Annotated in this window: 48 protein-coding genes (1 of these 48 running past the window's edge); 12 read left to right on the plus strand and 36 right to left on the minus strand. The window is 33.9% G+C overall.

Annotation, left to right across the window (positions count from 1 at the left end):
- Positions 1 to 1808, minus strand: a 1808-nt coding sequence (locus tag AC23MC_RS10145) for a choice-of-anchor L domain-containing protein (protein WP_487568250.1), incomplete at its 3' end; no start/stop codon positions are given.
- A 131-nt stretch (positions 1809 to 1939) separates the two neighbouring features.
- Here AC23MC_RS10145 and AC23MC_RS10150 point away from each other — a divergent pair.
- On the plus strand, positions 1940 to 2839 hold the full coding sequence (locus tag AC23MC_RS10150) for a NifU family protein (RefSeq protein WP_487568251.1): 900 nt from the start codon (positions 1940 to 1942) through the stop codon (positions 2837 to 2839).
- A 71-nt stretch (positions 2840 to 2910) separates the two neighbouring features.
- On the opposite strand, the gene AC23MC_RS10155 is transcribed toward AC23MC_RS10150, so the two are convergent.
- A complete protein-coding gene (locus tag AC23MC_RS10155) occupies positions 2911 to 5166 on the minus strand; it encodes an inorganic phosphate transporter (protein ID WP_487568252.1) in 2256 nt (751 codons plus the stop codon).
- Positions 5167 to 5294: 128 nt separating this feature from the next.
- Here AC23MC_RS10155 and AC23MC_RS10160 point away from each other — a divergent pair, with 128 nt between their 5' ends.
- The 4 genes from AC23MC_RS10160 (at position 5295) to AC23MC_RS10175 (ending at position 9091) form a co-directional block, all read left to right on the plus strand.
- The gene (locus AC23MC_RS10160) at positions 5295 to 5495 is read left to right on the plus strand and encodes a dodecin family protein (protein WP_291095914.1); all 201 of its coding nucleotides are present in this window, start codon (positions 5295 to 5297) and stop codon (positions 5493 to 5495) included.
- A gap of 55 nt (positions 5496 to 5550) precedes the next feature.
- Positions 5551 to 7563 carry a thioredoxin domain-containing protein gene (locus tag AC23MC_RS10165; RefSeq protein WP_487568253.1) on the plus strand — a complete coding sequence of 671 codons (2013 nt, stop codon included), beginning with the start codon at positions 5551 to 5553 and terminating at the stop codon, positions 7561 to 7563.
- A 58-nt stretch (positions 7564 to 7621) separates the two neighbouring features.
- A complete protein-coding gene (locus AC23MC_RS10170) occupies positions 7622 to 8152 on the plus strand; it encodes a YtxH domain-containing protein (RefSeq protein ID WP_487568254.1) in 531 nt (176 codons plus the stop codon).
- An 87-nt stretch (positions 8153 to 8239) separates the two neighbouring features.
- Complete coding sequence (locus AC23MC_RS10175; RefSeq protein ID WP_487568255.1) at positions 8240 to 9091, plus strand: mechanosensitive ion channel family protein; 852 nt, start codon at positions 8240 to 8242, stop codon at positions 9089 to 9091.
- Here the strand turns inward: AC23MC_RS10175 and tsaB are convergent.
- The 3 genes from tsaB to AC23MC_RS10190 all read right to left on the minus strand — a co-directional run bounded on the left by tsaB (position 9078) and on the right by AC23MC_RS10190 (position 12580).
- Entirely contained in the window at positions 9078 to 9734 is a 657-nt protein-coding gene (gene tsaB, locus AC23MC_RS10180; RefSeq protein ID WP_487568256.1) for a tRNA (adenosine(37)-N6)-threonylcarbamoyltransferase complex dimerization subunit type 1 TsaB, read from the minus strand. The two genes, AC23MC_RS10175 and tsaB, sit on opposite strands and share 14 nt — an antisense overlap.
- 87 nt (positions 9735 to 9821) lie before the next feature.
- Complete coding sequence (locus AC23MC_RS10185) at positions 9822 to 11132, minus strand: efflux RND transporter periplasmic adaptor subunit (protein ID WP_487568257.1); 1311 nt, start codon at positions 11130 to 11132, stop codon at positions 9822 to 9824.
- A 2-nt stretch (positions 11133 to 11134) separates the two neighbouring features.
- Entirely contained in the window at positions 11135 to 12580 is a 1446-nt protein-coding gene (locus tag AC23MC_RS10190) for a TolC family protein (RefSeq protein ID WP_487568258.1), read from the minus strand.
- A gap of 151 nt (positions 12581 to 12731) precedes the next feature.
- Between AC23MC_RS10190 and AC23MC_RS10195 the strand changes: the two genes are divergently transcribed.
- Positions 12732 to 14141, plus strand: coding sequence for a DUF4403 family protein (locus AC23MC_RS10195; RefSeq protein ID WP_487568259.1), 1410 nt, complete (start codon positions 12732 to 12734; stop codon positions 14139 to 14141).
- Here AC23MC_RS10195 and AC23MC_RS10200 read toward each other — a convergent pair whose 3' ends face one another.
- The 17 genes from AC23MC_RS10200 to AC23MC_RS10280 all read right to left on the minus strand — a co-directional run bounded on the left by AC23MC_RS10200 (position 14142) and on the right by AC23MC_RS10280 (position 35193).
- A complete protein-coding gene (locus AC23MC_RS10200) occupies positions 14142 to 14387 on the minus strand; it encodes a hypothetical protein (RefSeq protein ID WP_487568260.1) in 246 nt (81 codons plus the stop codon).
- Positions 14377 to 14937, minus strand: a complete 561-nt coding sequence (locus AC23MC_RS10205; RefSeq protein WP_487568261.1) for a DUF420 domain-containing protein — start codon at positions 14935 to 14937, stop codon at positions 14377 to 14379. The genes AC23MC_RS10200 and AC23MC_RS10205 overlap by 11 nt, the downstream gene beginning before the upstream one ends.
- Before the next feature lies 1 nt (position 14938).
- The gene (locus AC23MC_RS10210; RefSeq protein WP_487568262.1) at positions 14939 to 15628 is read right to left on the minus strand and encodes an SCO family protein; all 690 of its coding nucleotides are present in this window, start codon (positions 15626 to 15628) and stop codon (positions 14939 to 14941) included.
- Between the two features lie 4 nt (positions 15629 to 15632).
- On the minus strand, positions 15633 to 16286 hold the full coding sequence (locus AC23MC_RS10215; protein WP_487568263.1) for a hypothetical protein: 654 nt from the start codon (positions 16284 to 16286) through the stop codon (positions 15633 to 15635).
- Positions 16287 to 16361: 75 nt separating this feature from the next.
- Complete coding sequence (locus tag AC23MC_RS10220; RefSeq protein WP_487568264.1) at positions 16362 to 16802, minus strand: cytochrome C oxidase subunit IV family protein; 441 nt, start codon at positions 16800 to 16802, stop codon at positions 16362 to 16364.
- A gap of 21 nt (positions 16803 to 16823) precedes the next feature.
- Positions 16824 to 17837 carry a cytochrome c oxidase subunit 3 gene (locus tag AC23MC_RS10225; protein ID WP_487568265.1) on the minus strand — a complete coding sequence of 338 codons (1014 nt, stop codon included), beginning with the start codon at positions 17835 to 17837 and terminating at the stop codon, positions 16824 to 16826.
- 46 nt (positions 17838 to 17883) lie between these two features.
- A complete protein-coding gene (locus tag AC23MC_RS10230; RefSeq protein ID WP_487568266.1) occupies positions 17884 to 18462 on the minus strand; it encodes a cytochrome c oxidase subunit 3 in 579 nt (192 codons plus the stop codon).
- A 2-nt stretch (positions 18463 to 18464) separates the two neighbouring features.
- The gene (cyoE, locus tag AC23MC_RS10235) at positions 18465 to 19382 is read right to left on the minus strand and encodes a heme o synthase (protein WP_487568327.1); all 918 of its coding nucleotides are present in this window, start codon (positions 19380 to 19382) and stop codon (positions 18465 to 18467) included.
- Between the two features lie 239 nt (positions 19383 to 19621).
- Entirely contained in the window at positions 19622 to 21727 is a 2106-nt protein-coding gene (locus AC23MC_RS10240) for a capsule assembly Wzi family protein (protein ID WP_487568267.1), read from the minus strand.
- 11 nt (positions 21728 to 21738) lie between these two features.
- Entirely contained in the window at positions 21739 to 22482 is a 744-nt protein-coding gene (gene deoC / locus AC23MC_RS10245; RefSeq protein ID WP_487568268.1) for a deoxyribose-phosphate aldolase, read from the minus strand.
- Between the two features lie 54 nt (positions 22483 to 22536).
- Complete coding sequence (locus tag AC23MC_RS10250; protein WP_487568269.1) at positions 22537 to 23307, minus strand: energy transducer TonB; 771 nt, start codon at positions 23305 to 23307, stop codon at positions 22537 to 22539.
- A gap of 99 nt (positions 23308 to 23406) precedes the next feature.
- Positions 23407 to 24129 carry an energy transducer TonB gene (locus AC23MC_RS10255; protein ID WP_487568270.1) on the minus strand — a complete coding sequence of 241 codons (723 nt, stop codon included), beginning with the start codon at positions 24127 to 24129 and terminating at the stop codon, positions 23407 to 23409.
- Between the two features lie 49 nt (positions 24130 to 24178).
- Entirely contained in the window at positions 24179 to 24478 is a 300-nt protein-coding gene (locus AC23MC_RS10260; protein WP_487568271.1) for a VanZ family protein, read from the minus strand.
- A gap of 67 nt (positions 24479 to 24545) precedes the next feature.
- Positions 24546 to 24926, minus strand: a complete 381-nt coding sequence (gene gcvH, locus AC23MC_RS10265; protein WP_487568272.1) for a glycine cleavage system protein GcvH — start codon at positions 24924 to 24926, stop codon at positions 24546 to 24548.
- A gap of 71 nt (positions 24927 to 24997) precedes the next feature.
- A complete protein-coding gene (gene sov, locus AC23MC_RS10270) occupies positions 24998 to 32230 on the minus strand; it encodes a T9SS outer membrane translocon Sov/SprA (protein WP_487568273.1) in 7233 nt (2410 codons plus the stop codon).
- A 3-nt stretch (positions 32231 to 32233) separates the two neighbouring features.
- Positions 32234 to 32815 carry a Holliday junction branch migration protein RuvA gene (ruvA, locus tag AC23MC_RS10275; RefSeq protein WP_487568274.1) on the minus strand — a complete coding sequence of 194 codons (582 nt, stop codon included), beginning with the start codon at positions 32813 to 32815 and terminating at the stop codon, positions 32234 to 32236.
- A gap of 80 nt (positions 32816 to 32895) precedes the next feature.
- Positions 32896 to 35193 (minus strand): NADP-dependent malic enzyme, encoded by a 2298-nt coding sequence (locus AC23MC_RS10280; RefSeq protein WP_487568275.1) that lies wholly within the window; start codon positions 35191 to 35193, stop codon positions 32896 to 32898.
- Between the two features lie 216 nt (positions 35194 to 35409).
- Between AC23MC_RS10280 and AC23MC_RS10285 the strand changes: the two genes are divergently transcribed.
- The 5 genes from AC23MC_RS10285 to AC23MC_RS10305 all read left to right on the plus strand — a co-directional run bounded on the left by AC23MC_RS10285 (position 35410) and on the right by AC23MC_RS10305 (position 40322).
- The gene (locus tag AC23MC_RS10285; protein ID WP_487568276.1) at positions 35410 to 36501 is read left to right on the plus strand and encodes a sensor histidine kinase; all 1092 of its coding nucleotides are present in this window, start codon (positions 35410 to 35412) and stop codon (positions 36499 to 36501) included.
- Between the two features lie 5 nt (positions 36502 to 36506).
- Positions 36507 to 37832 carry a sigma-54-dependent transcriptional regulator gene (locus AC23MC_RS10290; protein WP_487568277.1) on the plus strand — a complete coding sequence of 442 codons (1326 nt, stop codon included), beginning with the start codon at positions 36507 to 36509 and terminating at the stop codon, positions 37830 to 37832.
- A 374-nt stretch (positions 37833 to 38206) separates the two neighbouring features.
- Complete coding sequence (locus AC23MC_RS10295; protein ID WP_487568278.1) at positions 38207 to 39487, plus strand: Glu/Leu/Phe/Val family dehydrogenase; 1281 nt, start codon at positions 38207 to 38209, stop codon at positions 39485 to 39487.
- An 18-nt stretch (positions 39488 to 39505) separates the two neighbouring features.
- Positions 39506 to 39898, plus strand: a complete 393-nt coding sequence (locus AC23MC_RS10300) for a GreA/GreB family elongation factor (RefSeq protein ID WP_487568279.1) — start codon at positions 39506 to 39508, stop codon at positions 39896 to 39898.
- A gap of 7 nt (positions 39899 to 39905) precedes the next feature.
- Positions 39906 to 40322: a hypothetical protein gene (locus AC23MC_RS10305; protein WP_487568280.1), complete on the plus strand. Its 417-nt coding sequence runs from the start codon at positions 39906 to 39908 to the stop codon at positions 40320 to 40322.
- A gap of 193 nt (positions 40323 to 40515) precedes the next feature.
- Here the strand turns inward: AC23MC_RS10305 and queG are convergent, their stop codons facing one another.
- The 13 genes from queG to AC23MC_RS10370 form a co-directional block, all read right to left on the minus strand.
- Positions 40516 to 41436 carry a tRNA epoxyqueuosine(34) reductase QueG gene (gene queG / locus AC23MC_RS10310; RefSeq protein WP_487568281.1) on the minus strand — a complete coding sequence of 307 codons (921 nt, stop codon included), beginning with the start codon at positions 41434 to 41436 and terminating at the stop codon, positions 40516 to 40518.
- Positions 41436 to 42767, minus strand: coding sequence for a cytochrome P450 (locus AC23MC_RS10315; protein WP_487568282.1), 1332 nt, complete (start codon positions 42765 to 42767; stop codon positions 41436 to 41438). The genes queG and AC23MC_RS10315 overlap by 1 nt, the downstream gene beginning before the upstream one ends.
- Positions 42768 to 42788: 21 nt before the next feature.
- On the minus strand, positions 42789 to 43814 hold the full coding sequence (gene ruvB / locus AC23MC_RS10320; RefSeq protein ID WP_291095852.1) for a Holliday junction branch migration DNA helicase RuvB: 1026 nt from the start codon (positions 43812 to 43814) through the stop codon (positions 42789 to 42791).
- A 42-nt stretch (positions 43815 to 43856) separates the two neighbouring features.
- The gene (locus tag AC23MC_RS10325) at positions 43857 to 44165 is read right to left on the minus strand and encodes a GNAT family N-acetyltransferase (protein WP_487568283.1); all 309 of its coding nucleotides are present in this window, start codon (positions 44163 to 44165) and stop codon (positions 43857 to 43859) included.
- A 1-nt stretch (position 44166) separates the two neighbouring features.
- A complete protein-coding gene (locus AC23MC_RS10330) occupies positions 44167 to 44388 on the minus strand; it encodes a (4Fe-4S)-binding protein (protein ID WP_487568284.1) in 222 nt (73 codons plus the stop codon).
- 85 nt (positions 44389 to 44473) lie between these two features.
- On the minus strand, positions 44474 to 46276 hold the full coding sequence (locus tag AC23MC_RS10335; protein ID WP_487568285.1) for a cytochrome c oxidase subunit I: 1803 nt from the start codon (positions 46274 to 46276) through the stop codon (positions 44474 to 44476).
- Between the two features lie 27 nt (positions 46277 to 46303).
- Entirely contained in the window at positions 46304 to 47467 is a 1164-nt protein-coding gene (locus AC23MC_RS10340) for a cytochrome c oxidase subunit II (protein WP_487568286.1), read from the minus strand.
- A gap of 19 nt (positions 47468 to 47486) precedes the next feature.
- On the minus strand, positions 47487 to 48827 hold the full coding sequence (locus tag AC23MC_RS10345) for a quinol:cytochrome C oxidoreductase (RefSeq protein WP_487568287.1): 1341 nt from the start codon (positions 48825 to 48827) through the stop codon (positions 47487 to 47489).
- A 25-nt stretch (positions 48828 to 48852) separates the two neighbouring features.
- Positions 48853 to 49416, minus strand: a complete 564-nt coding sequence (locus tag AC23MC_RS10350; protein WP_487568288.1) for a c-type cytochrome — start codon at positions 49414 to 49416, stop codon at positions 48853 to 48855.
- 9 nt (positions 49417 to 49425) lie between these two features.
- Positions 49426 to 49950 carry a DUF3341 domain-containing protein gene (locus AC23MC_RS10355; protein WP_487568289.1) on the minus strand — a complete coding sequence of 175 codons (525 nt, stop codon included), beginning with the start codon at positions 49948 to 49950 and terminating at the stop codon, positions 49426 to 49428.
- A 21-nt stretch (positions 49951 to 49971) separates the two neighbouring features.
- Positions 49972 to 51375 (minus strand): NrfD/PsrC family molybdoenzyme membrane anchor subunit, encoded by a 1404-nt coding sequence (nrfD, locus tag AC23MC_RS10360; RefSeq protein ID WP_248435846.1) that lies wholly within the window; start codon positions 51373 to 51375, stop codon positions 49972 to 49974.
- Positions 51376 to 51411: 36 nt separating this feature from the next.
- The gene (locus tag AC23MC_RS10365) at positions 51412 to 54507 is read right to left on the minus strand and encodes a TAT-variant-translocated molybdopterin oxidoreductase (protein WP_487568290.1); all 3096 of its coding nucleotides are present in this window, start codon (positions 54505 to 54507) and stop codon (positions 51412 to 51414) included.
- Positions 54508 to 54539: 32 nt separating this feature from the next.
- Positions 54540 to 55874 carry a c-type cytochrome gene (locus AC23MC_RS10370; RefSeq protein WP_487568291.1) on the minus strand — a complete coding sequence of 445 codons (1335 nt, stop codon included), beginning with the start codon at positions 55872 to 55874 and terminating at the stop codon, positions 54540 to 54542.
- A 219-nt stretch (positions 55875 to 56093) separates the two neighbouring features.
- Here AC23MC_RS10370 and AC23MC_RS10375 point away from each other — a divergent pair, with 219 nt between their 5' ends.
- Entirely contained in the window at positions 56094 to 56483 is a 390-nt protein-coding gene (locus tag AC23MC_RS10375) for an SPOR domain-containing protein (protein ID WP_487568292.1), read from the plus strand.
- A gap of 56 nt (positions 56484 to 56539) precedes the next feature.
- On the opposite strand, the gene infB is transcribed toward AC23MC_RS10375, so the two are convergent.
- Positions 56540 to 57671: the 3' portion of a translation initiation factor IF-2 gene (gene infB, locus AC23MC_RS10380; protein ID WP_487568293.1), read on the minus strand. 1706 nt of this gene lie beyond the right edge of the window; 1132 of the gene's 2838 nt are visible here — the last part of the coding sequence; the start codon falls outside the window, past its right edge; it ends in the stop codon at positions 56540 to 56542.

Below are 57671 nucleotides of genomic sequence, written 5' to 3' on the forward strand. Positions count from 1 at the left end.
GTGGCCTGGTCCGAAGATCCTGTGATGCCTACAGGCGTAACAACTGTCCAGGTGTAGGTTGTGCCAGTGGGGACAACATTTGAACCCGTATTGGTTGGTGTAACTGTAAAAATATCTTCCGAACAAATTGTTTCTGTTATATCAGCTATTTCCGGTAAAGGATTAACTGTTAAAGTAAATGAATCTGTTCCGAAATTTAATGGAAAACCGATTTCTTCTACTCGAATATAAATAGTTTCATTTGTCCCGTTATAAGCATTAGCGGAAGGAATTGGAAAATCTCCTGTATCAGCATCCAATTGTGTATTGTGATAAGTAACTAAGTATAAAGCAGGGTCTAATCCGTTTAACGCATCATCATTATTCTGTGTTAAATCGAAAATTTCAAAATCATCATCAAGCGTAACTTCATCACACAAAACCAAATTTAGCGATTGCGGATTAAGTGTACAGGAGGATTGAATTAATTCGAAGGACTGAATATAAAGGCAATTACTGCTTAAAACATCAAAAACTCCAACATAAATAACTTCATTGGGCACAGAACTCACGTAAGCAGTTGTATTGCCAATAAAGTTAAATAATTCTAAATCTTCGGGAGACAGAGCATAATAGAGTTCATTCAAGGAAGAATCTAATCCATTAAGAACAATAGGTGTATTAATTGTTAAATCAAACACATTATCAGGGTCGCAATTTACCAAATCAATTGCTTCTCCATAATCTGGCTCTGTTAAAAAATCTACTGTAACAGTATCTGTCAAAGGACAAGCTGGACCATATGGATAGGCAAAAACCGTATACTCACCCGGCTCAGTAATTTCGAGCGTTGGACCTGTTTCTCCAACAATTAAATCAGTACCCAAATACCATTCATGAGGAACGGTATCAGGCAGTCCAGTTTGTAACGGCCGTATATCCGATTCACACATGGCCGAAGTACCACTAAAATCTCCTAAATCAATACTGTCAACTCTAAAATCTTCAAGAAAAACAGCCGAATCAAATGCACTATCCCCAACATTCGCGATCGCTAATTTTATATGATAGGTTTGCCCACACTCAACCGGATAAGTTGCGGTTAAAACTGTTGTAAAACCATCGTATTGAATAGTTGTTCCCCCACAATTATTTACGTAGTATTGTTGATTACTTGCTCCAGGTGCAGGAACAACAAAAGGACAACCAGGAAAACCAGGATTACCTCCATTTACATTACTAATTGAAACCACATTGGATCCAGTTGTAGTAGTTGGAACTAAAGCAATATTAACCGCTCCATTACTATACGGTCCAGCAATTCCTGGGCCACTCAAAAAAAAGCCAAAAACATCATTAACACCGGGGTTATTAACATATTCCGGATACTCTTCAGACGCAAAAACAAATCTAAAAGTTAATGGCGTACCTTGAGGAATAAAATCAAATTCTAAAATAGCCGTATTATTAATAGTATTTGTTGTTAACTGTTGTAAATCAGAATCCCCTCCCAGTGGACCTACTGCAACATTTGCACTATTTGAATTATTCGGGCCAACAGCAAGTTGTGCATTTCCCGTTGCTAAAATTATACCCCTATTAATGCCCATGTTAGTTGGTGTTACACCTGTGGTAAAAAAACCAGCTTTTGCATTAACCGCATTAGCAGGTGCTCCATTAAAAGTTATATTTGACGGTGTAACTCCAGGACCTAAGAAAACATCTTGCACCAAATCTGCAGGTGTGAACGTTGTATTATTTACAAACAATTGTGCATTAACACAAAACGGAAAAAGAAAAAGAATAAATAGAAGTAGTTGTTTTTTCATAGTTATTAAAAAAATGTTCCAACAATGGTGATTGTCAAAACACTTGGTAAAGTTGTGTTAATAAAAATTTAAAGTTCAAATATAGCTAAATACCAAAAATAACTTTGTTAAATTTGCAGAAAAAAGCTCAAATGACTAAATTATCGATAAAAGAAACCCAAAATCCTGCTATCATAAAGTTTGAATTTCAGGATTTTATTACTAAAAATAAAAGCTACGAATTCAAAAATATAGACGAAGCAGGCGAAAGTCCGTTAGCACAACAATTGTTTTATTTACCTTTTGTTAAAACTGTTTTTATATCCGGAAATTTTATTGCTATTGAAAGGTACAGTATTGTTCAATGGGATGATGTAAAAGATGCCGTTGCAGAACAAATCGAGGAATTTGTTGAAAAAGGCGGAATAATCATCAAAGAATCGATTGTTGAGACTAAAAAACAACCGGTCACAATTTATGCGGAATCTACTCCAAATCCGGCGGTTTTGAAATTTGTGGCTAATAAAATGTTGACATCCAAAACAGCAGAATTCAAAAATATTGACGAGGCTTTTCCTTCCGCTTTAGCGAAAGAATTATTCAAATTTCCGTATGTGAAAGAAATTTTTATGGATGAAAATTATATTTCCATCACAAAATACAACAGTTCTGATTGGCAGGAAATTTCAAACGAAATAAGAACATTCATCAAAGAATATGTTGAAAATGGAAATGAAATCATCAACGAAAGTTTATTGGTTTCTGTTCCGAAAAATGAAAAACAAGCACTTTCTAATTTTGATTCGCTTGACACGACTTCGCAACAAATCATCAACATTTTAGAAGAATATGTAAAACCGGCCGTTCAAGCCGATGGTGGAAATATTCTTTTTGATTCGTATGACGAAAGTGAAAAGCGTGTAAAAGTTGTTTTACAAGGAGCTTGTAGCGGTTGTCCTTCTTCAACATTTACATTAAAAAACGGTATTGAAAATATGTTGAAAGATATGCTGAATGATGAATCAATCAAAGTAGAAGCCATCAACGGATAAATCAAAACCTATAATAAACAAAAAATCCTTGAAGTAAATTTCAAGGATTTTTTTATGCTAAATATTTTTTATTATTTTTTATTCTTAACGTGAATGTTGAATTCTTGAAAAAGTTCTAATAAATTCATCGTCGCTTTTATCAAATCATTTGTTTCGAGCAATAATCCAAAGTATAATTTACTGTTTTTTGGACTGGTTTCTACCGTTCTGATTCTGGTAATTTGTTTTTGAATTAGATCGGAAACGTTATTCAAAATTTGATTTTTCTCTTTTAAAACTTCATCTAATTTATCAAAATTTTGGTCTTTAAAAATGGTTTCGATGTTATCAAACAATTTTTGCAATTCAACATCAACACTCTTTAAATCTCTGATTTGATTAAATTTAAGTTGTTTATGGTTATTGTTAATATGAGAATAACTGTTTTGTGTTATAAAAGCTAATGACTGAATCATATCTTGCAAATAACCCAAAATCATCACATAAAACTTACTTGCTTCGACAGAGGTTTCATCTAAGTTTTTGATGAAATAATAAACGTTACTTTTTAACTCATCTACCTCTTTTTCAAGCTTTTTCAATGCTTTTTTATTCTCTTTTAGTTTTGCTAAATCTTGTAATCCTAAATTATCAAGTACATCACTATATACTTTATTTGTTGTAGAAATCACTCTTGAAATTTGTTGAGAGCTTTCATTTATAATTTCTTTGATTGTAACAATATCCTCTTTTTTCAATTTTTTGATATCGTCTTCTTCTTTCAATTTTCTTTTATGGATTTGGTTACTTCTGTAAAAGAAAATAGCTACCACAATCATAAAGGCAAAAAACGCATACACCTGACCTATAAATAATATATAAGCGATAAGCCCAGACGAAAGAAACGCAACAATTGCGGTTACAAACCAACCGCCAATTACATTAAAAACACCGGCAACTCTGTATACGGCACTTTCTCTATCCCAAGCTCTATCTGCAAAAGACGAACCCATAGCCACCATAAATGTTACATACGTTGTAGAAAGCGGCAGTTTCATCGAAGTACCAATAGAAATTAAAACCGCAGCAACAACTAAGTTTACAGAGGCTCGAACCATATCAAACATAGGTTGCTTGTCTCTTTTCCCTTTAAATTCCGGTTGAACAAACTGAGCATCTAGTTTTGCCTGTAATGATTTTGGCAATATGAAACTAATAATATTACCTACATATAGCATTGCTCTAACCAAGTTACGGGAAAGTGTGTTGGAGTTAAATTTTTCTGTTCCTTCGCCTTGACGGGAAAGGTTTTGTTCAGTTTCAATTACTGTTCTCGCCTTTTTGGATGTCCATAATGTATAAACCATGATCGCTCCTGCTAATGCTAAAAACAAAAATGGAGCCGGTAGATTTTCTTCTTCTAAACCGGACATCATGAATTCGGTTGCACCAAGATTTTGTCCCGGAGCAATATAAATTTCATAGGCTTGATATGCTGCAATCGGCACTCCAATAAAGTTTACTAAATCATTTCCGGCAAAAGCTAAAGCCAGTCCAAAAGTACCAACAATGATAATGAATTTAAAAATGTTATATTTCACAACACTCATCAAAAATTGACAAACAAGTGTCCAAAAAACAAGTGAATAGCCAATAATGGTTAAAGGGCTATCTTTTATAAAATCTTTCACGTCGGAAGGAACAAAAGTCACTGATTTCAATCCCTTTACAAGGATGAAAAATGTAATAGCAGTCATTGCAACACCACCAAATGCTGCACCAACATATTTATATCTTTTATCTATATGAAAAGTAAATATTAATCTTGAAATATACTGAACTAAAGTTCCAAGTCCAAAAGAAAGTAGAACCGACAAGAGTATACTGTACACAATTTCAGTGGCTTTTTCGGTATTTATATACAGACCTATATCGTCCATGCTACCATCTGCTACATAAATTTTATAAATTGATAAAATCACAGATGCTCCTAACAAGGAAAAAATCACAGAAACTGTTGTTGATGTTGGCAAACCTAGTGTATTAAAAACATCCAACAGCAAAACATCCGTGATCATTACCGCTAAAAAGATAATAATTACATCATTAAAACTAAACATACTGGGTGTAAAAATTCCATTTCTGGCAATTTCCATCATCCCATTTGAATATAAAGCTCCTACCGCAACACCAATACTGGCAACAATCATTATTGTTTTAAAAGATACTGCTTTAGAACCTATTGCGGAGTTTAAGAAGTTTACCGCATCATTACTCACACCAACCATTAAGTCTGTTACAGCTAATATGGCAAGTGCAACAAGCATGATAATATATATCTGATCCATCAAGATAATTTTTTGCAAAATTCCGTTAACTATTTCAATCTAATGTTAAGCGAATGTTATCAATTTAAGATATATTTTTTTGAGATTTTACCAAAAATCATTACCTTTAATTCTTAAATTATATCATTATGGCAATATTAAAAGTTATTGAAGTCCTTTCCAGCTCAGAAGTTAGCTGGGAGGATGCTACACGCAAAGCAGTTGCTCAAGCGGCAAAATCATTAAAAAACATTCGCTCTGTTTATGTTCAAGATCAAAGTGCGGCTGTTAAAGACGGTCAGGTTTCAGAGTTTAGAGTGAATTTAAAAATCACTTTTGAATTAGAATAATCAATTAAAATCGTAATTTTAAGCGTTCTCAAAAGGAACGCTTTTTTTTATACTTATGAATGAACTAAAATTAGAAACTAGCCCCTACTTACTTCAGCACGCCAATAATCCGGTGAATTGGAAAGCTTGGAATGCACAAACATTAACCTCTGCAAAAGAAAATCAGAAACTCATTTTAATCAGCATTGGATATTCTGCTTGTCATTGGTGCCACGTGATGGAACACGAAAGTTTTGAAAAAGAAGAAGTGGCAAAAACAATGAACCAACATTTTACAAACATTAAAGTAGATCGCGAAGAACGTCCTGATGTGGATGCAATTTATATGAAAGCCGTTCAATTAATGACCGGAAGAGGTGGTTGGCCGCTCAACGTGGTTTGTCTTCCGGATGGAAAACCGGTTTGGGGTGGCACTTATTTCAGAAAAAATGATTGGATTAATACCTTGGAACAGTTGCAAGAACTGTATCAATCACAACCCGAAAAACTGGTTGAATATGCCGAAAAATTGCATGAAGGAATTGAAACGTTAGGTTTAACTGAAGAAAAATCAACTGAATTTGACATCACTATTTTAGATAATTTCTTAGCAAAATGGCAAAAAAGTTTCGATTGGGAATTTGGTGGCTATTCTCGTGCTCCAAAATTTATGATGCCAACGAATTATCAATTTTTGTTGCAGTATGGTTATTTGACTAAAAATGAAAAACTAGTAGAATATGTCGATTTAACATTAACTAAAATGGCTTATGGCGGAATTTTTGACACGGTTGATGGTGGTTTTTCACGTTATTCAGTTGATGTAAAATGGCACGTTCCTCATTTTGAAAAAATGGCTTATGACAATGGCCAATTGTTATCGCTTTATGCGAATGCTTACAAATTGACAAAAAATGAACTTTACAAAGAAATCATTGAAAAAACTACCGCTTTCATAGAAAAAGAATGGTTAACAAATGAAAGAGCATTCTTTTCCGCATTGGATGCCGATAGTTTAACTGTAGAAAATCATTTGGAAGAAGGTGCTTTTTATGTTTGGACGATTGACGAATTAAAAAATCTAATTCTAGATGATTTCGAATTGTTCTCAGATGTTTTTAACATAAATGAATTTGGACATTGGGAACACGGAAATTATGTTTTAATTCAAAAGGAAAGTTTAGAAGAAATTTCAAAAAAGAATTCTTTTTCAATTGATGAACTTCGACTGAAAAAGAAAAACTGGGAACAAATTCTATACAAAACAAGAGAAAAAAGACCAAAACCTCGCTTGGATGACAAATGCATCACGTCTTGGAATGCCATTTTATTAAAAGGTTTTGTAGATAGTTTTAAAGCATTAGGAGATGAAAATCATTTGAATATAGCTTTAAAAAATGCTCATTTTATTGCAAATAAAATTTGGTCTCCCGACGGAAATTTGATGCACATTTACAAAAATGAAAAAACCTCTATCAATGGATTTTTAGAAGATTATGCTTTTGTGATTGATGGTTTTATATCTCTTTACGAAGTTACTTTTGATGAAAATTGGCTTTTGCACAGTAAAAATTTGATTAATTATTGTTTGGATCATTTTTATGATGAGAAAAAGCAATTATTTCGTTTTACTTCTGATTTGGATGAAGCTCTGATTTCGAGTCATTTTGAAATTGAAGACAATGTGATTCCGGCTTCCAATTCGGTTATGGCGAGCAATTTATTTAAACTCAGTGTTTATTTTGAAAATTCGCACTACGAGGAAATTTCACGTCAAATGGTTTCTCAAATTATCCCATCGATTGATTATCCTTCAGCTTTTTCACATTGGTTGATAGCAGCTTTGCATTTTTCGGATTATCAGAAGGAATTGGCAATTTGCGGAGAAGCGAGTTTGGTTCATTTGAAAGAAATCAATCAAAATTATTTTCCTTCGATAGTGCTTTCAGGAAGTGAAAAAAAATCAGATTTACCCTTTTTAAAAAACCGCCTTTTAGAAAACAAAACGCTCTTTTATCTTTGTCAAAATAAAATGTGTTTAGCACCAAAAAATAATATCTCTGAAGTTTACAAAGATTTAAATTACTAATTATAAAAAAGTTAGCAAAAATTAGTAGATTTGGCACTCAATTTAAACAATAAACACCATGGGACTAGGAAGTTTTTTTAAAAATTTGTTCGGTTCGGCCAAAGAAACCGCATCAGAAGTTGCCGATAAAGCAGAAATTGTTTTAGATCAGGCAAAAGAAAAAGCTACAGAATATGCTGCAAAAGCAGAAGATTATGTAGAAAAAGCAGTTGAAAACGTAAAGGAATCGTATCCTGAAGTAAAAGAAAAAGTAGAAGATTTTGCCGAAAAAGCAAAAGAAACCGTTTCTGAATATGCCGAAAAAGCAGGCGATGCAATTGAAAATGTTGTGGATGATGTTAAAGAAAAAGTAAGTTCATTTACTTCCTCTGCCAAAGAAGAAACAAAAGAAGCAACTTCGAATTTTGCTGAGAAAGTAGAAGAAACTGCTGAAGAAGTAAAAGAAAAAACAGTTGAAACTGCTGCTGTTGCAACCGAAAAAGCAGAAGAAGTTGTTGAAACTGTTGAAGAAAAAGCAGAAGAACTTTCGGGAGATTTAGATGAAAAAGTAGAGGAAATCAAAAAAGCATCAGATGAAAATGCTGACTAAATTTTAAGTTTTCTTTAAAAGGATTACTTTATTAAAAAATATACCTTTGCAACTCTTAAATCACTAAATGATTTGAGAGTTTTTTTTATGGATTTAATTGTTGTAAATACAGATTATGTAACAAAATATTGGGACTATTTCACCAAAGTTTTGATGGAATATTCGCCCAGATTGATTTCTGCTACTATAATTCTAGTTATTGGTTGGACAGCCATTCGATTAATTAAAAAGTTAATCGTTAGAATAATGACCAAACGGGAAATGGAACCTACTTTGTCAAAATTTTTAGCCGATATTTTAATTTGGACATTAAAAATTTTACTTTTTGTAACGGTTATATCAAGACTTGGCGTTGAAAATTCTTCATTTGTAGCGATTATTGGTGCCGCAGGACTTGCCGTTGGTTTATCTTTACAGGGTTCGCTATCCAACTTTGCTGGTGGTGTTTTAATTATTATGTTCAAACCATTTAAAGTTGGTGATTTTATTGAAGCTCAAGGCGTTTCAGGAACTGTAAAACAGATTCAAATTTTTGTAACTCAACTAGCAACGGTTGACAATCAAGTTATTTTTGTCCCAAATGGGTCATTATCAAACGGTAATATTATAAATTATTCTTATGCCACAACTCGAAGAGCCAATTTAGTAATTGGCATTAGTTATGGTTCTGATATTAAAAAGGCGAAACAAATTGCGATGGAAGTGATGGAAAATCATCCTGCAGTTTTAAAAGACCCAGCTCCGGTAGTTTTAGTTGATAGTTTAGCAGATAGTTCCATTAATTTAGCAATTAGACCTTGGGCAAATTTGGAAGATTTTTTTATGATGCGTTCTGATATTTTAGAGCAAATCAAACATAAATTTGATGAAAACGAGATTGAAATTCCATTTCCACAGCTTGATTTTCATATCAAAGAATTAAAATCTAAGAAATCATAAAATCTTTTAAATAAAAAGGTTCAAAATAAGCTACATCTTCAAAGCGATTATTCGTGAATAAAGTGTAGCTTTTTTTAGTCATTTGTTTTGCAGAGGGATATATTACATCATCTAAAAAAATAAAATTTTCTTTTTTCAGAATTGTTTTAGCTTTTTGCGAACTATCTCCAACAAAATAAACTGTTTGATTTAAATCTGAAAATGATTCTTCAGTAAGAATCTCAGCTTTTGTCTCTCTAATTTTTTGATGATTTTTATCGAATATAGCCGAATAAACTTCCATTCGTCTGGCATCAATCATAGGAACAATCACTCCTTCTTCAATTGCTATTTGAGAAGCTAAAACTTCCAAAGTATCAACAGCAATCAAAGGAATTTCTAACGCATAACACAATCCTTTTGCTGCAGAAACACCAATTCGCAAGCCGGTATAGGAACCCGGACCTTGACTTACAGCCACGGCTTTTAAATCTGAGAATTTCAAATTGGCTTCTATTAAAATTTCTTCAATAAAAACATGCAACTTTTCTGCATGCGAATACCCCATTTCTGCTATTTCTCTGCAAACAATGATTTCCCCGTTTTTTGCTAAAGCAACTGAACAATTTTTGGTGGATGTTTCTATGTTAAGTATATATGCCATAATTGTGATTGAAGATGCAAAAATAAGACATAAAAAAAGGAAACTAAATTTTTAATCTAATTTCCTTTTGAATTTTTAATAACAACGTTATTTTTTGATTTCCTTAGCTTTTTCTTCTTCCGTTTTAATAAAAACAAAATCTCCGGAGTTTAAATCTTTGGTAACGGTTGTATAAGGTCCAACAATTACAACATCACCTTTTTTCAAACCTTGAATTACTTCAATATTAGAATCGTCTTGAATTCCGGTTTTTATAATTCTGATTTTAGCTTTATCGCCAACTTTAACAAAAACACATTCTAATTTTTTGTCTGTTTTTTGAACTACGGCTTCTGCATTTTCACCTTCTTCTGATTTAACATCAACTTTGTTTGAACTCAATGTGTCTGATTTCATTACCACAGCACTAATTGGAACAGCAATTACTTTTTCTTTTCTTTTGGTGATAATATCAACCGTTGCTGTCATTCCGGGTCTGAATGGAGAATAACTTTCCGGTTTCCCTTCCACCAAATCCATATATGATTCTTTTAAAATTCTAACTTTAACTTTAAAATTTGTTACCTGATCTGCAGTAACAGCATTACTTGCTGAGTTTGAAATGCTGGTTACTATTCCTTTGAATTCTTTTTTCAAATAGGCATCCACTTCAATGTTTGTAGAATCGCCAATGTTTATTTTAACGATATCATTTTCATTTACATCTACTTCAACTTCCATATTATTCAAATTGGCAACACGCAAAATCTCTGTACCGGTCATTTGTTGCGTACCTAAAACACGTTCTCCTAATTCTACTGAAAGTAACGATACAGTTCCATCAGCCGGAGCATAAATGGTTGTTCTTCCCAAGTTGTCTTTTGCTTCGGTAACGGTTGCTGCGGCACTTTGAACGCCATAATAGGCAGCTTGTTTCGCGGCTTGTGCACCTTCAAAAGTAGCTACTACTCTATCCCATTCAGATTTTGAAATAATTCCCTTGTCAAAAAGAGTTTTGTTTCGGTTGTAATTTGCTTGTGCTTCTTTAAATGTTGCATCAGCCTGGCTCAAGCCTGCTTTTGTGTTCGATAAGCCAGCTACAGATCGATTTAAACTTGATGTATATAAATCAGGATTTATTCTAACTAACAAATCACCTTTTTTAACTAATTGACCTTCTTTGATTGGCAATTCGATAATTTCTCCGGAAACTTCAGAGGATATTTTAATTTCTGTTTCCGGTTGAATTTTTCCTGTAGCCGAAACGGTTTCTATGATTGTAATTTCATTAACAGCGGCTATTTCAACTTCTTTTCCTTTATTTTTATTGCCGATTACACCTGTTTTTGATAATACTATTAACAGAATAATCAATCCTACTGCGATTCCTAAAAAGGTATATATTACTTTTTTTGACATAATTATGGTTTTTGAATAATTGGGATTCCGAAATAAAATTCTAATATTTTGGTTCTAAAGATGTAGTCATATTTTGTTCTTAAAACCTCTGACTGAGCATTGACTAACAATGTTTGTGATTGATTAAAATCGAAAGCATTCATTAAACCAACATCAAAACGTTCTTTGGCATAATTATAGGCTTCTTGTCTGGCTTCAACTGTTGTAACTGCTGCTTCGTATGATTTCAACGCTCCTTTTACATCGGTAAATGCGGTGTAAACATTTCTTTCTAACGTTAACTCTTCTTGCTCATAGGCAATTTTGGTTCTTTCCAAAGCTACTTTTGAGCGTTGTACATTGTTTCGAGTTGAAAATCCGTTAAAAATAGGAATGGTTAATTGCACGCCAAAATTTTGTCCTTTATTATCATCAAATTGATTAAAAATTGGAGAAGGATTTCCTAAAATTGCATTAAAATTAGGTTGCAAAACATTTTGATTTGTTCCTTCCACCACACCAATTACCGAAGTTGGATTGGTTGGATCTAACTCAATTCCTGTAACTCGATCTAAATTAGAAGCTCTAGTGCTAAAACTATAAAACCCTTGTAATCTTGGTTGATAAGCTCCTCTGGCAATAGAAACATCTTTTTCTGCAATTTCTAAATTAGTCTGAGCAATTTTAAGTTCTGTTCTTGTTTCTTTTGCTTTTTGATAAATTGCTTCCGGAGTTTGAAGCAATAACGGGCTTTCGGTTGCTTCATATTCTCTGTCTATGATATCAAAATCTTTAAAATCTTCCAACTGCAAAAGTTGAGCAAGACTTAATTTTGAAATCAACAATACATTTTCTGCATTAATAACCATTTGTTGACTGGTTGCAACAGTGGCTTTTATATCCATCAAATCTCCTCTGGGAATAACGCCAGCTTCTAACAATTGCTCAGAACGTTCCATTTGTCGTTGATTATTGAGCAATTGTTCATTTTGAACTTTTAAATTTTCTTTGTTGAACAAAATCTGCAAAAAGGCATTCGCTACATTCAAAGCAATATCTTCTTGCATTTTTGTTAACTGATACTGACTTGCAATTTGAGATAAACTCGCTCTGCGAAGACGGTACTGATTTTGAAGTCCGTTATAAATATCAACCCCAACATTAACCCCGGCAGATGTAAACTGCGTGGTTTGATTTTCTAACAAACCTGTTGTAATATTCTGGTTTAAACCGATATTCCAAGAATGAGATGCTGTTGCATTGGCTGAAGGCAGAAAACTTCCTATTGCTGTGCTTCGTTCAATGTCGGCCAACTCTTTATCGAGTGCTGTGTTTTTGATGGAAATATTATTTTCAAGTGCATGATTCACGCACTCTTCCAATGTCCACTTTTTTGATTGGGAATGGGATGTAATTCCGAATAAAATTATCCAAAACCAAACCACTTTTTTTATTGTCGAACTTTTCATTATAAATTTTTGAAATAGTTGCTGCATTAGAATACAAATTTAATTCATTAGAATTTTATACCCATAGGACGCATAAATTATTTTTGTGTTACAACAAAATGAAAAAATCTGAAAATAAATTACATTTACACTCTCAAATGAAAGTTGAAAAATGAAATATCTCCTAATTCCGATAGTGCTTTTTGTACTTATTATTATTTTATCTTCCTGTTCAACAGCAAAAAAGTTAGACCTTATCAAACCTGAACCCGATAATGCTGATCCAGTTGAATATGAAACAACGACTTCGTTCATTAATCTTCCGGTTACTATTCAACTTAAAGACATTGAAAATCAAACTAACAAATTATTGAATGGTTTAATTTACAACGATACCATTCTGAAAGATGATGATTTAGAATTAAAAGTTTGGAAACAAGCTCCTATAAAAATTGAAACTCAAAAAGAAGGAAATGTGACCAAAATAGTAACCACTTTGCCCTTAAAAGTAAATGGAAAATACCGTTATGGATTTGAAAAAATGGGCATTAGCCTTTATGACACAAAAGAGTTCAACCTCAATGGTGTTGTAACGTTAATTAGCGATGTTGGTTTAACGAATTGGCAACTAAACACAAGTACAAAGATAAAATCATTAGATTGGACAGAAAGTCCTTCTGTAGTTATTGCTGGGAAAAACATTCCGATTACTTATCTCATCAATCCGGCAGTGCGGCTTTTTAAATCGAAAATTGAAAAAAGCATTGACGATTCGATTAAAGAATCGTTGAATTTTAAACCACAAGTTTTAGATGCATTAGATAAAATTGCGACTCCTTTCGAAATGAGTGAACAATATGCCAGTTGGCTTAGAATTGTTCCGATAGAATTATATGCTACTGATGCCGTTTTACAAAAAAAAGAAATCAAATTAGAAATGGGTTTAAAATGTTCTATGGAAACAATTGTTGGAAAAACTCCCGAGAAAAAATTTGATAAAAATAAAATTGTACTAAAACCGGTTACTAAAATGCCGGATCATATTTCTGCTAATATTATTGCCGTTTCAACTTATGCTGACGCTTCCAGAATTATGACTCAGAATTTTCAAGGTCAAGAATTTGGTGATGGAAAGCAAAAAGTAAAAGTTACAAAAGTTGATCTTTGGCATAGAGATGGTAAAATGATAATCGCTTTGGATATGCTTGGAAGCATCAACGGAACAGTATATTTAGCTGGTTTCCCTCAATATAATGAAGAAACTAAGGAAATTTATTTTGACCAATTAGATTATGTGTTGAATACAAAAAGTTTCTTAGTTCGATCTGCCAATTGGTTAGCTCAAGGTTATGTTTTGAGAAAAATTCAGGAAAGTTGTCGTTATTCTATCAAACCTAATTTGGATGAAGGAAAAGCCAATGTGATGCAATATCTTCAAAACTACTCGCCAATGAAAGGTGTTTTTGTGAATGGAAAATTGGATGACTTTGAGTTTCAAAAAATTCAATTAACCAACAAAGCCATCTTAGCATTTATTAAAGGAAGCGGAAAAGTGGATGTAAAAATTGATGGAATTGAATAATCAAGAAGATACTTCTGAGGCAGGCTTCTTTTTAAATTTCATACGATACACTACATAAAAAACAATGGCCACCATGATGTAAGGAAAAGCCATGAGATAGACGATTCCGTCATTAATGGCTTCAGCTTTAGAACTATCGCCTTCACTTTCCAAGGCAGCTCGGCACATGGCACATTGAGCAGAAGAGGAAAATCCGATTAGAAAAATGAATGCAATTATCGAATATTTTAAAAACTTAGTAAACATAATACGGTGCAATCATTAAATAAACAATCACGCCCGTAATTGCAACATATAACCAAATTGGGAACGTGATTTTAGCGATTTTTTTGTGTTTATCAAATCGTTCTGCCAAGGCTTTAACATAGGTTATCAATACCAACGGAATTACAGCTATAGAAAGCAAGATATGTGAAATAAGAATAAAGAAATAAACATAACGAATTGCTCCAACTCCGCCAAAAGGTGTGCTATCAGTAGTCATATGATAGGCTACATACATCACTAAAAACACCACAGAACAAGCAATGGCACTTTGCATCAGATTTTGATGCATTTTTTTATTGCCGTTTTTAATTGCATAAACACCTAAAATCAACAACATGGCAGTAATACCGTTGATGAATGCATAAATTGGAGGTAAAAAGGTTAATGGCTCAACATCTATTCCGTAATCTTTTAATTTTACTTTGAATAAAATGGCCACTAAAACCGGAACAGCAATAGAAAGGGTTATAATTAATGCATTGAACTTTTTTTCAACTGAATATTTCTCGTCTAAATTATTCTCTTCCATGTTATTTTTCTTCTAAAAGTACTTTAATGTCTTGTTTTAGGGCTTGAATTCCGGTTGCTTCAATTCCGTCATAGTAAACTATTGGGTTTCCAAAATCGTCTTTTCGACTTCTAATGTTACCGTTTTTATCAATTAGGGCAAATAATCCGGAATGCTCAAAACCACCATCACTTTCTTTATTTTCTCCGGCAAAAATACTAAATCCTTTGTTAGCCAAATCATAAATATAGTCTTTATCACCAGTAAGAAAGTTCCAATTTGGATTTTTCACACCTAAATGCTCGGCGTGTTTTTTTAAAACTTCAGATGTGTCATTAGCAGGATTAATGGTGATAGAAACAATTCCGAAATCGTTTTGATTTTTTTCAAAATGATTTTGCAACTCCACCATATTTTTATTCATTATTGGGCAAATAGTTGGACAGGTGGAAAAAAAGAATTCAACCAGATAAACTTTACCCTCATAATTTTTATTGGTAATGGTTTCACCGTTTTGATTTGTTAAGCTAAATTTTGGAGCTTTGCCAATTTTCGTCAATAAATCTTCCGATGTTTCACTTTGTCCCGGTGTATTCAATCGATCGATTTTTGTAACATCATCATTTTTAATTCTACTGATGATTTTAGGAATAAAAATGATTCCAAAAACCAATATGATAAATGATATTCCGATATAAGATTTATTTTTCATGCTATTATTTTTTTCTGTCGGCACTATTTTTCTTTAATGCCAAACGGTATTCTGCTAAAATAATTTTGATGTCATCACCCATTTCATTGTGCAAATCTGCTGCTGAAATGGAATTATAACCTTCTTTATATTCCGGTTCCCCTTTTTTATTTTTCCCTTTTCTTCCTCTTAGGTTTCTTTCTTTATCGATGATAAAAACATTAGGAGTTCTTAAATTCTCATCTAATTGACCGATTAAATTTAACTGATTATAATAACTTTTTATTTCTTCGGGAGAAGCAAAAACATAATTCCATTTGGACATGTCCGAAATCCGGCCTAATTCTTCTTTTAATTCGATTGTTTGTTCTTCTGTTCCTGCAGGAGCAATACAAACTAATTGAAAATCTTTGAAACCCATCACCTTTTCATAAATCTTCTGGTTCAGGTTAAAAGCATCACCTTTATTGTATAAAATTTCTGTTCCAGGAAAAACCAAAACAGTTATTTTTTCATTTAGTGAAAATTGTTCTCCATTGGCGTTCTTAAAATTATTTAGATCAGGAATAGACTTTGTCACGGTTGGTAAATGAGTGAAATTATGCACTCCGGAAGCAAAGAAAAGATATGCCACGATGGGAAGTATAAACAAAGAAAACAGAACGATATTCTTTTTCATTTCAATTGCATTTTATTTAGTGCAAAAATAAAAAAAGGTACGCAATGCGTACCTTTTTATTTAACTAATATGGTGTTAAAAATTCCATTTAATCATGGAATTTCTATAAACTTCATAAATATAATCTCCTTCTAACAAAAAGATCAAAGCGATATAAAGAGCAAGGAAAATAAATGTCCAAACTACCGCTCTTCTTAAACTTGCTTTTTCATCTCTCATGTGCATAAAATCCCACGTAATGTAATAAGCTTTTACAATAGTTAAAACCAAGAAAATAAAGTTTAAAGGAATTAAAAAGATAAAAGGGGATAAAATAATATTCATTAATGTTGCTCCCAAACCGCCTTCAAAAGGAGTTATCCAAGGAGTCATTAAACCTACTGGCTTATAGATACCTAATACTACTTCTACACCTGTAATGATAGAAAGTAAAATCAGTACACCCCAAATTTTTTGTTCATTCGACTTGAATTTAAGTCTTCCTCTAAAAATTGCTAAGTTATGTTCGTGTGCCATTTTTATAATGCTTTTTTAAAATTATACTAAGTAGAAGAAGGTAAATACAAATACCCAAACTAAATCTACAAAGTGCCAATATAATCCAACCTTTTCTACCATTTCATAGCTTCCTCTTTTTTCATATGTTCCTAAAATAACATTTAAGAAAATGATAAAGTTAATTACTACACCTGAAAACACGTGGAATCCGTGGAAACCTGTAATAAAGAAGAAGAAATTAGCAAACTGTTTGCTTCCGTATTCATTTCTAACCAAACTTGCTCCTTGAACAACTTGAACCGCATCGTTTAAACGAGCTAATGATTCTTCTCTGGTTAAAATGGTTTTATGTTTTTCTTTATTTAAAGTTGGATGAACACCTTTTTTATCGTTCTTATCAAAATAAGTTTCTTGAGTTCTAACATAAATGTTTGGGTTGGCTTTAAAACCTTCTATTACTTCTGCAACAGAATAATCCGGCAAAGTAGCTTCACTTGTAAACCAAATACCGTTTTTACGTTCATGTTGCACACGATCTTTTGGTAAAGTAACAGCTAAATCAGATACTTTAAATCTTTTCCCTTCTGCATCAACAAATTGAATAATACTTCCTCCTTTTGTTTCAATTGCACCATATTCACCTTTAATAAAGTTTTTCCATTCCCAAGCTTGTGATCCAACGAAGATCAATCCGCCAATAACGGTTAAAAACATATAAAAAGCTACTTTCGATTTTTTCATGTGATGACCTGCATCTACGGCAAGCACCATCGTTACAGATGAGAAAATCAAGATAAACGTCATCAACGCCACATAAAGCATTGGCAAATCATGACCGTGCAAAAAAGGAAAGTGATTAAACACTTCATCGGCAATTGGCCAACTATCGGCAAATTTGTATCGAGAAAAGCCATAAGCTGCCAAGAACCCTGTAAAGGTTAAAGCATCTGATAAAATGAAAAACCACATCATCATTTTGCCATAGCTAGCTCCCATTGGCTCGTTTCCGCCGTCCCAGATTTTTTCTTCAGTTGTAGTAACTGTCGCTCCCATATTTAGTTATTAGTTAAAAAGTTCCCAAATTTACATTTTTTTTCTATTAGTAAAAATAGAAAAATAAAAACAACAAAATCCATAATATATCAAGAAAATGCCAAAACATTGCACCTAGCTCAATTCCAAGGGTTTGAGTTGAATTGTATTTTTGTTTAAAATGATTATAAATTATAATTAAAAGTGCTATTAGCCCTCCAAAAAGGTGTGCCATGTGCAGAATAGCAATAATATAAAGAAAAGATGTATTTACTGTACTTTCGCTCCCTGTAAAAAAATAGCCCATTTCGATTATCTTTCCAAATCCTATAAATTGGAAGATTACAAACAATATTCCCAATGCTAAAGTGACCAGCAACCATAATGATGTTTTGCTTCGATCATTTTTTCTAATTGTAGTTAATGCCAAATGAAACGTTAAGCTACTAATTATAATTATGATTGTACTGATGATAAATGCCTGTGGCAATTCAAAATCTTTAAGCCAATCTTTTCTCGATGTACTCACGATGTATGCACTGGTTAATCCGGCAAACATCATTACCATACTAATCATAGCAAACCAAAGCAACAATTTATACGATTGTCCTTTTCTATTTTCGTGCTCTTGAACGGTCATTTCCATAATTATCGTAAAAATTTATCTGCAATATAAACCAACTGAAGAAGGGTTATATAGCTCACACTAATCAACATTAATTTTCTGGCAGCTTTGCTGTCGCGTTTTTTATACAATTCAAATGCGGAATACAACATCCAAATTCCGAGCAAAAATACAACAATTGCCGAAACCGGCGTTAAATATAATCGACTTCCTACTATTCCGATGTACGGAAAAATTGCCGGCAACAACGAAGCAATAATCAACCAAATAGTATACAAAATAATTTGCAAGGCTGTTCCTTTGTCTTTTTCTCCTGTTGGAAGCATAAAAAAACCAGCTTTTTTGTAATCATCATACAAAAACCATCCAATTGCCCAAAAATGTGGAAATTGCCAAAAGAATTGAATTAAAAATAACGTTCCTGCTTCCAAGCTAAAATCATCCGTTGCGGCTACCCATCCTAACATAAACGGAATGGCTCCCGGAATGGCTCCCACAAAAACAGAAAGCGGCGTCAGGGTTTTTAATGGCGTGTAAACACTTGTATATAAAAATATTGAAATTGCCCCAAACATCGCTGTTTTAGGGTTTATTAAATATAAAATTATAAGTCCAATTAAGGTTAGAACAGAAGCCAAAATAAACGCTGTGTTTACCGACATTCTTCCGGCGGCAATTGGTCGGTTTTTAGTCCTGTCCATCAAACCGTCTAAATCTTTTTCAATGATTTGGTTAAATGCATTGGAAGCTCCAACCATGCAATATCCACCAAGTGAAAGCATTAACAATGTTGTCCAACTAAAGGTTGAAATATCTAAAATTCCTAAAAAATAACCTGCTATTGAAGAAAAAACAACGCTTATAGACAACCCTGCTTTAGTGATTTGCTTAAAATCAAAATAAAGAGATTGAATTGTAAACGAATTGTGGGTTGCGTTCAAGACTTGTTTCATTGTTTGTAAACTTCGGCAAAGATACAAATTAGAAACTTTAAAAAGAATTGAACAAATTAGAAAATTGGTGTTAAATATATAAGAAAGAAATTAAGACTTTTTTTAAACCACGAATTCACCTATTAAAACGAAAAGCGATTCAATTTTATTAGAATTTTCATACAAAATGAGCTTATTAACCATTAAAAAGTCAAAATTATATTTGTGAATTCGTGGTTTTTCAAATTTTAATAATCAAAATACCAATTAAACAAATCGGCTCTTAATCCAAGAGAAAACCATGTTGTATCTTGTTTAAAAGTGGTTAGTGTATTTTGTGTTGGATCAAAACTTCTGTAAATCAAATTGGCAAAAACTTTTAGGTTTGAAGCAGGATTTACTAAGTAACCCGCTTGCAAATCGGCAATCATGATTGTGGTTTTATTTCCTTGACCAATGCTTACACCGGTATCAAAAGGTCTTTGATCATCATAATCTTTGTAAATGTTTCCTCCATAATTCAAAGAATTTTCTGCTGTGTCAAAATCTAAACCACGAACACCGTAAGTCAATTTTGCATCGCCAAACCATCTTCCTTTAAAATAACGGGCAATAGCTACGACTTCTCTGGCATTTCCTCCCCATTGATGTCCTAAACTTTGATTATTATGTCCGTAGTTGGTTATTGGCGTGCTATGTGAATAAACATAAGGTCTGATGTGATTATATTCTACTTGCAACAAAAGATTTTCTACATTAAAAGCATTGTAATATTTTGCCCCTACTTGATAGCCAAATTTATTTTTCCAACTTTGATTAGCTTCTTTAACATCGGCTAATGAAAATTCATCAATTAAAAATTGACCATACAAACCAACTTGATTGCTCCATTTATATTTTGCGGTTAATCCCAAAAGAGCATTTCCGGTTCTGGATGAAGAATTAAATTCAACTGTTCTGTAAAAAATTATTGGATTTACAAAACTAAAATCGAAACCTCTATCATTATCATTTGTCCAAATTACAGATTCAAAAAAACCAATATTTAATCGTTTGGATGCATTCCAACTTAAATAATGATTGGCCATATATTTGGTTGCATAGGTTCCGTCAACAGTTGCTTCCGGACGAATATCTTTTAACCACATATAGGTATTAGTATATTTTATTTTCCAAAAAGTGGTGTTGATTTTGAAATACGGATACGGACTAGCTCCATCACTGGTTAAAAGCGAACGATACCCATCACCAATAAAATTTCTTCCATAACCTAATTGAAGGTTAATAAAATCACTTGGTGTATAGGTTAAATTTGCTTCCGATAACGGAAAATCATACGCATCATCTTTGAATCTTTTGGCAATCCCGACTCCAGGAATTACGGCTGGATTTCCTCCCGAAGGAGCAATACTTTCGGCATATTGGTTGTAATAATCTGCAAATCTTCCTTGGCTTTCATATATGGAAGTTGTAAAATTCAATTGCTTTCCTAAACCACCTTGGATTTGAAGTCCTCTAGTGTTTTGATACGTGTAACTTGCTTCACTTGGACTGCTTTTTCCAACTCTTAAATCTAAAATCGGATTCATTGTAAACCAATAGTCTTTTCCTTGAATGGCAACTAAATTTTCGTTCCAAAATTTTCTTCCCCACCAACCGGTTTTATTTTTCATTACTTTTTGATTGGCTTCTTCCAAATTATAATATTTATTTACTTCGGAATACGTATATGGTTTGGAAGCTGTGTGATTATTTGAGCCCACTTGATTTAAGGCCGCATCAAATTGAGCATAATTACTGTGGGAAAAAGGAATATTTAAATGACTTTGAAACTGAGGATTCGAAAATTTCTCATATTTAATGTTGTCATATTCATCTAATTCATTTTTATTGACTTTAAATTCGGAAGCACTTTTTTTAGCGGCTTCTTCTTTAGCTAATTTTGCCTGCACAGGATCTTGCAGCGGAATATTGATGCGAATAGAATATCTTGAATACGTTGGATTTCCTGCATACGTTGGTGGACCAATAGAATCCATTTCACTAAAAACACGTTTAATTTCTTCGCTTAGCTCAGGATAAGTGGCATCAGAATATCGCATAATGAATTTTCCTTCCTGATTTACTTCAAAAAGAACAGTAAAACTACCTTTAAAATTATTATCTGTCACACTTTGTGGAACTTTAAAGTTTGTAAAAACCTTTTGTTGCACTTCATCATAAAAGCACTTCTCTAACTCTTCATTGAATCTATTTTCGCAATTTGGAAAAACCGGAAACTGTTCTGCTTTTTTGTCTTGAGACCACAAAAAATTTGAAAACACAACAGTTAAAAGAAGAATATATTTTTTCATTTGAGTCATAATTAATAATTACCATCTGCAACCAATCCAGCTACAATTGCTTTTGCTGAAGAAGTTCCGATTCTTTTTACTCCAAGATTAATCATTTCGATTGCCTCTTGATACGTTCGAACTCCACCTGCAGCTTTTACTGGTAACGGAGAACTATTTTCTAACATCATTATTATGGTTGGAACTGTTGCTCCATTGGGTTTATTATCTTGTGTTTTAAAGAATCCCGTAGACGATTTTACAAAAACAGATGAATAACTGTCTTCTTTAAAATTTGCGATTACAACATTTTTTATTAATGCCGAAAGTTGAACTATTTGTTGATCTGTTAATGCAGCCACTTCAATAATCCATTTTACGGTTTTGTTATGAGATAATCCGAGTTGTGTGCATTTTAAAACTTCCTCTTTTACTTGATTGATTTGACCGGTTTTAAACAATTCATAATTGCAAACAAAATCCAGATCATCTGCTCCATCTTCGATAGCTTTAGTTGCTTCAGAAAGTTTTTCTTCTGTTGTTGCAGTACCTTCATGAAAACCAATAACAGTTCCTATCAACACTTTTGATTTGGCTGTTGAAATCATTTTTTTTGCCAATGCAACCATATCCGGTCTAATCATAATGAGCTTAAAGTGTTCTTGAATGGCTTCTGAAATGAAACCTTGCACTACTTTTTTATTTTCCTCAAAAGACAATCCGGCTTGTTCAGCTGTTTTTAAATAAGTTGAGTCTAAAAATTGTTTGATATCCATTGCGTAAAAATAAAAAATCCCACCGAAGTGGGATACATTTTATGTATAAATATTTTATTTATTTAATTTGAATGTAATTGGAATTCTATAACGCACATTTACAGGCTCTCCTTTAAAAATTCCAGGTTTTAAATTTGGTAATTTGCTAACTACTCGTAGAGCTTCATTTTCTAAATCTTTGTCATTGAATTTATTCGCATTTGCAGGTTTAACATTTGAAACTTTGCCATTAGAATTAATTATAAACTCTACCAAAACCGATCCTTGTGTTTCATTTTCTCTTGCTCTTGCAGGATAATTTAGATTTTTTTGCAGATACTTTTTCATTTGTTCGTTAAAACAAGCTTTTTGAGCATCGCCTTTTAAACCGGAACAAGCCAAAAAAGTAGGCAATTCATCTAGTTCATATCCTTCATAAGAACTTTTCTTTGGCACTGGAATATCCGCTGGTGTTGAAGTTGTTGGTGTTTCTGTTGGGGTAAGATTCTCCACAGGTGTATCATCAGGAGATGTTGTTTCAACATTTTCAGGCTCAGGGCTACTATTATCAATTGGTTTAAATTGATTTACTATTGGTTTTTGTGAAATTGGTTTTGTTTCTACCTTAGCAATTTCTTTTTGCGGAGCTTTTTCTATTTTAAAAACTCCATTAAAAGGTTTTTCAGAAATTTCAATTACTTTTTTTCTATCAAAAGGCTTCGTTTCAGTAACCGGAGTTTCTAATTCAATAATAAAATAAACAGCAATTAAACTTGCTAAAAGTCCAAGTTGGAAATAAATTTTTCCATTGTGCTTTACATTTGGGTAATCATCTAAGTTTCTCATGGTTTCTATGGATTAGTTATAAAAAACAGAAACCAAAAGTTATGCCAAAAAAAACAATCCGCTCAAATTGAGCGGATTATAATATACTATTCAAAAAAATTATTGATCTAATTTAAAAGTAATTGGAATACTCATTGTCATTCTAACCGGTTTTCCTCTTTGTTTACCCGGAATCATTTTAGGTAATTTAGTCATAATTCTTCTTGCCTCTTTTTCTAAAGTAGGATAAGGTGCTCTCATGTTTGCAATAGAAACGCTTCCATCTTTTTCGATAATGAAACTAACAAATACTTTTCCTTGGTGACCTGCATCTACAGCAGCATCCGGATAACTAAAGTTTTTCTTAATATGAGCTTGAATTTTTTCTTGAAAACATTCTTTTCTTTTGTCTTTTGCAACGCTTTCACAACCAGGAAACAAAGGCACATCTTCAATAATTGCGAATGGCACATCTACTTCTGGCTCTTCTACCTCAGCTACAACCACTTTTTCAGCTTTAACAACTTCTTCTTTTTGGTTTGTTTCAGTAGATTGAATTTCAACTTCTTTGATTTCCTTTTTATCTTCTACAATCTTGATAATCTCAGGAGCAGCTGGTGGCGGTGGTGGCGGTGGTGGTGGTGTATTTAATTGCATTGTTACCGGCACATCTTCATCTAAAAAGCTATTATCGACAGCTTTAGTGAGACCGGACAAGTCTTTTTCATATGTTTTTAATTCTATTGCAATATAAGAAAGTATCACAATAGCTGCCAATCCAAGTTGAAAATAGAGTGCACTATTTCGTTTAGGGTCAACATTCAAGTTCTTTTTTGGTTCCATAATTCGTTAATTGAGTTGCTAATATAGCTATTTATCAAAAATATTAAAATTATTTTATAAAATTTAACCTTTTTCTATTTAGAACAACAAGAATTACTGCTGTTAAACTTCCTAGGGAGTTGAATAAAGCATCTGTTAATTCCGGTTTTCGGTTTTCAGTTAATTGTCCTTGTAATATTTCAATAATTATGCCATAAATCACCGCAATAAAAAAAGAAATTACAATGGGAAATTTTACTTTCAAATTAAACCCTAAATTTAAAATGAGCAATAGGGTTAAAATAAAATAAAATAAAAAGTGAACGTATTTGTCTGCGTTTTTTGGAGCGTCAATTGACATACCATTCATACTAACCAAGCTCAATGTAGTGATACCTATTAACCAAAAAAACAAGGCGAGTATGAGAATTTTTTTTTTATGCACCTATTAATTCTTTATAGGCTTCATCGGTTAACAAATCTGCAAAATCATTTGGATTTGATACTTTTATTTTTATCATCCATCCAGCACCATAAGGATCAGTGTTTACACTTTCTGGTTTGGTTTCAAGTTCTTCGTTGAACTCTATAATTTCTCCTGCCAAAGGTAAAAACAAATCTGAAACGGTTTTAACAGCTTCTACTGTTCCAAAAACTTCATCTTTGTCAAGTGTTTGATCAAGTGTTTCTACTTCTACATAAACGATATCGCCTAATTCTTTTTGAGCAAAATCGGTTATTCCAACAGTAGCAACATCGCCTTCTAAACTAACCCATTCGTGGTCTTTTGTGTACTTTAAATTTGATGGTATATTCATTATTGTAAATTGTTTGTACAAATGTAATTTTTATGCGATTATTTTAAACTATTTTTCTATTAATTTTTATGTTAATTTCCAAAATTGTATCGCAAAGTAAATCCAGCTCTAATATTTGTTAGTGGAAATGCTGTTGAAATCACGGCTTTGGAGAAAGTATGATCATAATAGAAAATAGCTGTAAGATTTTTACTAAAAGCATAATCTGCAGTTAGCTTTGCAGACCATATATTTTGGCCTCCGGATAGTTGATTATTATCATAATCTAAATAACGAACAATGGTTTTGTTATCTCTAAAAGAAAAGTCTGTTCTAATATTTATATCACTTTTAATAATTCCCTGCGGATTATCAGCTAATGCAGATGTAAATGTAACATCTTTAAAGCGGAAACCAAGTCCAACAACGTATTCTAAACCTTGAATTTCTGTGAGCAGGTTATTATCAAAACTCATAGATAGTGCTCTGTCTTTTTTCATTTCGGCTAAAAACTTAAATGAATTTTGCATTTCAAAATCTACACGAATCAATGGATTAAATTGTTCAACTAAGTTAATATTTTGAACAAGTGTTTTATTGTAAAAATTACCTCCTTGATCCAACTGATTTGGGTTTTGCTCATATTCAAAATTAGATCGATAAGAATTAATGGTGTAGGATGCTTTGTAACTATGCTGTAAAGAAAAACGTTTGAATCTGTCTTTAAAGAATTTATATCGCATTAAACCACTGTATTTTACTGTCCAGTTTGGAAGCGGAAAATCTCTAAATGCACCCAATGAAATTCCACCCGACTCTTTACCGGAATAGGCTGCTAAAAAGGATGGGATTAAAACCGCCTGACTATTTCTTCCAAACCCTACAGGATATCCAAAATTTGGATCTGTTGAATCTGTTACTCGTGGAATATCTCCTACATAATATTGTGATGCTAGTCGATTTGCGATAACTAAACGATTATCTCTAAAATCTTGAAAAGCTGCCGAATTAAATTCATCACTTTTAGAGAACGCAGTTTTTATTAAAATTGTTGAAATGTTGAAATTTCCTGTAGTATATGGTGATCTTGAATTATAAATTCCACTCTCAACATCATATTGCTCTGAGAAATTTTCCATATAATTTCTATCAGCGGTTAAATCAATTGTAAAATCAGGGAACAAGTCAACTTTTGCTGTAGCATTTAATTGTTTCGTTACAACTTGTGTAAAGTTTTGGTTAAATTCAGGATAAATGGTTAACCAACCTCTTCGAGCGGCTTCATAACGAACATCATCTTGAAGTCCGAACACAAATCCGGTTGTTGGTTTTGATGTTCCAAAAAAGCCTAAAGTTGGTGTATATCCCGGCAAAACAGTACCTTCATTTTGAGTATAATTTATTTGAAGATTTTTTACACTTGTTACAACACCAATCAATCCATCAACAAAAACGTTACCTTCTGTTTGTTGAGGCTGTCTAGTACTAACAATTTTTTCACCCGGTTTTGGAGCTGCAGGTTTAGGCTGAGCTGCCGGTTTTTTTGGCCCTTTCGTTAAACCGATATATTTATAAAACATATCCATATTCATCGTAGCATTTATTCTATGAGAAGCTGAATTTTGGATAGTATTTCCCAAATCAAATATTTGTCCGTCTTCTGCTTCAAAAGATGATAAAGCATCGGAAGAACGCATCCAACTATAGGTTCCGGTGTATGAATAATTCGATTTTAAGAAACTCAAAAACGGTAATTTATTTAAGGGAAGTTCATAGTTCAGAACAAATTGTTGGTTGTGTTGATCAGGTGTTCCCGCATTCCAGTAGTCATCGAAAATTCTGTTTTCTTCTTCCGGGAATCCTTCTTCGTCAAAATAATTTCGAACAATATTACTTCTGCTAACTGTGTAATTCAATTTTAATGATTTGGTTAAATTGAAATTGAAACCGTACTGATAATTAAACAAATAATTTCTTCTGTATAAAGCAGATAATGGAATTCCTTCTACTTCAACTTGTCTGAATTGCTGACGGTTGAATTGTCTGATTACATTAGTACTAAAGTTGATATTTGAAGGCAAATAATTAAAATTGAAGTCACTCAACAATTTCCAATATTGAGACTTCTTCATAAACTTATTGCTTTTGAGAGGCTCAATCGGTTTAGCTTGAAATGTGTGAGCATAATCCACAGAAGTTCTAGTTTGCTGATCAATAAAATCTTCAATTTCATAATTATGTTTTTCAACTTCATTGAACGAATGCGAAAGTGTTAAATTTTCAACATCATAAACCCGTGCTTTTTGTTCCGGTGCACGTTCTTTTCTAACACCAATGAAATTTATACTTTTTCGTTTTGTATAATCGATTGCTCTTTTTTCGATATTTTCACGTTCTGCATCATCGGTGGTAATGTCCATCAATTGCTCTAGTCTGATATCTTGATTAAACGGATCATATTCCGGAGTAATTGTTTGTTCTCCAACTGCATAATTGAATGGTAAATTAACACCCCATTTTTTTGGAAGTAACTGACCAACATTAACATTTGTTACAATGTCATATTGTTGCATATCTTCACGACTTCTTTCATTTACGCCTTGCTCTAAAGCTCCAAAACCAATTGTGCTCATTCTACCGGTAGCAGAAACTGTAGCAAAATCAGCAGCATTTGCATCCATGTTTAAAATTGCGGCAAATCCTCCTTTGTTCTTTAAACCTGCCACTCGCAATTCGTTAAACCAAACTTCTCCACGAATACTTTGCGTTTCTACAGCTCCGGTTTTTGAATTTCTCAAACCAATCATCAACGTTCTTACTAAACCGAAATTAGGATTTCCTTTTATACCTAAACGAAGTTTGTTTGGTTTTGAAGCTGCTGAAGGATCCAATTGATCTTCCTCTTGAAAATAAATTTCATTTGGATCAGGATTAGCACCATTTATTGCTAAAATTTTTAATTGTGTTAGCAATGCTAGATTTAAATCTATTTCATTGGCTTGTGGCCAAACATCTTCTGCGGTAGTTGCACCAAATTGAGTAACTTTTAATGGAATTTCTACTTGGTAAAAGTTTTGCGTAAAGTCATTTCCAAACCGAATAAAAGCAACCATTTCATCATCAACAAGCATTGTTTCATTGTCATCAAGAGCCTCTGCGTGAATAAACATTTTCAGTTTTTCAAACTGACGCATATCAACTTCTAAATTTTTGAAAACGGCTCTTGAATCTTCCGGCTCTAAACCTCCGGGAAGACTTGTGTTTTGCTTAGCTACGCGAAGTGAAAGCGATTGTTCGTTTTGATTGATTACAGTATTGTTATTGTATAATTGTTCACGATCTACACCAGGTGGCATTACATATCGAATAGGTGTTCTATTGCTATTTTCTTGAATATTAACTGATTGAACATCAAATGCTGTATTGTCATCCTCGTCTTCAATCAAGGTTACGGTTTCGTTAGGATCTAATGTTCCTAGGTATCTTCTCCACTCGCCACGAACTAATTCTAAAACACCAAAACGCACTGTCATTTCTTCGGTAAAACCGGTCATGAACATTCTCATAAATCGGATGGAACGAAAATCGGAGATACTTCCAATTTTGTTTGAGTGCTGTGTAACTGGAATTTTAAACTGAAGCCATCTTGCTGCCGGAAAACCAGGTCCGCTACTGCTTGGTGGAATTGCCGCTACCGGAACAATATCTGTAATAAAATTTTGTCCAACAACCATGCCGGGAGAAAGATCGATTTTATATTCAAAATACGCATTAATCGTATTCATCGTATTATCTCTATTGATGTCTTCTGTGTCAGGTAAAGTTGAATTTCCACGGTTATTATCCGAAACATTCACGGGAGAATTTTGCTCTAAACCGTTATAATTTTTATACCGTTCGATTACATTTCCGGTAGCATCTAGATAGAATTGATAATTATCTGCAGCTGGATCTTCAAATGCTAAAAACTGTGGTGTTAAGCCATCTATTTGTGCTTCTTCTGCATCGTTTACACCATCTAAACCAACATCTTGAAGGGCTCTGTTGCCATCTTCTGTGTCAAAAGCATAAATTAAAGATTGAGAAGCTGGAACTTTACCCCAAAAAGTAGGAATGGTTGGTTGAGTTGAACCTACTCCCGGCAAACCATTTTCATATTGTTTTCTTCCGTCTTTTAAAACATCTTCTGAAATTTCTCCTAAGTTAATATAAATTTCTCCAGTGTTTGTAGGATTAAATTCATCTGTTCCATGATAAGGATCCAACATCCAAAATTGAATATACTCCACATTTCCCTGTTCAAAATTGGTAGAATTGATTGCACGCATGATACCTCCAAAATTCGATTCAGGGTTTGGCAAGGTGTTTTCTGGTGTTGTATCAGGATTATAGTTGTACGGTCCTCTTTCCGATGGAAAATAAGTTAAATCTAAAGTATTAATAACGGTTTGTTGTCCTTGAGCAATATCTGTTACCGGAAAAATTTCGTTGATAAAAATCCTTCTTGTTTTGTTTAAAGCCATTTCTTCATCAGAAATACTGGCTGGTCTTTGGCTGGTATAAAAAATTGGGTCTACTGTATACCATGCTAATTTTGCTCTTTTAAAACCGGTATTTCTTCCTGTAAGTGTTTCTCCAAAATTATAAGTGCTTTCGTTGTTATTTAGCGGCACACTTGACAAACTCCAAGACAATGCCGATTTCATATCGATAGTTGTTTGCGAACCTTCAAAATCATCTACATAAAGAGTAGATTCTCCATTAAAACTATCAGCTTTTGGGGTGTCTGGCTTTAGAAAGGCTACTTCACCTCGAAGAGAAATATTAGAAGGAACATCTGTATCAATATTTGGCAATTTATTTACTAATCTTGTTAAAAAAGGAACTTCTGTTGAATAGTTTCCGTTAAAACCAAAAATTGAGTTGTTTACAGATTCCTGACCAAAACTTGATTTTTGTGTAAATGGTCTTTCGGTCATTCGTAAATAAGTAGCTCCTATTTGAAATTTTTCAGAAAATTTATGATCTACATTCACACCCATAAAGCGTCTGGTTTGTTGACCAAAAACAGAATTATTTTCTACAGAGATATTGATTGGTGTTCCTGAAGCTTGAAGCGATGGATCTAAAATTCTTACTCTTCCTAATTGATAGTTTACGGTATAATCAATTCCTTCTGACAATGTTCTCCCACCAGCGGTTACAACAACTGAACCTCTTGGAACATTGAATGCACCGATTGGAATTCCGTCTCCACCGGTTGATTTATAACGACCACGAAGTAAAAATTTATTTTTTTCGCTTTCTTGAAGTGCATCGGCCTGTGTGCTTCGATACATTTTTCGATAAACATATTTACTTTGATTTGTGTTATAGCCAGTTATTGTATTGTTGTAATCTTCGCCCGGACTTGATTTTAATTTATCAAACAAATGCTCTCCAAAAGGTTCTACTGTGGTAAAAATTAATCGTCCGTTTTGACTGTCAACTGTTAAACCAGGAATAAAATCATAGAATCCATCACCTCCTTGTTGCGGGTCATTGGTATAATTTAATCTATCAACATTAAAAACCCTAAGCAAAGGTGTTTCCGAAACTTCATCTTCAGGTGAAGGTAGTGGATTGGTTAATGTAATATAATTTAAAGGTGAAGGATCTGAATAAAGTATATTAAATCTAAAATCTTCTTGAGATAATTGAAATGCTCCCGGAATTTGATAGATGTTTTTCATCATTAAATTCCAAATTGGCATGTCTACATTAGTTAAATTACTTTTCAACATTTTTAGAACCAAACATTGTGTAACCGGAATATTTGTTCCCGGATCTACTACTGTTGATTCTACTCCGTCGTTACCAAACTCTCCTACTTGATATACTTCATCACCAATTGTATATTGATAGGCTACTGCAATTACTTCGTCATTCGCTAATTTTTGTTGAAGCGAAATATACCCTAATTGAGGATGAAATGTAAATTCATTAGAAGTTAATTTTCGTGCATTTTCTAATTTCGAATAGTCTAAACCTTCAACGGCATTATAATTAAACCCTTCGTTTGATGTCACTATTTCTCTAATTTGCGGACGCAACAAACCTCCTCCACTTTGAATCAAAGCAGGGTCAAAATCGTTGTTTGAGTTTTTGGATGGTGTGTTTGCTATGACATTAAAGAAACCTGGCGGAATTGGATCTATCCCCACAACTTCATCATCAGTTAATCCGGGCAATTGAGCTTCTCCTAAATCTTGAAGTGCAATAATATTTCGCAAATTATTTCCTTCTTGCGAGGTGTTTATTCTGTTTTGACGGTTGGTTATCCAAACTTCAATCCGGGTAATTTGCACACGGCTATCTATCATTGGATATTGTCGTAAAGAAGCATCATATCGACTTCTAAAATATTGAGAAAGGAAAAAGTGTCTATCAGAATCATATTCCAACGCAAACATTTGAAAATCTTGCACAGTTCCGCCTCCCTCTGCAGTTACAGAACGTGTTTGTGATTTTTGTTCGGAGAAAACACCGGTTATCGTTGTTCTACCAAATTGCAATTGGGCTTTTACCCCAAATAAACTTTGAGCACCACGAATTAAAGTATTATTTAGTGGCATACTAACGTTACCTACCTCTAATTTTTGAAGAATAGCATCTTCTTCGGGAGCATATTCTAACTTAATTAAATTTTGAAAAGCAAAGGTTGATTGGGTATCATAATTTGCATTTACATTTAATCGTGTTCCCACTTTTCCGGTTAAACTCATGTTTATCCGTTGGTCAAAATCAAATGTTGTTGTGGTTCTGTTTCTGGGAGAAAAAGAGGGATTATCTTGCTTAGTATAACGAACACCCAAATCCATTTCTACAGATCCACGAGGCTGAACATCAATGGTGTTACTACCAAATATAGTTTCAAAAAATCCAGAGTTTACATAATATCGCGGTAATAAATCTTTTTTGGCATCGTCTGCTCCTTCTTTTTTACCGTCGATGGCATCTAATTTTTGTTTGAAATAATTTCGCATCGACTCACGAAGCACCAATTCTTCATATTCTTTTGGCGTTAAAATAACCGGATAATTGATATTGAATTCACCTATTTTACTATTATAAATATAGCGATCAGTAACCGGATCATATGTGTAGGCAGAGACGATACTTGGTGGATTATTTAATTCTACTTTCCCTTTGTTATAACCAACTGAATCTACTGGGGTTTCATTTTCATCTTCTTGAGAAAATGTGGTGATACTTAAAAGTAAAATTAGCCAAAAAAAGCAAGCTTTGAATGACGCAACAAAATTAAAATTATACGTAGTTTTCAAGAATTATAAATTTTTTAATGCTTGTTTAATTATCGATTCAATGGTGGCATCCGGATTCTCTCTTGCAATTTTTTCTACTACTTTTTCTGCCAATTTTTTGTTAAAACCTAAAACTTCCAAAGCAGATAACGCTTCATCTTTATTTGTATTGTTTGATGACATAGAAACTTCATCTAAATCATACACTTTTAACACTTTTTCTTTCAAATCTAAAATTACACGTTGTGCTGTTTTTGTTCCGATTCCTTTAATGGATTGTATGGAAACCACGTCACCAGTAGCTATTGCTTGTAAAATTTGTTTAGGTTCCATAGAAGAAAGCATTGTTCTTGCAATGCTGGCTCCAATTCCTGAAACAGAAAGTAATAACTTAAATATTTCACGTTCAGACTTTTCTACAAAACCAAATAATGTGTGAGCATCTTCTTTAATTTGAAGGTGCGTAAATAATTTAATATTTTCTGAATTTGGAATAAGTGAAAAAGTATGCAATGAAATATGAAGATGATATCCCACACCGTTGCAGTCGATAACTACATCGGTAGGTGATTTTTCCACCAAACGACCTTGTATATGAGCAATCATGAATGCTTTTAGTTAATTTTCAAATGTAACAAAAATCTTTAATTACCAATCAATAAAACGATTAATAACTAAAAAATAAGTTAAAAACTTACTTTGAGTGATTTGTAACGCTTTTCCTTTTCTTGGGCATCAACCACGGCAACGGCTGCCATGTTAACCATTTCTTCAACGCTGGCTCCCAATTGAAAAATGTGCACAGGCTTGTCTAACCCTAACATTATTGGTCCAATTGAATCAACTTTATACAATTCTTTTAGCATTTTATAATTGATATTTGCTGCTTCCAGATTAGGATAAATTAATGTATTTACTTTTTTTCCGGCTAATTTTGAAAACGGAAATTTATTTTTCAACATTTCAGGATTTAAAGCAAAATCGGCTTGAATTTCGCCATCTACAATTAAATCAGGATAATATTTATGTAAATAGGCTACAGCCTGGCGAACTTTTTCGGCACTTTGACTACTAGAAGAACCAAAATTTGAATAGGAAACCATTGCAATAACCGGTTGCATTCCAAACATTTTTACTGTTTTTGCTGTCATTAAAGCAATTTTTGCTAAATCATCTGCGGTTGGATCAACATTGATTGCGGTATCGGAGAAAAATATTGGTCCGCGATTAGTCATCATCATGTTTGTTGTGGCAATTCTACTTACGCCGGGAGCTTTGTCTATCAACTGCATAATTGGCTTAACGGTAGAAGGATAACTTCTGGAATAGCCTGTTACTAAAGCATCTGCTTCACCTTCATTAACCATCATTGCAGCAAAATAATTGCGTTCACGCATCCATTTTTGAGCATCCAACAAAGTAATTCCGCGTCGCTTTCTAGCTTCCCAAAAAGAATTGGCATACTGCATTCGTTTTTCATCCATTTCTTTTGTTTTGGGATCAAGAATAGGCACATCGGCATCAAAACCAATTTCTTCTTTTAACTCTAAAATGGTTTCTTTATTACCTAAAAGGATTGGTTTTCCAATTCCTTCTTCCATAACAATTTGAGCGGCTTTTAATACATCTAAATGATCGGCTTCGGCAAACACAATTCGTTTTGGATCTGTTTTAGCTCGATTAGCCAAAAGGCGAACCATTTTATTATCTGAGCCTAATCGCTCTGCTAATTCTTCTTCATATTTATCCCAATCTAAAATTGGATTCAGAGCAACACCGGAATCCATCGCTGCTTTTGCAACTGCGGGTGCAACAATTGTTATTAATCGTGGGTCAAATGGTTTCGGAATAATATAATCTCGACCAAAATTCAATTTGGTTTCGCCATATGCAATGTTAACCTGTTCAGGAACTGGCATTTTTGCTAACTCCGCCAAAGCTTTAACAGCGGCCATTTTCATAGCTTCGTTAATTTTTGTTGCTCTAACATCCAACGCTCCCCTAAAAATATAAGGAAATCCCAATACATTATTCACTTGATTAGGATGGTCTGAGCGACCGGTTGCCATAATAATATCTTTTCTGGTATTTATAGCTACATTATAATCTACTTCCGGAATTGGATTCGCCATTGCAAATACAATTGGATCATTTGCCATTGACAAAAGCATTTCCGGTGTCAAAATGTTTCCTGCAGAGAGACCTAAAAACATATCAGCATTTACCAGAGCTTCTTGCAGAGTGCCTCCGATTTTACCGTTTGCATATTTGGTTTGCAATTCTGATAAATCTTCACGGTTTTTATACAAAATTCCTTTGCTGTCAAACATAACAATATTTTCAACTTTTACACCCAAAAGCAAATAAAGGTTTACGCATGCTAGTGCTGCCGAACCTGCTCCTGAAACTACTAACTTAATGTCTTCTGCCTTTTTTCCGGCTAGATCAAGAGCATTTAAAAGTGCTGCCGAAGAAATAATCGCAGTTCCGTGTTGATCATCATGCATCACCGGAATATTTAATTCTTCTACCAAACGGCGTTCAATTTCAAAAGATTCTGGTGCTTTGATGTCTTCTAAATTTATTCCTCCAAAAGTAGGTGCAATATTTTTTACTGTTTCAATGAAAGCATCAATGTCTTTTGTGTCAACTTCTATATCAAACACATCAATATCCGCAAAAATTTTAAAAAGCAATGCCTTTCCTTCCATTACAGGCTTTGAGGCTTCGGGCCCAATGTCTCCCAAACCTAAAACAGCTGTTCCGTTAGTGATTACAGCAACCAAATTTCCTTTGGCTGTGTATTTATAGACATTATTTACATCTTTGGCAATTTCCAAACATGGTTCAGCTACTCCCGGTGAATAAGCCAGTGACAAATCACGTTGGGTGGCATATTTTTTAGTAGGCACGACTTGTATTTTCCCTGGAGTTGGTTTAGCGTGATATAAAAGGGCTTCTCTGCGTTTTGAATCTTTGTGCATGAATTTGGTTCTTGTATGATTGACTCACAAAGGTAAGAGAGTTCAAGATAATATAAAACATAAAAAATAGTTTAATTTTTACTTCCACATTTTAGGATAAAATTAATCTCAAAAATACTTTTAAATATTAATTGAATCTCCAAACTAATTAAAATATTGAATACCTTTGAAGTGGGTAAATTTTCCCCGATTATTAATTCATTTAACAATAACATAATGAGCCAATTTTCTACAGAAGAAAAATTAACCGAACGAATTAAAGAATTAAGTTGTCTTTATGAAGTGACAAATATTCTTAATCAACAGGAATTGACTAACGAGGAAGTATTTGTTGCAATTGCATCGAGACTAAAGGAAGCATGGCGTTTTTCTGAAAAGGCAATTGTTGAAATTTATTTTAAAGATTTGTATTTTTCTACAAATGAAAAGAGTGAAAAAACAATTTTTGTAAAAGATAATTTACTAATAGAAAACAATATTGTTGGCGAAATAAAAATTCATTATCCCGCTACGGATTTCAATGAAAACGATTTTTTAGATGACGAAAAAAAACTATTAAAAAAAGTATGTTATGAAGTTAGTTTCTATTTAGAAAAAAAGGAAAACCAAATTAAAGAAGCTTATTTAAAAAGAAGTGCAGAAAGAGTTGATAGATTATCAATTTTAGGAGAAATTACTGCCGGTATTGCTCATGAATTGAATACGCCACTGGGAAATATTTTAGGCTTTGCTGAATTAATTAAACAACAAAATAATAATCCTCAAATTGATCGCGATATTGCAAAAATTATAAATGCGGCCATTTATTCCCGTGAAATAGTTAAAAATCTTATGTTTTTCTCCTGCGAAATGCCTCAAAATAAAAGTGTTTTTGCTGTCAAACCAATTATTATGCAGGCATTAACTTTGCTTGGTCCGAATTTTAAAAAAGGTGAAATTAATTATAAAGTTAGTTTTGCAGATGATGATATTAAGGCACAAATTGACAACATACAACTTACTCAAGTGTTGTTTAACATACTTTTGAATGCTATTTATGTTTCGCCTCCAAAAAGTGAAATTCACGTAAGTGTTTTTTCAACTGAAAGTCATTTTGTTATAGAAATTAAAGACAACGGAAAAGGGATTGATGATGAAATTAAACATAAAATTTTTGAACCGTTTTTCACCACAAAACCACTTGGTGAAGGAACCGGATTAGGATTAAGCGTAGTACATGGAATCATTAAAAGTCACCAAGGAACGATTGAAGCAGTAGACAACAAACCAAAAGGAACGATTTTCAGAATTAAATTACCTTTAAAATAATTGTAATGAAACTTAAAAAAGAAAATATTCTAATTGTAGATGACAATTATGATATGTTGGAACTGCTTCAACGTAATTTGAAATCATTTAATTTTCATGCCTACAAAGCTTCTTCTGTTAATGAGGCGATTGAGGTTTTAAAATCAACTTCTATTGATTTACTGATTACCGATTTGCAAATGCCGGAAATTAATGGAATTGAATTAATCAAATATGCATCGGAACATTTTCCTTCCATTCCAAAATTAGTTATTACTGGTTTTCCATCTGTTGATACGGCGATAAATGCTGTAAAATCAGGAGCTTTAGATTATTTAAGTAAACCATTTACAAGTGAAGAATTAAAAAAGGCCATACAAATTTGTTTGAAAAATTCTGCTCAAAATTTGAATCACTCTATCGAGAAAAAAGTTTTAAAAGAAACGTTTTATGCCGGAATTGTTGGTGATTCTGAAGAACATTATAAATTAATTGATGTAATTGAACGTGTAAAAAACAATCGTGTAACTGTTTTAATCGAAGGAGAAAGTGGAACCGGAAAAGAACTTATTGCGAGAGCAATTCACTACAATGGCCGTTATGCATCACAGCCATTTATTACCGTAAACTGTGGTGGAATACCTGAAACTTTACTTGAATCGGAATTATTTGGTTATGTAAAAGGTGCTTTTACCGGAGCAAATGAAACAAAGAAAGGTTTGTTTCACGCCGCTGCAGGCGGAACAATTTTTTTGGATGAAATTGGAAATGCCTCATTAACCGTTCAAAGTAGATTATTGAGGGTTTTGCAAGAAAAAGAAATCACGATGGTTGGTTCTCAAACGGCAGAAAAAATTGAAATCAGAATTATTTCTGCGACCAATAGCAACTTGCAAAATATGATTAAAAACGGAACATTCAGAGAAGATTTGTATTATCGTTTGAATGTTGTGAGCATTGAGTCGACACCTTTACGAAATCGAAAATCGGATTTAGTACCGCTAATTAATACGTTCATTAAAAAATATGAAAAAGAGTATGGAAAATCGAACATTAGCATTACTCCAAAAGCGATAGACATTTTAACCCGTCACGATTGGCCGGGAAACGTTCGGGAATTAGAAAATATTATGCAACGACTAATTGTGATGTGCGATCACGAAATTGATGTTGACTTAATTCCAAAACAATTAAAATACAAACAACCATCGGAAAGTGCTCATTTAAAACCACTTCACGAAATTGAAAAAGCATACATTTTAAAAGTTTTATCTGCCGTAAACAACAATAAAACGAAAGCGGCAGAGATTCTTCAAATTGACCGCAAGACACTCCGTCAAAAACTTCTCTAAAATCGGGGAGAAATGAATCGGTCGAGACTTTACTCCTCGGCAAAAAATTCATCTCTATTTTACACTTATTTCATAATAAATTGATTATCAACACCGTGGTTGTTTAAAATTTCCTTTGGCACGCACCTTGTATAGCGTAGGGCTTGAAACAAGTTTATAATTATTATGGAGATTTTAAAAACCCAATCCTTTGAAAAAAGGAATGAAATGTTATTGGCAGAAATGAACTTTGAGAACAAAATCACAGTTTCATCTCATTTTGAAAACAATATAATGGTGTTTGGCATCTGCAGCAATTGTTTGAACAACAGCAATTGTGTTTGGATGCAAACCAAAAAAATAGAATGCGAAGAATATATTTAAACAAACAGATAATGGAAATTTTAAAAGAACAAAAACAGAAAACAATGTTGGACAACGTAATCGAGCAGTTCAATAAAACGGCCGATTCAATGAATTTAAATCCAAATATTCGAAAAATTTTATCAATTACAAACAATGAAATCATTATTCATTTCCCTGTAAAAATGGATGATGGTTCCATTGAAATTTTCACCGGATACCGTGTGCAACATAACAACGCATTGGGACCATACAAAGGTGGATTGCGTTATCATCCAACGGTTGATGTTGATGATGCTAAAGCGTTAGCAATGTGGATGACCTGGAAAACTTCGTTAGCCGGATTGCCTTATGGTGGAGCAAAAGGAGGAATTCAAATTGACCCGAGAAATTATTCTTTAGGAGAATTAGAGCGAATCACTCGCCGATTTACGTTTGCTTTAGGTGAAAATATCGGCCCGGAATATGATATTCCTGCACCGGATGTCAACACGAATGAACAAACAATGGCTTGGATTGCCGATACATTTATGTCGACAAAATCGCCTTCGGAACGATCAAATAATAAACATGTGGTTACCGGAAAACCAGTAGGTTCAGGCGGATTAGAAGGACGCGACAGAGCAACCGGGTTTGGCGTTTACATTACATTACGATTACTTTTTGAAGGTCGAAAAGAAACCTTGAAAGGCAAGAAATTCATCGTGCAAGGTTTTGGAAATGTAGGTTATTGGGCGTCAAAATTCTTAACGGATGATGGAGCAATTTTAATCGCTGTTCAAGATGCTCACGCCACTTTGATTAATGAAAATGGAATTTCAGTTCCCAATTTATACGAACATTGCAAACCAAGAAAAGGTTCGGTAAAAGGTTTTGAAGGAGCAACAGAAATGGAACCGGAAGACTTTTTCGGATTGGAATGTGATTTCATTATTCCGGCGGCATTAGGTAATCAGATTACCGAAAAAAATGCAGGGAAAATTAAGTCGAAAGTAATTGCCGAAGGAGCAAACGGACCAACGAATAATGAAGGTGAACGAATTTTATTGGCAAATGGTGTAACGATTATTCCGGATATTCTTTGTAATTCCGGTGGAGTAATTGGAAGTTATTTTGAATGGCTACAAAACAGAAACGGTGAACTTTGGCCATTGGACGAAGTAATGGTAAAAATTGAAAAGAAACTGACTGAAGTTTTCAAAAAAGTAGAAAATTTGGTAAACGAAGATCAAATTGACTATCGAACCGCGGCGTATATTTTAGCAATCAAAAGAATTGAAACAGCCTACATTCAAAGAGGTATTTTCCCATAAATAATAATCAAAAAAATCATGAAGTACGAAAAAGTAGTAGTTGATAAAAAAGAACTTGAAGTTTTAAAAAATCTTTTTTCAACTATTCATAATGAAAAAGACAAAACATACCGGTTATCGTTTGAAAAATTGATGGAAGAAATTAAAAACGCAAAGGTTGTAGATTCTACAAAAATGCCTTTGGACGTGATTAGACTCAATTCTGTGGTAACGATAAAAACCGATTTTGGTGGCGAAAAGAAATTTCATTTAGTTACACCCGAAAAGAGCGATTTATCTCAAAATAAATTATCCGTCATGGCCCCAATGGGACTTGCCCTTTTTGGGTATGCTGAAAACGATGAAGTGGAATGGGAGTTTCCGTCGGGATTAAACACCATTAGAATAACAAAAGTAGAACAACCTTTATAATTGGTATATGAATTTATTGAAGAAATTTTACAGTCAAGATACAATTCAACATCAATTTCTTGATCGTGACATCAAACTTTGGAGAGAAGAATTGGAAGGAATTGAAGAAGAAATTATTTTTTTGAAAAACTTCTTTGAAACTCCAGAAAACATAACTAATAAGGATTTAATTTCTGATAAGTTAATGCTAAAACTAAATGTGAAGCAATTGGAAAATGAAGTTTTTTTATCACGTTTAAACAATTTTTCCATCAAATTAGAAGGGATGAATGAATGCGATAATATTCAGTGTGAAACGTTCTACTTTAATGATTTTGTGGATTTCAAAATACACATTGAATCCTTTTTGTCCCAATACAGAAAGCTCAAGAAGACTATTTTTTTAAAGATAAACAGTCATAGCAAAACGGAAAATAGTTTTTAGTTTCTTATTTTTTTCAACAAAAATGCAATTGGAATACTTTCTTGCTTTTCATCTGTTATGCGTAGAACGTTTTCGTTTGTTACAATTGCTTTTTCAACACCGGTTTTTGCCGGTGTTTTTTTTTGAATTCTATTGATTTAAATAAAAAACATTTTAAAAAATAGCAAATAAACAAATGAAGTTGATAATAGCTTTACTTCAAAAACTCCACATTCCTCTTCAGCCCTTCTAGCTTCGTTCGTTTTACCGCTGAATTTTTATACACTTCTTTAAAAACGTCTTCGGTAATTTCTTCCCACTCTTTTTTGGTAAAAGAAAGTAGATCGGGATTGGCTTGAAAAAGCGGTTCGTTATGCGGTTTTGAAAAACGATTCCAAGGACAAACATCTTGGCAGACATCACAACCAAAAACCCAATTATCGAATTTGCCTTTCATTTCGACGGGAATATTTTCTTTTAATTCGATAGTGAAATACGAAATGCATTTGCTGCCATCTACCACATACGGAGCAACAATTGCTTCGGTTGGGCAAGCATCAATACAGGCTGTGCACGAACCGCAATGGTCGGTGGTTGGAGCATCGTAGTTTAATTCTAAATCTACAATTAGTTCAGCAATAAAATAGAAAGAACCCACTTTTTGGGTTATGAGGTTGGTGTTTTTTCCCATCCAACCGAGACCGCTTTTGGCTGCCCAAGCTTTGTCTAAAACCGGAGCCGAATCGACAAAGGCACGTCCGGACACTTCACCAATTTCAGTTTGAATAAAATGCAAAAGTTCTTTGAGTTTTTCTTTTATGACAAAATGATAATCTTGTCCGTAGGCATATTTTGAGATTTTGTAACTCTCTTCGTTTTGAAATTCGGATGGATAATAATTCAGCAATAATGAAATTACACTTTTGGCTCCATCTACCAACAAAGTTGGATTTAAACGTTTGTCGAAATGGCTTTCCATATAACTCATTTGACCGTGCATGTTGTTGTTGAGCCAATTTTCTAATCTGGGAGCTTCTTCTTCTAAAAATCCCGCTTTGGAAATTCCGCAAGACAAAAAACCGAGGCGTTTGGCCTCTTGCTTGATGAAGTTGGAGTATTTCTCATTCGTGTTCATTACCTCTTTTTAAACTCTAAAATGGCGTTGTGCGGTTTCAACGTGATTAATGGTTTTATTTCTATCGGCTCTTTCTTTTCAATGATTTCAAATTGTTCAACCAAAGCAATTATGGCTAAAATCATTTCATACATAGCAAAATTATTTCCAATACACATTCTTGGTCCTGCACCAAAAGGAAAATAATTTTTTGAGAACTTAATGTTTTCCTCTAAAAAACGTTCAGGTATAAATGCTTCCGGATCTTTCCAAAAATCGGGATGGCGATGAATTTCATACACAGAAAATAATAAATTGGAACCTTTTGGTAAAATCATTCCGTTAAAAACTTCCTGTTCAATGTTTACTCTATCAATAAAATAAGCAGGTGGATACAATCGCATGGACTCTTCAATTACCAACTTGGTATACGTTGCATTTTTTATCCACTGCATGATATCATTCGACTCACTTTTAATTTGACTTATTTCTTTTAAAATTTTGAGTTGAGCTTCAGGATGTCTCGCTAATAATTCCGCGGTAAAAGTTAATGCATTGGAAGTGGTTTCATGACCGGCTGCAAATAAAATTAAAATTTCATCTACCAGTTGATTTTCTTCCATGCTTGTTCCATCTTCATATTTTGCACTTAAAAGCATATCCAACAAATCATCATGCTTTGTGTTACTTAGCTTTCGTTCTTCAACTAACCGTCTTAGAATGGTTCTGGAATTTTGAGTTAAATCTAAATGCTTTTTTGTCTTTCCTGATAAATTAAACCACCAAACCAAAAAAGGTTGTCTCAGTTCTTGCACTAACATTTGTTGCGTTGCTTCGGTGGTATGTTGCAACGAAGCAATATCAGCATCAGAAATCGCAATATTAAATATGGATTTTACAACAGTTTGAAAGGCCAAATCGTTGAAAACCGGGAAAACATCCATTGGTTTTCCGGTTTTGATATTTTTTAATTCTTCTAAAATCGTATGTTGGATAGTCTCTAACAATAAAACAAGCTGACTTTTGTGGAAAGCGGGTTGAATTAATTTGCGTTGTTTTTGCCAATGTTCGCCTTCTGCTGTCAACAAACCTTTTCCAACATATTTTGCTAAATCTTTTGTTTGAATATACGATTTAGTGTAATTTTTTTGGTTTTTTTGAAGTGCGTGTTGCAATAACCCTGCGTCTCTGCAAAATAAAACAGATTTTCCGAAACCAATATTTAGACGAAAAATATCACCTAGATTTTTAAAATTTTTGGCATGAAAAGGCAACGGATTTTTTAAAATATTATTCGCATGATTAAGGAACTTAAAAAAAGAAACTTCAGGAATTGAACTCGGTAAACTCATAGTGCTTTATATTGCTTTTCGTTATTCGAACAAGCCACCTTGGATATTGGTTCTAACTTTCCCCAGATGTTTGTATGCTTTCTCCGTTACTTCTCTTCCTCTTGGTGTTCGCATGATGAAGCCTTCTTGAATTAAGAATGGTTCATAGACTTCTTCGATAGTTTCGCCACTTTCAGAAACGGCAGTTGCTAATGTTGATAGACCAACTGGACCACCTTTGAATTTATCGATGATGGTGTTTAGGATTTTATTGTCCATTTCATCTAAACCGTGAGCATCAACGTTTAGAGCTTTTAGAGCATATCTTGCTATTTCAATATCGATTTTACCGTTACCTTTTATTTGTGCAAAATCACGAACTCTGCGTAATAAGGCATTGGCAATACGAGGTGTTCCTCGACTTCTTCCGGCAATTTCGATAGCTGCTTCCATAGAAATTGGAACTTTCAAAATGGAAGAACTACGCTGAACGATGGTAGTTAGTAATTCGGTGTTGTAGTATTGCAATCGACTTTGAATTCCGAAACGAGCACGCATTGGTGCTGTAAGTAAGCCTGAACGAGTGGTTGCTCCAACTAATGTAAACGGATTTAAATTTATCTGAACGGTTCTGGCATTTGGACCGGATTCAATCATAATATCAATTTTGAAATCCTCCATTGCTGAATACAAATATTCTTCTACAATTGGACTAAGACGGTGAATTTCGTCAATAAAGAGAACGTCTCTATCTTCTAAATTCGTAAGCAATCCGGCCAAATCACCAGGTTTATCCAACACTGGTCCGGATGTAATTTTGATTCCAACCCCTAATTCATTCGCTAAAATATTCGCTAATGTTGTTTTTCCTAATCCGGGTGGACCGTGAAAAAGGGTGTGGTCGAGAGCTTCTTCCCGTTGATTGGCTGCTTCTACAAAAACTTTTAAATTTTCTAAAACCTGGTCTTGACCGGCAAAATCATCAAATGAAAGCGGTCTCAACTTTTTTTCGAGATCGAGTTCTTCCGGATTAAAACCTTTGTTGGTTGGGTCTAAATATTCATTCATAAAAGCAAAGATAAGACAAAGTCTATTTATAAAAAGAAATAGTTAAACGTGATAACCCGGTGCTAAAATTTCTTTCCATTCCGGATGTCTCTTTAAGTAAGCTGCCACAAAAGGGCAAAGTGGAGCTAATGTAAAATTATTGGATTTGATATAATGTAATGCTTTGACAACGATGCTACTTCCAACTCCTTTTCCTTCTAATCCAATAGGGACTTCGGTATGGGTTAGATACATTACGTTTTGATTGGTAAGGATATATTCGATAAAAGCCACATGTCCTTCTACATGAAGTTCAAATCGTTTCTTGTCTTCATTTTTCAGTAATTCAACTGATTCGTATTTATCTGCCATTTTATTTTTCTATATTTAAATAAAAAGTTAGTGCTCCCGAAGGGCATTTTTCTATTTGATTGATTATTTCTTCAGATGAAGCACCATTTTCTTTAATCCAAGGTTTTTCTTTGGGTTGAAAAACAGTTGGCAAACCTTTTACGCAATTGGCGGAGTGAGTACATAAATCAGGTTTCCAAACGATTGTAACTTCACCGTTACTATATTCTTTTGATGATTCCATAACAAAAAATTTATCAGAATAAAGATAAATAAAAAAGCCCTTTCAGAAAAATGAAAGGACTTTTTTAAATATGAATTAATAATAATTAGTGATGTAATTGTTCTTCGTCCGGACCCATTGGAACTGTTTGCGGCACAAAATCTTCATCATGTCCTGGCTTACTGTAATCATAAGGCCATCTGTGAACTTCAGGAAGAGCTCCAGGCCAGTTTCCATGAATATGTTCTACAGGAGCCGTCCATTCTAATGTATTTGACCTCCATGGATTCATTTCAGCTTTTTTACCATAGAACATACTGTGGAAGAAATTCCAAATGAATACTAACTGGAAAGCACCACCTACTAAAGCAAACATTGTAATGATAACATTTACATTTTGTAAATCATCAAATAATGGAAAAGCTGTGTTGGTATAATAACGTCTTGGTAAACCGGCCATTCCGATAAAATGCATTGGAAAAAAAACTCCGTACGCACAAACAGCAGTTACCCAGAAATGAACATAACCTAGATTTTTATTTAACATTCTTCCGAACATTCTTGGGAACCAATGATAGATTCCGGCAAACATACCGTAAAGAGCAGAAATACCCATTACTAAGTGGAAGTGAGCAACGACAAAGTATGTATCGTGTACGTTAATATCTAGCGTACTGTCTCCTAAAATGATACCTGTTAAACCTCCTGTGATGAAAGTTGAAACCAATCCGATAGAGAATAACATGGCAGGATTTAACTGAAGGTTACCTTTCCATAAGGTTGTTATGTAGTTAAATGCTTTTACTGCTGATGGAATTGCGATCAACAATGTTGTAAAAGTAAACACAGATCCTAAAAATGGATTCATTCCAGAAACGAACATGTGGTGACCCCAAACAATTGTTGAAAGAAAAGCGATAGCAATAATAGAAGCAATCATTGCACGATATCCAAAAATTGGTTTACGAGCATTTGTTGCAATAATTTCTGAGGTAATACCCAAAGCTGGTAGCAAAACAATATAAACTTCTGGGTGACCTAGAAACCAAAATAAATGTTCAAATAAAACCGGTGAACCTCCTTGGTAGTGTAATACTTCACCAGCAATAAATATATCCGAAAGGAAAAATGACGTTCCAAAACTTCTATCGAAAATCAACAACAAAGCTGCTGATAAAAGTACAGGGAAAGAAACAATACCAATAATTGCAGTAACAAAGAAAGCCCAAATAGTAAGAGGCAATCTAGTCATTGACATTCCTTTTGTTCTCAAGTTAATAACGGTAACCACATAATTAAGAGATCCCATTAAAGATGACGCAATAAAAATTGCCATAGAAACCAACCACAATGTCATACCTGTTCCTGATCCGGGAATAGCTTGCGGAAGAGCACTTAAAGGTGGATAAATTGTCCATCCTGCAGATGCCGGCCCTGATTCAACGAACAAAGATACTACCATGATTACACTTGACAAAAAGAATAACCAATACGAAATCATGTTCATGAATCCGGATGCCATATCACGAGCTCCAATTTGCAGAGGGATTAGTAAATTACTGAATGTTCCACTTAAACCAGCTGTTAACACAAAGAAAACCATGATTGTTCCGTGTATGGTAACTAATGCTAAATAAATATCATTTCGCATTACTCCTTCTGGTGCAAATTCGTCACCAAGTAATACATTAAAAATTTTAAAAGATTCTTCCGGCCATGCCAATTGCATTCTGAACAACAAAGACATTGCCACACCAATAATACCCATAATCAAACCAGTGATTAGGTATTGTTTGGCTATCATTTTATGATCGATACTAAAGATATACTTTGTTATAAAAGTATCTTTGTGGTGATGTTCGTGTTCGTGTCCGTGATCGTGTTCGTTTGCGTGATCGTGTGCTGACATACTCTTAAATTATAATTTTTAATTTAGCTATTTTTTTTCTACTACTTGAGCTACTAATGTTGAATCGGCAACCACTTTGGTCGTGTCTGTTTGTGTTTCAACTTCTTCAGCTGGTTGTTCTTGGGCTTTGATAGCTTGAACCAACGTTGTTTTTTCGCTTAACCATTTTTTGAAATCCTCTTTACTTTCTACAACGATTTTCATTTGCATATTGTAATGAGATTTACCACAAATTTTATTGCACAATAAAAGGTAATCAAATGTATATGGATCTAGTGCTGCTTCGCCTTTTGCTACTAATTCTTTACTTTTTTCTGCTCTAATTTTATTAATATTTGCTACTTTTTCTTGCATGTCAGGAGAGTTTCTCATATCAAGGGTTGTAACAGTTGGCGTAAATGCAAATTGAGTAACCATACCGGGAACGCAGTTCATTTGTGCTCTAAAATGTGGCATATATGCTGAGTGCAAAACATCTTGCGAACGAATTTTGAAAACAACTTTAACACCTTTAGGTAAATGTAATTCTGAAGCAGGAATATCATCTTGGGCATTAGGATCGGCTAAATCTACACCTAACGTATTGATTCCTTCAATGTAACGAACGTTTGCTTTCCCTAAGACATTATCTTCTCCGGCATAACGAACTTCCCACCCAAATTGTTTTGCATAAATTTCTACAACCATTGGGTTTTCAGTTTCTTCGTCAACAAACATAATATTTGTCCAAGCATATAACCCGTAAAGAATTAAACCTGCCAATGTAATTGCTGGAATGATACTCCAAATCATTTCTAGTTTATTGTTATCAGCAAAATACAATGCAGTATTTCCTTTTTTCCCTCTGTATTTATAGGCAAAGTAATGCAATAATGCTTGTGTAATTGTCTGAACGAAGAAAATTAAAATCATCGAAATCCACATCAAACGATCCACTTCTACTCCATGTTCTGAAGCCGAATTACTCATTAACGGAAAATGACCATACTTAACTACACAAACAATTGTTGTAATATAAATGAAAACCAAAAAGGCAAACATTAAATAACCATTTACATTATTATCATTGTCATTAGCCACTTGAGAATTATCAGCGTCACCTCCTATTTGAGTTAAATCAAATATTTTGGTCAATTGCCAAATGGCTACTGATACTAAAACTAAAACAACTAGTACTAACAAACTTGTCATCTGTCTAAATCTTTAAATATTAATAATGAAAATGTTTACTCTCTTCGATAAATGGATTTCTTTTTGGTAATAATGGTGCTTTTGTTAAAGCGGTGAACACTATTAAAATAAATAATCCAAGGAAGAAAAGCAATGAACCAATCTCTCCGATTCCGATAAACCATCTGTTTCCAACGGTAGCAGGCATAATCATGTTGAAGAAATCAACATAATGACCTAATAAAATTACTACTCCTGCCATTACTAAAACCCAAGTAATACGTTTGAAATCGGTATTGATTAAGATTAGGAATGGGAAAATAAAATTCATGGCAACCATTCCGAAGAAAGGTAAATTATATTGTTCAATTCTTGTTACGAAATATGTAACCTCTTCCGGTATATTTGAATACCAAATCAACATGAATTGTGAGAACCATAAGTACGTCCAAAACACACTAATACCAAACATAAATTTAGCTAAATCGTGAATGTGGCTTGTGTTTACATGCTCTAAATAACCTCTTGATTTAAGGTATAATGTTACCATTGCAATCACAGTAATTCCACTTACGAAGAAAGAGGCAAATACATACCATCCAAATAAAGTAGAAAACCAGTGAGGATCAACAGACATAATCCAGTCCCAAGACATGATAGATTCTGTTACGATAAAGAATACTAAAAATCCAGCTGAAATATTGAAATTCTTTTTGTAGAAAGCATTATCTGAAGCTTCATCTTGAGCTAAACAATTTTTTCTAGAGAAATAACGGTATAAATTCCATCCGATGATGAATATAGCAGCTCTGATTAACCAGAACCATTCGTTTAGATAACCTTTTTTACCATTTAAAAGTTTATCAAATTTAGGGCTTTCAGGATTTACTAATTCAGGATCCATCCACACAAATAAATGATTAAAATGGAAAGCAGAAAGTACTAATAAAATGAAAAAGATAGCAGAACCCCATGGCAAATAGGCGGTAATTCCCTGCATAACTCTAAATAATACCGGAGACCAACCAGCCTGTGCAACATTTTGAATTGCATAGAAAGCCAATACACCAAGTGAAATTAACATAAAAAAGATGGCAGCAACATACAAAGCAGCCCAAGGCTTATTTTGCAACTGATGTAAAACATGGTTTAAATGTTCTTCGTGTTCTGCATGAGCTTCTGCACTGTGGGCGTCATGTCCGTGTGCATCATGAGCATGAGCATCGTGAGCACCATGATGAGCGTCTTCTTCAGCTTTAAGAATTTTCTCTACATCGGCTGTGGTTTTTGGAGCAGAAATAAAACTATATCCAATTCCCAATAATCCAACGATTATTAGAACAAAGGAAAAAACTTTTAATTTACTTGAAAAGGTATACATATCTATACAATCTAGTTGTCAATAATTATAATTTACTTTTTAACTGAAGAACATAATCAGTCACTAACCAACGTTCGTGTTGCGATAATTGATTAGCATGAGAACCCATTGAATTTAAACCATAGGTAATCACGTGAAAAACACTTCCTTCAGTAACTGGTCTATCGGCATAACTTGGAACTCCAAGGAATTTTTCTCTTTCTACTAGTTTTCCTTTTCCATTTCCTGATTCACCATGACAAATTGCACAATAAATTCCGTAAAGTTCTTTTCCTTTAGCAGCTTCTTTTTCAGAAATTGAATCAATCGGAGAAAGCAAATTTGCTTTTGCTAAATCGTATCCGGCAGTTGAATTTTCGTATTCATAAATTTCAAAACCTCTTTTGATACTTCCTTGCGGTGGTTCTTGAGCGGTTTGGCCTTTTAATTGGTTTTTCCCATTAAACGCCTCTGATTCAGCATAAGTTTCATACCCAACTGATTCATACATATTTGGAAAAAATTGATAATTTGGACTTTTGCTATTAAAACAAGAGGTCACCGATAAGGCTAATCCAAACAATAGGGCTATTTTAAATAAGCTTTTCATATTTCTATCTTAATGCTTTTCTACAACTTTAATTTCTACTGCTCCTGTTTTCTTTAAGAAATCAGACAGTTCTTGCTCGTTATTGTGAACAGCAACTTCCATTAAAAAGTGGTCATCTGTTGTTCTAACATCTGGGTTTTCTGCTTGTTTAAATGGCCATAATTTACTTCTCATATAAAAAGTAATAACCATTAAGTGAGCAGCAAAGAAAACTGTTAACTCAAACATAATTGGCACGAATGCCGGCATATTTTCAATATAACTGAAACTTGGTTTTCCACCGATATCTTGAGGCCAGTCTTGAATCATGATATAATTCATCATCCAAGTAGCAAAGCTTAAACCAACAACACCATACATAAAAGAGGCAATTGCTAATCGTGTCGGAGCTAACCCCATTGCTTTATCCAATCCGTGAACCGGGAAAGGAGTATAAACTTCTTCAATATGATGATGAGCTTTGCGAGTCTCTTTCACTGCATCCATTAGGATGTCATCATCATTATATAGTGCCTGTATAACTTTAGTACTCATAATTTCTTACTACTAATTATCTTAATGATTATGGTGATGTCCTTCTTCTTCTCTTTTTCTTTTGTAATTATCTCCGGAAGATTTCAAGATGGTTTTTACCTCTGCTTGAGCAATCACAGGGAATGATCTTGCATATAATAAGAACAATACAAAGAAAAATCCGATTGTTCCGATAAAAATTCCGATATCCACAAACGTTGGGGAAAACATTGTCCACGATGACGGAAGGTAATCTCTGTGTAATGAGGTTACGATAATTACAAAACGCTCAAACCACATTCCGATATTAACAACAATTGAGATTACGAACGAGAACATGATACTTGTTCTTAATTTTTTGAACCACATGAACTGGGGAGAAAACACGTTACACGTCATCATCGCCCAATAAGCCCAAGCATAAGGACCGGTTGCTCTGTTTAAGAAAGCATATTGTTCATATTCTACACCGGAATACCAAGCAACAAACAGCTCTGTAATATAGGCGACACCCACAATAGAACCTGTAATCATAATTACAATGTTCATTAACTCAATATGTTGAATGGTGATGTATGCTTCTAATTTTGATACTTTACGCATGATAATCAACAACGTGTTTACCATTGCGAATCCTGAGAATACCGCTCCTGCAACGAAATAAGGAGGGAAGATGGTTGTATGCCAACCCGGAATTACCGACGTAGCAAAGTCAAAGGATACAATTGTGTGTACGGAAAGTACAAGAGGAGTTGCTAATCCGGCAAGAACTAAAGATACCTCTTCAAAACGTTGCCAATCTTTTGCTCTTCCACTCCATCCGAATGATAATATAGAATAAACTCTTTTTGTAAAAGGAGTAATCGCTCTGTCTCTCAACATGGCAAAGTCAGGAAGCAAACCTGTCCACCAGAAAACTAACGATACAGAAAGATACGTTGAAATTGCAAATACGTCCCAAAGTAATGGTGAGTTAAAGTTAACCCACAACGAACCAAATTGATTTGGAATTGGAAGTACCCAATATCCTAACCATGGACGACCCATGTGAATAATTGGGAACAAACCTGCTTGCATTACAGAGAAGATGGTCATTGCTTCCGCAGAACGGTTAATGGCCATTCTCCACTTTTGACGGAATAATAACAGTACCGCAGAAATCAACGTTCCGGCGTGACCGATACCAACCCACCAAACGAAGTTAGTGATATCCCAAGCCCATCCAACAGTTTTATTTAATCCCCATGTTCCGATACCGGTAGAAATGGTGTAAATCATACAACCTAATCCCCAAAGGAAAGCGGTTAATGCGATTGAAAATACAATCCACCATTGTTTGTTTGCTCTTCCTTCAACAGGAGCAGCGACATCTACTGTTACATCGTGATAAGATTTATCACCTATAACTAAAGGTTTTCTAATGGGTGCTTCGTAGTGAGACGACATAATCCTTTATAGTATTTCTTATTAATTAAATTTTAACTACGTATTTCTAACTTTAACATGATAGAATACATTTGGTTTTGTTCCAACGTGCTCCAATAAATGATACATTCTATCATCTTCAACCAATTTGGCTACATCACTTTCTTTATCATTCACATCACCAAATACCATTGATCCGGTAGAACAAGCACTTGAACAAGCTGTTTGGAATTCGTCTTTATTTACAGGACGACCTTCTTTTTTCGCTTTCAAAATAGTAGCTTGTGTCATTTGAATACACATAGAACATTTTTCCATAACCCCTCTTGAACGAACGTTTACATCCGGATTCAATACCATACGCCCTAAATCGTCATTCATATGGAAATCGAATTCATTGTTTTTGTTGTATAAGAACCAATTGAAACGACGTACTTTATACGGACAGTTATTTGCACAGTAACGAGTACCAACACATCTGTTGTATGCCATGTGGTTTTGACCTTGACGGCTGTGAGATGTTGCAGCAACAGGACAAACTGTTTCACATGGTGCATGGTTACAGTGTTGACACATTACAGGCTGGAAAGCAACTTGAGGATTTTCTGCCGGATGTTCCATTTTTCTGAAACCGCCTAATGAACCTGTAGTTTCTTCATCACCAGCAATGAAACCACCTAAATCAAGACCATCAAAACCTTCTTTTTTCTCAATATCTTTTGCAAATGTTTCTTCCGAAGAATAATATCTGTCAATACGCAACCAGTGCATATCTCTACTTCTTCTTACTTCTGATTTTCCTACTACAGGAACGTTATTTTCAGCATGACAAGCGATTACACAAGCACCACAACCGGTACATGAATTCAAATCGATTGACAAGTTGAAATGATGACCAACTGATCTATCAAAACTATCCCACAAATCTACTTTTGTAGCTTCAATAGGTTTGTGATCCATAGAAACCATTGGTGGTGGATTCCATTTTTTAGCATCTTTTTCTGTATTGAAAATGGTTAATGTCGTTTCTTTGATAATATCACCACGACCCATTAATGTTTTTTGTGATTGAACTGAAGCAAACTCATGTGCTCCACTTTCTAAAGCAATTGAAACCGGTTGCGATGCATTGAAACCTTTGTACAAGGCATACGCATTCACACCCACTTGCATTGCTTCTTTTAAAGCTGCTTTTTTACCATATCCAAGAGCTAAACCAACTGTACCTTTGGCTTGACCAGGCTGAATAATTACAGGAACTTTTTCAAGCTTTGTATTTCCAACTGTTACCGTTACATAGCTTCCGTTAAGACCACCATTGGCAACAATTTCGTTTTCAATTCCTAATTTTTCTGCATCTGCTTTAGAAACAGTTAAATAATTATCCCAAGAAACTCTTGTAATTGGATCCGGAAACTCTTGTAACCATGGGTTATTGGCTTGTTGCCCGTCTCCCATTCCGGTTTTGGTATATAAATTTAATTCGAATGAACTTGATTTTACTTGAGCTAAAGCAGAAGCTGCGGCTGAAAAATCAGCACCTCCACCTCCAACATTAGCCGAAACTGTAGCCGAAACAAATATCCCATCATGAATCGCTTGATTCCAAGTTTTTTCAGTTAAAATTCCGGTTGACCAGGTTTCTTTTAAGAAATCATAATAAGTCTTATTGCTTCCGTTCCAAACCAACAAATTATCTTGTAATTGACGAGAATTAAACAACGGACGAATCGTTGGTTGAGTAACTCCGAAAGTTCCTTTGATAATTTCTACATCTCCCCAACTTTCCAAATAATGTGGAGCTGGAGCTGCAATGGTTGTTAAAGAAGCTGTTTCATCCTCTTTCAAAGAAATGGCAACAGAAAGTTTTGCTTTTTTCAAACCATCAGCAAATGTTTTTCCATCTGCTAAAGTATAAACCGGATTTACACCACTCATAATAAGTGTATGTACTTTTCCACCATTCAAATCGGCTACCAACTGAGCAACTGCTTGGTTAGAACCTTTTCTGATTTGTCTGGTTTGGTTTGTATTGAATGCTTCGCTGCTTAATTTAGCATTGATTGCTAATACTAATAACTGTGCATTTTTATCATCGATACCGGAAACTAAAACACCTTTAGAACCCGATTGATTTAATTGTTCTGCAATTTTTGTGATTTCAGCTTCGTTTGCTAATTTTCCAACTGCAACAGGAGTTCCTGTAACAATACTGAAAATTTTAACTAAAGCTAATTTTTGTTCTGCCGTTGACATTGGAATTCTTCTGTCAGCTGCAGCACCGGATAATGTCATATTCGCTTCTAACTGAATATGTTTTGACATTTTTCCTTGTTTTGGAACTCTTCCTTGAGCATATCCTTTATCAAAACCACCACCTTGCCAATCTCCTAAGAAATCTGCTCCAACGGAAACAATCGTTGATGCTTTTGAAAAATCATATTCTGCTAAAGCTCTTTCTCCATAAACTGCTTCAAACGCATCTAACGCTTCTGAAGAAGAAACAGCATCATAAATTACATGTTTTGCTGTTGGATTGTTTGCTATAAATTCGGCAACTAATTTATCGGTAGAAGGGCTTGCTAATGTTCCGGTTAAAAGAACTACTTGAGCACCAGTTGCTTTTGCATCGGCTAAACTAGCTTTTACTTTTGCATCAACTTCCGACCAAGAAGTATCTTTTTGGTTTAGCTTAGGTTGTTTTAAACGCATGTTGTCATACATTGACAAAACCGAAGCATGAACACGAGCGTTAGCACTAAAATTAGCACCTTCGATCGTATTGTTTTCTATTTTTATTGGACGACCTTCGCGAGTTTTTACTAAAATGTTAGCAAAATCGAAACCGTCGAACATTGTTGTAGCATAATAATCTGCAATACCTGGAATAATTTGTTCCGGTTGCACTACATAAGGAATAGATTTGATCACTGGTCCTTCGCAGGCAGCCAATGAAGCGGCAGCTGTACTAAAACCAACGTATTTTAAGAAATCACGTCTTGAAGTAGAAGAGTTAGACAAACTGTCTTTATCTCCCAAAAACTCATCCGTTGGAATTGGCTCCACGAATTCATTGTTTCTTAACGTCTCAACAATAGAACTGTTATCGCTTAGCTCTTCAACACTTTTCCAGTATTTTTTGTTTGATGACATACTGTATATATATTAGCTTCTTAATAAATTAATTAATAGTGACATTTTCCACATTCTAAACCTCCCATTTGTGCAGCCGTTAATTTGTCTACACCATATTTTTTAGAAAGCTCTTCGTGAATTTTTTTGTAGTAATCATTGTCTTTCAATTTCACATCTGTTTCTCTGTGACAATTGATACACCATCCCATGGTTAATGGAGAATGTTGTTTCATGATTTCCATTTCTTCTACCGGACCGTGACAAGTTTGACATTCAATTCCAGCCACAGTAACGTGTTGTGCGTGATTGAAATAAACTAAGTCTGGCAAGTTATGAATACGAACCCATTTAACAGGCTGTGTTTTTCCGGTATATTTTTGATTGGCTTTATCCCAACCCACTGCATCGTACAATTTTTGAATTTCCCCATCGTAGAATGCTTTGCTGTATTCTGGTGTAGCAGTGCTTTCTGCAACTTCTGAAACATTTTTATGACAATTCATACAAACATTTAAAGAAGGAATTCCAGAATGTTTACTCTCTCTTGCAGATGAGTGGCAATATTTACAATCGATACCATTTTCTCCGGCATGAATTCTGTGTGAATAATGAATTGGCTGAATTGGCTCATAGCCTTGATCAACACCAATCTGCATAAACCATCCATACACAAAGTAAGCACTGGATAATAAAAGGAAAATAACGGTTACTAAAACCAAGAATTGATTTTTAGCAAATGCTTTCCAAATTGGTAACGTTTTTTCTTTTTGAGCTACTTCAATTCCGTTTGCCTTTGCGATTTTAGACAACACATTGTTAACTAAAAACAGCATCACAACTAGCATTCCTAAAACTAATGCAAGAGCCCCAAGAATTACTTCGTTTGAAATTCCACCTGACTGAGCAACTACTCCTTCTGGACCAGGTGTTGGTGTCGGCGGAGCAGCAATCGGCTCCATCGTATAAGCGATAATATTATCAAGATCTGCATCTGATAATTGAGGAAACGCAGTCATTGGAGACTTGTTAAACTCGTTAAAGATTTTGTTTGCTCTTTCGTCTCCCGATTTGATTAATTCAGCACTGTTACGAATCCATTTGTACAACCATTCTTTTTCATACTTATCACCCACCCCACGCAACGCAGGTCCGGTCATTTTTGCATCCAATTTATGACATGCCGCACATTGAGCATTGAACAATGCTTTTCCCGCAACTGGATCTCCTGAGGCAGTGGCTGGAGCAGGTGCAGCAGCGGTTGCGTCAGTAGCTGGAGCCGGAGTGGCTGCATCTTGAGCAAAAATTTGAATAGAAAAAGTTAGCATAAAAGCTAAACTAAACAGTAGAACTCTTGAAATCGAATTAGGGTTACCCACCTTTTTCATATATTAGAATATAATTTTGTCGACTAATTTTTGGTATGATTTTTTCTATAGCTTACAATAAAACGTGCATTTTATTTTAAACTCCGACAAAAATACGACTTATGAACTATTCTCAAAACCTTAAAATACCCTTAAATAGTAATTTATATTTATTCTAAATAATATTTATTGTTTTGTTTTATTTCATAACCATTACATTTGCATTAAAATCAATTCATTATGTTATCAAAAGAAAGAAAAAAACTGTTTTACTCCCTTATTTTACTTGTTTTATTATTTACAAATAATGAAGTTTTCGCACAAACTACTACTGTGGAACAAGATGCGAAATTCGAACAATTGTTAAATGAAAAAAGAAGAGTAAACGCCTCATTGACGGTGAATGATCGTTGGAAAATTCAAATTTTTACAGGGAATAATGAAAACTCAAGAAAGGAACTCATTTCTTTTAAAAGAGAGAATAAAGATTTTGATGCAACGATTGTTTTTCACACACCAGTTTATAAAGTTTGGGTTGGAAATTATAAAACCAGAATTGAAGCAGAGAGAAATTTGAAGGAATTAAAAGCAAAATATCCAAATGCTTTTTTGATCAAACCTAATAAGTAAATTTCACAATCCTATAAAAACAAAAAATCCCGATTGCTCGGGATTTTTTATACTTATTATTTAAGCTTTTTCTTAACTTCTACTTGGCTGAATGATTCGATTAAATCGCCTACTTCAATGTCATTGTAGCCTTTAATTTGCATACCACAATCATATCCTTTAGAAACTTCTTTTACGTCGTCTTTGAAACGTTTTAGAGCAACCAATTCGCCAGTGTAAATTACAACACCTTCTCTAATTAATCTAATTTTAGAGCTTCTGATGATTTTTCCATCAACAACCATACAACCTGCAATGGTACCAATTTTTGAAATTTTGAATGTTTCACGGATTTCGGCTGTACCTGAAATTTCTTCTTTTAATTCCGGAGACAACATTCCTTCCATCGCATCTTTCAAATCATCAATTGCATCGTAGATAATTGAATATGTTTTGATATCAATTTCTTCTTTATCTGCTAATTGTTTCGCATTTCCGGCAGGACGCACATTAAATCCGATAATAATTGCATCGGAAGCCGAAGCTAACAATACATCTGATTCGGTAATGGCACCAACACCTTTATGAATAATTTTGATTTGAATTTCTTCGGTTGACAATTTAGAGAACGAGTCAGAAAGTGCTTCTACCGATCCATCCACGTCACCTTTCAAAATAATATTCAACTCTTTAAATTGACCTAATGCAATACGTCTTCCAATCTCGGCCAACGTGATGTGTTTTTGAGTTCTAACTGATTGCTCACGCATCAATTGTGAACGTTTTGCAGCAATTTGTTTCGCTTCGCGTTCGTCTTCAAACATATTAAATTTATCACCCGCAGTTGGAGCTCCATCCAATCCTAAAATAGAAATTGGTGTTGATGGCCCGGCTTCTTTGATACTGTTGCCACGTTCATCATGCATCGCTTTTACTTTACCATGATTTTTACCTGCCAACACATAATCTCCGATTCTAACTGTTCCGGCTTGAATTAATACAGTTGAAATATATCCTTTTCCTTTATCTAAATAAGCTTCAACCACAGTACCAACAGCCGGCTTGTTCGGATTAGCTTTTAAATCTAACAATTCAGCTTCTAGTAAAACCTTTTCGAGTAATTCTTTCACACCAATTCCCATTTTTGCTGAAATGTCGTGCGATTGAATTTTTCCACCCCAATCTTCCACCAATAAATTCATTCCGGCT

This window comes from Flavobacterium sp. T50_26, assembly GCF_057652995.1.

What these genes read in the sequence shown, in the direction of transcription:
- AC23MC_RS10255 (WP_487568270.1), bottom strand. Translation starts at nt 24,129, where the DNA reads ATGGAACCAAAAAAGAACTTGAATGTTGACCCTAAACGAAATAGTGCA.
- AC23MC_RS10215 (WP_487568263.1), bottom strand. Translation starts at nt 16,286, where the DNA reads ATGAAAAAGAATATCGTTCTGTTTTCTTTGTTTATACTTCCCATCGTG.
- AC23MC_RS10355 (WP_487568289.1), bottom strand. Translation starts at nt 49,950, where the DNA reads ATGAGTACTAAAGTTATACAGGCACTATATAATGATGATGACATCCTA.
- AC23MC_RS10305 (WP_487568280.1), top strand. Translation starts at nt 39,906, where the DNA reads ATGAATTTATTGAAGAAATTTTACAGTCAAGATACAATTCAACATCAA.
- AC23MC_RS10200 (WP_487568260.1), bottom strand. Translation starts at nt 14,387, where the DNA reads ATGTTTACTAAGTTTTTAAAATATTCGATAATTGCATTCATTTTTCTA.
- AC23MC_RS10230 (WP_487568266.1), bottom strand. Translation starts at nt 18,462, where the DNA reads ATGGAAATGACCGTTCAAGAGCACGAAAATAGAAAAGGACAATCGTAT.
- AC23MC_RS10340 (WP_487568286.1), bottom strand. Translation starts at nt 47,467, where the DNA reads ATGACAAGTTTGTTAGTACTAGTTGTTTTAGTTTTAGTATCAGTAGCC.
- AC23MC_RS10170 (WP_487568254.1), top strand. Translation starts at nt 7,622, where the DNA reads ATGGGACTAGGAAGTTTTTTTAAAAATTTGTTCGGTTCGGCCAAAGAA.
- AC23MC_RS10210 (WP_487568262.1), bottom strand. Translation starts at nt 15,628, where the DNA reads ATGAAAAATAAATCTTATATCGGAATATCATTTATCATATTGGTTTTT.
- AC23MC_RS10365 (WP_487568290.1), bottom strand. Translation starts at nt 54,507, where the DNA reads ATGTCATCAAACAAAAAATACTGGAAAAGTGTTGAAGAGCTAAGCGAT.
- AC23MC_RS10150 (WP_487568251.1), top strand. Translation starts at nt 1,940, where the DNA reads ATGACTAAATTATCGATAAAAGAAACCCAAAATCCTGCTATCATAAAG.
- ruvA (WP_487568274.1), bottom strand. Translation starts at nt 32,815, where the DNA reads ATGATTGCTCATATACAAGGTCGTTTGGTGGAAAAATCACCTACCGAT.
- AC23MC_RS10240 (WP_487568267.1), bottom strand. Translation starts at nt 21,727, where the DNA reads ATGAAAAAATATATTCTTCTTTTAACTGTTGTGTTTTCAAATTTTTTG.
- AC23MC_RS10225 (WP_487568265.1), bottom strand. Translation starts at nt 17,837, where the DNA reads ATGGGAGCGACAGTTACTACAACTGAAGAAAAAATCTGGGACGGCGGA.
- AC23MC_RS10330 (WP_487568284.1), bottom strand. Translation starts at nt 44,388, where the DNA reads ATGGAATCATCAAAAGAATATAGTAACGGTGAAGTTACAATCGTTTGG.
- tsaB (WP_487568256.1), bottom strand. Translation starts at nt 9,734, where the DNA reads ATGGCATATATACTTAACATAGAAACATCCACCAAAAATTGTTCAGTT.
- AC23MC_RS10295 (WP_487568278.1), top strand. Translation starts at nt 38,207, where the DNA reads ATGGAAATTTTAAAAGAACAAAAACAGAAAACAATGTTGGACAACGTA.
- AC23MC_RS10185 (WP_487568257.1), bottom strand. Translation starts at nt 11,132, where the DNA reads ATGTCAAAAAAAGTAATATATACCTTTTTAGGAATCGCAGTAGGATTG.
- AC23MC_RS10165 (WP_487568253.1), top strand. Translation starts at nt 5,551, where the DNA reads ATGAATGAACTAAAATTAGAAACTAGCCCCTACTTACTTCAGCACGCC.
- AC23MC_RS10280 (WP_487568275.1), bottom strand. Translation starts at nt 35,193, where the DNA reads ATGCACAAAGATTCAAAACGCAGAGAAGCCCTTTTATATCACGCTAAA.
- AC23MC_RS10315 (WP_487568282.1), bottom strand. Translation starts at nt 42,767, where the DNA reads ATGAGTTTACCGAGTTCAATTCCTGAAGTTTCTTTTTTTAAGTTCCTT.
- AC23MC_RS10260 (WP_487568271.1), bottom strand. Translation starts at nt 24,478, where the DNA reads ATGAATGGTATGTCAATTGACGCTCCAAAAAACGCAGACAAATACGTT.
- AC23MC_RS10285 (WP_487568276.1), top strand. Translation starts at nt 35,410, where the DNA reads ATGAGCCAATTTTCTACAGAAGAAAAATTAACCGAACGAATTAAAGAA.
- AC23MC_RS10345 (WP_487568287.1), bottom strand. Translation starts at nt 48,827, where the DNA reads ATGTATACCTTTTCAAGTAAATTAAAAGTTTTTTCCTTTGTTCTAATA.
- AC23MC_RS10160 (WP_291095914.1), top strand. Translation starts at nt 5,295, where the DNA reads ATGGCAATATTAAAAGTTATTGAAGTCCTTTCCAGCTCAGAAGTTAGC.
- AC23MC_RS10300 (WP_487568279.1), top strand. Translation starts at nt 39,506, where the DNA reads ATGAAGTACGAAAAAGTAGTAGTTGATAAAAAAGAACTTGAAGTTTTA.
- queG (WP_487568281.1), bottom strand. Translation starts at nt 41,436, where the DNA reads ATGAACACGAATGAGAAATACTCCAACTTCATCAAGCAAGAGGCCAAA.
- AC23MC_RS10205 (WP_487568261.1), bottom strand. Translation starts at nt 14,937, where the DNA reads ATGGAAGAGAATAATTTAGACGAGAAATATTCAGTTGAAAAAAAGTTC.
- AC23MC_RS10375 (WP_487568292.1), top strand. Translation starts at nt 56,094, where the DNA reads ATGTTATCAAAAGAAAGAAAAAAACTGTTTTACTCCCTTATTTTACTT.
- AC23MC_RS10370 (WP_487568291.1), bottom strand. Translation starts at nt 55,874, where the DNA reads ATGAAAAAGGTGGGTAACCCTAATTCGATTTCAAGAGTTCTACTGTTT.
- AC23MC_RS10325 (WP_487568283.1), bottom strand. Translation starts at nt 44,165, where the DNA reads ATGGCAGATAAATACGAATCAGTTGAATTACTGAAAAATGAAGACAAG.
- AC23MC_RS10250 (WP_487568269.1), bottom strand. Translation starts at nt 23,307, where the DNA reads ATGAGAAACTTAGATGATTACCCAAATGTAAAGCACAATGGAAAAATT.
- nrfD (WP_248435846.1), bottom strand. Translation starts at nt 51,375, where the DNA reads ATGTCGTCTCACTACGAAGCACCCATTAGAAAACCTTTAGTTATAGGT.
- gcvH (WP_487568272.1), bottom strand. Translation starts at nt 24,926, where the DNA reads ATGAATATACCATCAAATTTAAAGTACACAAAAGACCACGAATGGGTT.
- ruvB (WP_291095852.1), bottom strand. Translation starts at nt 43,814, where the DNA reads ATGAATGAATATTTAGACCCAACCAACAAAGGTTTTAATCCGGAAGAA.
- AC23MC_RS10220 (WP_487568264.1), bottom strand. Translation starts at nt 16,802, where the DNA reads ATGGCACACGAACATAACTTAGCAATTTTTAGAGGAAGACTTAAATTC.
- AC23MC_RS10190 (WP_487568258.1), bottom strand. Translation starts at nt 12,580, where the DNA reads ATGAAAAGTTCGACAATAAAAAAAGTGGTTTGGTTTTGGATAATTTTA.
- deoC (WP_487568268.1), bottom strand. Translation starts at nt 22,482, where the DNA reads ATGGATATCAAACAATTTTTAGACTCAACTTATTTAAAAACAGCTGAA.
- AC23MC_RS10175 (WP_487568255.1), top strand. Translation starts at nt 8,240, where the DNA reads ATGGATTTAATTGTTGTAAATACAGATTATGTAACAAAATATTGGGAC.
- AC23MC_RS10350 (WP_487568288.1), bottom strand. Translation starts at nt 49,416, where the DNA reads ATGAAAAGCTTATTTAAAATAGCCCTATTGTTTGGATTAGCCTTATCG.
- AC23MC_RS10155 (WP_487568252.1), bottom strand. Translation starts at nt 5,166, where the DNA reads ATGGATCAGATATATATTATCATGCTTGTTGCACTTGCCATATTAGCT.
- AC23MC_RS10195 (WP_487568259.1), top strand. Translation starts at nt 12,732, where the DNA reads ATGAAATATCTCCTAATTCCGATAGTGCTTTTTGTACTTATTATTATT.
- AC23MC_RS10335 (WP_487568285.1), bottom strand. Translation starts at nt 46,276, where the DNA reads ATGTCAGCACACGATCACGCAAACGAACACGATCACGGACACGAACAC.
- AC23MC_RS10290 (WP_487568277.1), top strand. Translation starts at nt 36,507, where the DNA reads ATGAAACTTAAAAAAGAAAATATTCTAATTGTAGATGACAATTATGAT.